This window comes from Candidatus Omnitrophota bacterium (assembly GCA_014728045.1).
Lineage (GTDB): Bacteria > Omnitrophota > Gorgyraeia > Tantalellales > Tantalellaceae > WJMH01.
Map to the genome: position 1 here is coordinate 1 of WJMH01000005.1, position 57,671 is coordinate 57,671.

44 protein-coding genes (1 of these 44 running past the window's edge) are annotated in these 57,671 nt (G+C 54.2%); 40 read left to right on the forward strand and 4 right to left on the reverse strand.

The genetic code is table 11. The features are described 5' to 3' along the window. A partial coding sequence (locus GF409_00600) for a S8 family serine peptidase (GenBank protein ID MBD3425709.1) occupies positions 1-4,683 on the forward strand: 4,683 nt, incomplete at its 5' end. Between the two features lie 86 nt (positions 4,684-4,769). Here GF409_00600 and rpsT read toward each other — a convergent pair. Continuing rightward, on the reverse strand, positions 4,770-5,036 hold the full coding sequence (gene rpsT / locus GF409_00605) for a 30S ribosomal protein S20 (GenBank protein MBD3425710.1): 267 nt from the start codon (positions 5,034-5,036) through the stop codon (positions 4,770-4,772). Between the two features lie 181 nt (positions 5,037-5,217). Between rpsT and murJ the strand changes: the two genes are divergently transcribed. The 6 genes from murJ to GF409_00635 all read left to right on the forward strand — a co-directional run bounded on the left by murJ (position 5,218) and on the right by GF409_00635 (position 15,833). Further along, entirely contained in the window at positions 5,218-6,783 is a 1,566-nt protein-coding gene (gene murJ, locus GF409_00610; protein MBD3425711.1) for a murein biosynthesis integral membrane protein MurJ, read from the forward strand. Continuing rightward, complete coding sequence (locus GF409_00615) at positions 6,780-8,207, forward strand: excinuclease ABC subunit UvrC (protein MBD3425712.1); 1,428 nt, start codon at positions 6,780-6,782, stop codon at positions 8,205-8,207. Before murJ ends, GF409_00615 begins: the two co-directional genes overlap by 4 nt. Before the next feature lie 96 nt (positions 8,208-8,303). Next, positions 8,304-9,377, forward strand: coding sequence for a peptide chain release factor 2 (locus GF409_00620; protein ID MBD3425713.1), 1,074 nt, complete (start codon positions 8,304-8,306; stop codon positions 9,375-9,377). A gap of 14 nt (positions 9,378-9,391) precedes the next feature. Beyond that, on the forward strand, positions 9,392-12,526 hold the full coding sequence (gene secA, locus GF409_00625) for a preprotein translocase subunit SecA (protein MBD3425714.1): 3,135 nt from the start codon (positions 9,392-9,394) through the stop codon (positions 12,524-12,526). Positions 12,527-12,534: 8 nt separating this feature from the next. Beyond that, positions 12,535-14,070, forward strand: a complete 1,536-nt coding sequence (lnt, locus tag GF409_00630; protein MBD3425715.1) for an apolipoprotein N-acyltransferase — start codon at positions 12,535-12,537, stop codon at positions 14,068-14,070. Continuing rightward, positions 14,067-15,833, forward strand: a complete 1,767-nt coding sequence (locus tag GF409_00635) for a tetratricopeptide repeat protein (GenBank protein ID MBD3425716.1) — start codon at positions 14,067-14,069, stop codon at positions 15,831-15,833. The genes lnt and GF409_00635 overlap by 4 nt, the downstream gene beginning before the upstream one ends. Positions 15,834-15,903: 70 nt before the next feature. On the opposite strand, the gene GF409_00640 is transcribed toward GF409_00635, so the two are convergent. Further along, complete coding sequence (locus GF409_00640; protein ID MBD3425717.1) at positions 15,904-16,173, reverse strand: hypothetical protein; 270 nt, start codon at positions 16,171-16,173, stop codon at positions 15,904-15,906. A 129-nt stretch (positions 16,174-16,302) separates the two neighbouring features. On the opposite strand from GF409_00640, the gene GF409_00645 reads away from it, so the two are divergent. After that, on the forward strand, positions 16,303-17,424 hold the full coding sequence (locus GF409_00645) for a hypothetical protein (GenBank protein MBD3425718.1): 1,122 nt from the start codon (positions 16,303-16,305) through the stop codon (positions 17,422-17,424). An 11-nt stretch (positions 17,425-17,435) separates the two neighbouring features. Here GF409_00645 and GF409_00650 read toward each other — a convergent pair whose 3' ends face one another. Both GF409_00650 and GF409_00655 read right to left on the reverse strand, forming a co-directional pair. Further along, on the reverse strand, positions 17,436-17,846 hold the full coding sequence (locus GF409_00650) for a hypothetical protein (protein MBD3425719.1): 411 nt from the start codon (positions 17,844-17,846) through the stop codon (positions 17,436-17,438). A gap of 77 nt (positions 17,847-17,923) precedes the next feature. Further along, the gene (locus tag GF409_00655) at positions 17,924-18,706 is read right to left on the reverse strand and encodes a sigma-70 family RNA polymerase sigma factor (GenBank protein MBD3425720.1); all 783 of its coding nucleotides are present in this window, start codon (positions 18,704-18,706) and stop codon (positions 17,924-17,926) included. On the opposite strand from GF409_00655, the gene polX reads away from it, so the two are divergent. The 32 genes from polX to ilvB form a co-directional block, all read left to right on the forward strand. After that, positions 18,681-20,417, forward strand: a complete 1,737-nt coding sequence (gene polX, locus GF409_00660) for a DNA polymerase/3'-5' exonuclease PolX (GenBank protein MBD3425721.1) — start codon at positions 18,681-18,683, stop codon at positions 20,415-20,417. The genes GF409_00655 and polX overlap by 26 nt on opposite strands. Before the next feature lie 5 nt (positions 20,418-20,422). Beyond that, positions 20,423-22,411 (forward strand): NAD-dependent DNA ligase LigA, encoded by a 1,989-nt coding sequence (gene ligA, locus GF409_00665; GenBank protein MBD3425722.1) that lies wholly within the window; start codon positions 20,423-20,425, stop codon positions 22,409-22,411. 170 nt (positions 22,412-22,581) lie between these two features. Further along, positions 22,582-29,082 (forward strand): hypothetical protein, encoded by a 6,501-nt coding sequence (locus tag GF409_00670; protein ID MBD3425723.1) that lies wholly within the window; start codon positions 22,582-22,584, stop codon positions 29,080-29,082. A 280-nt stretch (positions 29,083-29,362) separates the two neighbouring features. Next, positions 29,363-30,793: a lysine--tRNA ligase gene (gene lysS, locus GF409_00675; protein ID MBD3425724.1), complete on the forward strand. Its 1,431-nt coding sequence runs from the start codon at positions 29,363-29,365 to the stop codon at positions 30,791-30,793. A 4-nt stretch (positions 30,794-30,797) separates the two neighbouring features. Continuing rightward, positions 30,798-32,009: an FtsX-like permease family protein gene (locus GF409_00680; protein MBD3425725.1), complete on the forward strand. Its 1,212-nt coding sequence runs from the start codon at positions 30,798-30,800 to the stop codon at positions 32,007-32,009. Positions 32,010-32,012: 3 nt separating this feature from the next. Next, on the forward strand, positions 32,013-32,714 hold the full coding sequence (locus tag GF409_00685) for an ATP-binding cassette domain-containing protein (protein MBD3425726.1): 702 nt from the start codon (positions 32,013-32,015) through the stop codon (positions 32,712-32,714). Between the two features lie 13 nt (positions 32,715-32,727). Further along, positions 32,728-33,600 carry a branched-chain-amino-acid transaminase gene (ilvE, locus tag GF409_00690; protein MBD3425727.1) on the forward strand — a complete coding sequence of 291 codons (873 nt, stop codon included), beginning with the start codon at positions 32,728-32,730 and terminating at the stop codon, positions 33,598-33,600. A 2-nt stretch (positions 33,601-33,602) separates the two neighbouring features. Continuing rightward, positions 33,603-34,118, forward strand: a complete 516-nt coding sequence (locus tag GF409_00695) for a hypothetical protein (protein MBD3425728.1) — start codon at positions 33,603-33,605, stop codon at positions 34,116-34,118. Continuing rightward, on the forward strand, positions 34,108-35,175 hold the full coding sequence (locus tag GF409_00700) for a protein arginine kinase (protein MBD3425729.1): 1,068 nt from the start codon (positions 34,108-34,110) through the stop codon (positions 35,173-35,175). Before GF409_00695 ends, GF409_00700 begins: the two co-directional genes overlap by 11 nt. Positions 35,176-35,202: 27 nt before the next feature. After that, on the forward strand, positions 35,203-37,701 hold the full coding sequence (locus GF409_00705) for an AAA domain-containing protein (protein MBD3425730.1): 2,499 nt from the start codon (positions 35,203-35,205) through the stop codon (positions 37,699-37,701). Positions 37,702-37,713: 12 nt separating this feature from the next. Continuing rightward, positions 37,714-39,213: a hypothetical protein gene (locus GF409_00710; protein ID MBD3425731.1), complete on the forward strand. Its 1,500-nt coding sequence runs from the start codon at positions 37,714-37,716 to the stop codon at positions 39,211-39,213. A 6-nt stretch (positions 39,214-39,219) separates the two neighbouring features. Continuing rightward, positions 39,220-40,029, forward strand: coding sequence for an MlaE family lipid ABC transporter permease subunit (locus GF409_00715; protein MBD3425732.1), 810 nt, complete (start codon positions 39,220-39,222; stop codon positions 40,027-40,029). 5 nt (positions 40,030-40,034) lie between these two features. Beyond that, entirely contained in the window at positions 40,035-40,781 is a 747-nt protein-coding gene (locus tag GF409_00720) for an ATP-binding cassette domain-containing protein (protein ID MBD3425733.1), read from the forward strand. A gap of 30 nt (positions 40,782-40,811) precedes the next feature. After that, positions 40,812-41,531, forward strand: a complete 720-nt coding sequence (locus GF409_00725; GenBank protein MBD3425734.1) for an MCE family protein — start codon at positions 40,812-40,814, stop codon at positions 41,529-41,531. A gap of 49 nt (positions 41,532-41,580) precedes the next feature. Then, the gene (locus GF409_00730) at positions 41,581-42,696 is read left to right on the forward strand and encodes a TRAM domain-containing protein (GenBank protein MBD3425735.1); all 1,116 of its coding nucleotides are present in this window, start codon (positions 41,581-41,583) and stop codon (positions 42,694-42,696) included. Between the two features lie 6 nt (positions 42,697-42,702). Then, positions 42,703-43,395 (forward strand): 2-C-methyl-D-erythritol 4-phosphate cytidylyltransferase, encoded by a 693-nt coding sequence (gene ispD / locus GF409_00735; GenBank protein ID MBD3425736.1) that lies wholly within the window; start codon positions 42,703-42,705, stop codon positions 43,393-43,395. After that, entirely contained in the window at positions 43,392-43,865 is a 474-nt protein-coding gene (locus GF409_00740) for a 2-C-methyl-D-erythritol 2,4-cyclodiphosphate synthase (protein ID MBD3425737.1), read from the forward strand. Before ispD ends, GF409_00740 begins: the two co-directional genes overlap by 4 nt. An 87-nt stretch (positions 43,866-43,952) precedes the next feature. Continuing rightward, positions 43,953-44,597, forward strand: coding sequence for a serine O-acetyltransferase (cysE, locus tag GF409_00745; protein MBD3425738.1), 645 nt, complete (start codon positions 43,953-43,955; stop codon positions 44,595-44,597). After that, the gene (locus GF409_00750; protein MBD3425739.1) at positions 44,594-46,069 is read left to right on the forward strand and encodes a cysteine--tRNA ligase; all 1,476 of its coding nucleotides are present in this window, start codon (positions 44,594-44,596) and stop codon (positions 46,067-46,069) included. Before cysE ends, GF409_00750 begins: the two co-directional genes overlap by 4 nt. Before the next feature lie 8 nt (positions 46,070-46,077). Continuing rightward, a complete protein-coding gene (tmk, locus tag GF409_00755; protein MBD3425740.1) occupies positions 46,078-46,707 on the forward strand; it encodes a dTMP kinase in 630 nt (209 codons plus the stop codon). Continuing rightward, positions 46,673-47,650: a DNA polymerase III subunit delta' gene (gene holB, locus GF409_00760; GenBank protein ID MBD3425741.1), complete on the forward strand. Its 978-nt coding sequence runs from the start codon at positions 46,673-46,675 to the stop codon at positions 47,648-47,650. The genes tmk and holB overlap by 35 nt, the downstream gene beginning before the upstream one ends. Positions 47,651-47,692: 42 nt before the next feature. Next, positions 47,693-48,493 (forward strand): stage 0 sporulation protein, encoded by an 801-nt coding sequence (locus GF409_00765; GenBank protein ID MBD3425742.1) that lies wholly within the window; start codon positions 47,693-47,695, stop codon positions 48,491-48,493. Between the two features lie 6 nt (positions 48,494-48,499). Continuing rightward, positions 48,500-50,122, forward strand: coding sequence for a methionine--tRNA ligase (gene metG, locus GF409_00770; protein MBD3425743.1), 1,623 nt, complete (start codon positions 48,500-48,502; stop codon positions 50,120-50,122). Positions 50,123-50,161: 39 nt separating this feature from the next. Beyond that, positions 50,162-50,437, forward strand: a complete 276-nt coding sequence (locus GF409_00775; GenBank protein MBD3425744.1) for a methylated-DNA--[protein]-cysteine S-methyltransferase — start codon at positions 50,162-50,164, stop codon at positions 50,435-50,437. Then, positions 50,428-51,804 carry a YchF/TatD family DNA exonuclease gene (locus tag GF409_00780; protein ID MBD3425745.1) on the forward strand — a complete coding sequence of 459 codons (1,377 nt, stop codon included), beginning with the start codon at positions 50,428-50,430 and terminating at the stop codon, positions 51,802-51,804. The genes GF409_00775 and GF409_00780 overlap by 10 nt, the downstream gene beginning before the upstream one ends. A 9-nt stretch (positions 51,805-51,813) precedes the next feature. Beyond that, the gene (locus GF409_00785; protein MBD3425746.1) at positions 51,814-52,917 is read left to right on the forward strand and encodes a CPBP family intramembrane metalloprotease; all 1,104 of its coding nucleotides are present in this window, start codon (positions 51,814-51,816) and stop codon (positions 52,915-52,917) included. A gap of 23 nt (positions 52,918-52,940) precedes the next feature. After that, complete coding sequence (gene mtnA / locus GF409_00790; protein ID MBD3425747.1) at positions 52,941-53,972, forward strand: S-methyl-5-thioribose-1-phosphate isomerase; 1,032 nt, start codon at positions 52,941-52,943, stop codon at positions 53,970-53,972. After that, positions 53,972-54,853 (forward strand): hypothetical protein, encoded by an 882-nt coding sequence (locus tag GF409_00795; GenBank protein ID MBD3425748.1) that lies wholly within the window; start codon positions 53,972-53,974, stop codon positions 54,851-54,853. Before mtnA ends, GF409_00795 begins: the two co-directional genes overlap by 1 nt. Next, on the forward strand, positions 54,850-55,317 hold the full coding sequence (gene tsaE, locus GF409_00800; protein MBD3425749.1) for a tRNA (adenosine(37)-N6)-threonylcarbamoyltransferase complex ATPase subunit type 1 TsaE: 468 nt from the start codon (positions 54,850-54,852) through the stop codon (positions 55,315-55,317). The genes GF409_00795 and tsaE overlap by 4 nt, the downstream gene beginning before the upstream one ends. Further along, positions 55,314-56,006 (forward strand): tRNA (adenosine(37)-N6)-threonylcarbamoyltransferase complex dimerization subunit type 1 TsaB, encoded by a 693-nt coding sequence (gene tsaB / locus GF409_00805; GenBank protein MBD3425750.1) that lies wholly within the window; start codon positions 55,314-55,316, stop codon positions 56,004-56,006. The genes tsaE and tsaB overlap by 4 nt, the downstream gene beginning before the upstream one ends. Then, positions 55,993-57,126 (forward strand): alanine racemase, encoded by a 1,134-nt coding sequence (gene alr, locus GF409_00810; GenBank protein ID MBD3425751.1) that lies wholly within the window; start codon positions 55,993-55,995, stop codon positions 57,124-57,126. Before tsaB ends, alr begins: the two co-directional genes overlap by 14 nt. A gap of 228 nt (positions 57,127-57,354) precedes the next feature. Next, positions 57,355-57,671, forward strand: the start of a protein-coding gene (gene ilvB / locus GF409_00815) for a biosynthetic-type acetolactate synthase large subunit (GenBank protein MBD3425752.1). The gene runs 1,378 nt beyond the window's last position; 317 of the gene's 1,695 nt are visible here — the first part of the coding sequence; its start codon is at positions 57,355-57,357; its stop codon lies beyond the right edge, outside the window.

Below are 57,671 nucleotides of genomic sequence, written 5' to 3' on the forward strand. Positions count from 1 at the left end.
AGTAGCGAGGTCACGGACCGTAACAGCGGCAAGGCTGTAACGAGTGGTCTGGTATCGATGTGGACGTTCGACGAAGGCAGCGGCACGTCGTGCAGTGATGATGTGAACGACAATGACGGTACGGTAAGCGGGGCAAGCTGGGTAGTCATTTCAGAGGGTTCTGTGCAAACAGATATTTATGAATACTACTCACCCTCCGGCCTTCTAAAACGAAAAATAGAAGCCGCTACCGGAGATGTATATGAGTATGAAGACGACAACAGCTATTATAATAATAACTCCTACGGAAGACCCCTCATTGCCTCTTCCCATACTACTACAGTACTGGGAGGCACTTACACATCAAGTTCCTGGTATAAGGAATATACATGGGATACGCAGGACGTGGAGATAGCCGAGTATGACGGGGAGTATTCTGTAAGTGCAGGATATTCAACAAAGGCTGACGTACAGTCCGATGAAATGCGCGTCAAATACGTCTATATGCATAATTCCCATTACACTGTGAATACCGCTTCAAGTAACTGGGATATGGTCGCCAAGGCTATATACGATACCAACGGTGAAGGGGACTCCAATTTTCTGGAGGCTTACCAGTGGTATTCAGGCAACGGATATACGCCCGGTGAGGGTGACCTCATGAAGTCCTACAATAAATCCGAGGGTACCGGCACGGAATGGGATAATACGCAAGACCATAAGGTCATAACAAGCGCCGTCTATACCGCTTCATCGCCTCTTGTGGGCGGGGTATATACACCTAACGATTATTACCTGACTTATGATTGGAGTGATGATGACGTGATAGAAAAGGGTTATTCGGGGACCTATACCGTAAGTTCGACCTATACAACGAGAACGGACGTTGTCGCTTCAGAACTAAGGGTCGAAAAGACCTATAAACATACCGGTGACTATACTCTCCATAACAGCACATGGTATTTGGAGGACCAGCTTATATACAAAAGTGACGGGACCACCAAGGATGATTATTTTGAGTATTACAGTGACGGGTCCGGTTCCACGCCTGGAGAAACCAGGAGGGCGATAGATTACGGCAATGATCTGAGTGAGTGGTCAAGGCCTTTCGACGACGTGATAAGTCTGGATAACAGCGTGAGGAATACGAGAAGTTATATGAATTGCGGCAGTGATTCAAGTCTTGATATCACCGGAGCTCTGACACTGGAAGCCTGGGTGAGGACCACGGCGGATACTACCGGTACCAGGGCATTCATATTCAATAAGTTCGACCAGGATAACACCAAAGACGGATATGCGCTTGCCCTTGTGAATAACAAGCTGCTATTCTACTGCCAGAGCGGTTCCACGGGTGCCTGGGTGGGGTCAAGTTCAAACTCTGCCATAAATGACGGTTTCTGGCATCATATCGCCGTTACTTATTCGAGCGGTTCGGGGACCTATTATATCGACGGGCAGGCCGACGGCACCTTCGGGACGTCTACAGACCCCGGGAGCACCTCCGGCCTGGATCTGCATATAGGTGGAACAAGCAGAGGCGGCAAGAATATCGGGTTCAACGGGGACATTGAACACGCCGGGATATACAGCACGTCCCTTAAATCCAGCGATATCGCGCTTCTTTCCATTGAAAGGGATATAAGCACTAATGCTGTTTCCGAATGGGATTTTACCGAGGGAAGCGGCACTACCGTCAGTGACAGCGCGGGCAGTAATACGGGTACGCTTGTAAATACTATCTCCTGGAACGACAGCAAGCACAGGAAGGTCCTTTACGCCTCATACCCGTCAAACGGTACAAAGACCCTTTACGGTTCATATACAACGGATAATTCCTATAATGCGTACGATTGGAATTACAGACAGGGGGTCTATACAACCGGCCATATGAAAGTGGCTATGTATGACGGTTCTTATACCGCAAGCGGGGGCGATGCCCTGTATAACGGTATAGTAGACTCTGAACTCAGGGTTGAATATGTCTATGCCCATAACGGCGAGTATACGAACCTCGATCCTTCTTCGAACACCTGGACCCAGAAGGCCCAGACCATATATGATCCCGCCGACGGGACCACGGTGGATGAGCTATACGAGTGGTATACAAGCGGGAGAATGAAAAGGTCCTATGATTCCTCGACCGGTAACGGCACCGAATGGGAGGATACGGCAAACCATTACACTATCGGTACGGCCACTTACACTACTACTGTCATAGTCAGCGGACTTTATACCGCGGACAATTCCTATTCAACGTATGACTGGACCTACTCGAATGGCATTTATACCACCGGTTACGTAGGAATAGATGTTTATGACGGCGAATACTCAGTGGATGTGGGTGACGCTATCGCGGCGGATGTTGTTGCATCGGAGAAGCGAGTGACAAATGTCTACAAGCATAACGGGGATTATACCGATCTGGACGCATCCAGCAACAATTGGACGCATATGGTCTCGGAGGTATACAGTACCGATGCCGATACGATCATAGAGCTTTCGGAGTGGTATAGTGACTCCAGCCTCAGGAGGTATTATGAGGAGGATTCAGGTTACGGCACCGAATGGGAGCCGACTTCCCAGGGGCATAAGGTCGTCCTGAGCGCGAAATATACGACCGAAGTCTTGGTTTCGGGCTTATACACCGCGAGTAATTCCTACAAGACATACGACTGGAACCCGACACAGGGGGGATATACGACAGGTTATGTTGAAGTCGAGGTTTTCGACGGAATGTATATCGCCGATAGTGGCGAGGCTAACTGGGTCGATGTCCAGGATTCAGAGTACAGGGTAGGTTATATATACAAGCATAACGGCTCATATACCAACCTGGATCCATCCAGTAATGGCTGGAACATGGTGGCCAAGGAGATAGTGGATACCGACGGTGATACGACCCTAGAGGCTTATGAATGGTACATAAGCGGTAACGGCCTGAAGCGCTCTTATGACGCTTCTACTTACAACGCCACCGAGTGGCAGGATTCAGCCAGCCATTACGTGGTCGGGACAGCCAGCTATACAACGACCGTCCTTGAAAGCGGGGTGTATACCGCCAGTAATTCCTACAAGACTTTCGACTGGACCTATGATACCGGCCAGGTGCTCATGACGCTTTATGACGGTGAATATTCGGTGGACTTCGGGGATGACCTTGGCGCCGACGTTCAGGCCGCGGAAAAGCGTTTAGAGTACGTGTATAAACACAACAGCGTTTATACGAACCTTGATACAAGTTCCAACGGCTGGCGCATGCTGCATAAAGGACTCTATTCAACTGATGGGAGCACGCTGATCGAAGGGAACTGGTTCTATGATAACAGTGACAACCGCCTGTACCAGAAGCTTGAAGGTGAGGGTTCGTCGGATGATGCTTACCAGTACTTTGATGCCGGGCAGGGTATAGGGGGCGACGATACCTATTACGCCGAGATAAGATGGGCGGGGGATTATACGATCTATGGTTTTCGCGGAGATTATACTAATCATCCTAATGGGTCCGGTGGGGTCGATTGGATGCAGTATGACGCAAGTTATAGCACTCTTGCCGAGTACAACATTGATTCAATGAAAACCTTTGAGTATTATTCGGGCAGTTATTCCAACGTTCACGAATGGATTAATGAGTATACTTGGAACACCAACACATGGACTTTAGTGCAGTCCCACCAGCACGACACCAGCGGGAACTATTCTACCACGACGTACGGGAGAACAACCAACGATTCCTTCAAGCCGTCGGATATACCCGATAAACCCGCTGTAACCGGATCCGGGGGCTCCTCTCTCTATGGGGCGGATATGATAGATAATATCGTCTCGGAAGACGCGCTGATCCCGGAAGAGATGAAGTCTTTCTTTGAAAAGATCGACCGCCTTGAAAAGACCTATTCTGGGGAAGGTGTGCTTGTAGCTCTTCTTGATTCGGGTCTTGACAGCGGGAGACTTGAGGTCGATATCGGGGGAGGATATGACTTCGCGGGCAAGAGCCGGTCGGACGGTCTGGGGGATGATGACTACACCGATTCCACCGGCCACGGCACCTCGACAGCCGAGGTTTTCAATGAAACCGCGCCTGATGCGGAGGTGCTTGTCGCGAAGGTGCTCGATGACTACGGGATGACCTCATCCAGCATAGTCGCCGACGCGATCAAGTTCGCGGTCGATGCCGGAGCGCGGGTCCTGGCCATGCCGTTCGAACTTATGCCGGTGAGCGTTATGCTTGATAAAACGATAGATTACGCGCTGGAGAAGGGCGCTATACTCATTGCTTCTGCGGGTAACTCCGGAAGCGAGATAGAGGATAAGAGCCTCGCTTCAAAGGAAGGCGTTCTTACCGTGGGATCCATCGAAAAAGATGGCGCGCTTTCGGCGTGGAGCAATTACGGCGACGAACTTGACCTTCTTGCCCCGTGGGATGTAGTCGAGAACGAGGAGGGTACTTCCTACTCGGCCGCTTTCGTGGCGGGCGTTGCTGCTCTTATGCTCGAGGAAGATCCGGACCTCACTTCCAACGAGCTCATAGCAAAGCTCAAGGAGTTGATGCCCGAGGTGAGAAAGGACAAGGAAGAGCACAAGATAAAAGGGGATGACGCAGAAGAAGTCCTTTCAATGCTGGATGCCGAGCGGGAGAACCGGGAAGGGTTCACCGGTTATACCATACAGGAAGAGGGGGCGGTAGATATCCTCGATCAATGATAAGTTCTGAATGTAGCGTATGATGAAAAAAAGAGCGTGTCCGGCGGGACACGCTCTTTTTTATTGGGTATCTCAGAAAGATATGATCAGGCTTCTATCTGGGCCCATTTGCTTCTGAGCCTGGATATACGTCTTGAAGCCGTGTTCTGTTTTATTACGTTCTTCTTCGCGGCTTTCGAAAGTTTTGATTCAAGTTCCTTCAGCGCCTCGTCCGCTTCCTTTTTCTTCTGGTCGTCCATAAGCTTGTTGGCTTTTTTAGCGAGAGTGCGAAGCTCTGATAGTTTTGATTTGTTTCTTTCGTGCTTTTTCTTGTCCTGTCTTAAGCTCTTTATAGCAGCTTTCTTGTTCGCCATTAGATAACTCCTTGTATATAACTTGTTTACTTAGCTAAGTTTAGGAAGTCATAATTTAGCATACGCTCTATGATTTGTCAACAGGTTTCGGGACAGTATTTACTTCATGCTAAAGCGAGAATGACATAAACGTCATAATATGTTATTATTATTGTAATTTACCTGCTAAAATACACTAAATATGACCACTAACAAAACGCTTATAAAATCAACTGGCATAATAAGTTCCGCTATTACCTCAAGCCGCATACTTGGGTTTCTGAGGGATATACTCTTCGCCCGTTGGTTCGGTACGAACATCTATGCACAGGCTTTCGTGGTGGCTTACCGTATACCCAACATGCTCAGGGATATGGTGGGAGAGGGGGCGACCAACGCGGCCATCGTGCCCGTTCTCAGCAATTACAGGCATACCCGTTCCGAGGAGGAATACTGGACCGCCGCCAGGGTGATATTCAACCTGATGCTGACCGCTTTAAGTGTGGTCACCGTCCTGGGGGTGGTTTTCGCGCCCTTGCTAGTAAGGATAATCGCGCCGGGATTTCTCGAGGACCCGGAGAAGTTCAGGATCGCCGTTTTTCTCACCAGGGTGATATTCCCGTATATATTCTTCCTGGGGCTTTTAGCATACAGTAAGGGAGTGCTTAATTCACTGAACTATTTTCTCACGCCGGCTTTCGCGCCGGTCGTGCTTAATATATCGATCATACTCTCTTTGCTTTTTCTCTCGCCTCTTATAGGCATTAAAGGCGTAGTGATAGGAATTATCGTAGGCGGCCTCTTCCAGGTGCTCATGCAGCTTCCGCCTCTTTACAGGCGAGGCTTCAGGCTGGATAAGTCCTTTCAGCTTTCGCACCCGGTAGGCAGTCAGATAGGGCGCCTTTTACTGCCCCGGGCTATGGGGACCGCGGTATACCAGGTGAGCATACTTATCGATACGGTCCTGGCCTCCCTTGCCTGGATAGTGGGCGCCGGAGGTGTCGCCGCTTTATATTACTCGAACAGGCTCGTCCAGCTTCCTCTTGCGGTCTTCGGTATATCCCTCGCGACAGCCGCACTTCCCAGGATGAGCAGGGAAGTGGCCATGAACGACATAGAGAAGCTGCGGGGCACGGTATCTTTTTCGCTCAGGACGGTGTTTACCATTATGGTGCCCGCTGCGGTGGGACTCATGGTGCTGGCAAAGCCCATAGTGAGGATCCTTTTTGAAAGAGGCGAGTTCACGCCGTATTCCACGTCCATAACCGTTAACGCGCTTTTCTTTTATACTTTCGGCCTGTTGGCCTATGCCGGGATAAAGATACTGGTGGGGACATATTACTCTCTGGGGGATACGAGGACGCCGGTCAAGACCGCTTTAGCGGCTCTATTGGTCAACATCGTCTTCAACCTCATCCTTATGTGGCCGCTCAAGATAGGCGGGCTTGCCCTGGCGACATCCATCGCAGCTACCACGAATCTGGTCATCCTTTACGTCATACTTATGAGGCGGATAGGGGATATCGGTACCGGCGCGATCATATCCAGCCTTATGCGCATATTTTCCGCTACCGTGGTCATGGGACTTTTCACTTTTTTCATGAAGCGCCTTTTTCTCGATGCGCAGGCTCTGTCGACACCGGTGGCTTTCCTGAGGCTGCTTGGGGTTATCCTCACCAGCGGTATCGTTTACTTCGCCGCCAGCTGTGCGGCAGGGGTTGAAGCTTCCCGTAAAATGCTAAAAGCCGTAATTGCGAGGATATCATGACCGCCCGATCGAAAAAACTACAGACTAAAATACAAAACCTGCCCGACTCTCCCGGGGTTTACATGTTCCTGGATTCGAAAGGCGAGATCATTTACGTGGGCAAGGCCCGGCGCCTCAAAAGGCGCGTCTCTCAGTATTTCCAGGCCGGAAGGGCCAGGGACGCCAGGCTTGAACTGCTGGTAAGCGAGGTGCGTGATGTCAAGTTCATAAGGGCCTCTTCCGAGGCGGAAGCGTTGATATATGAGGCGGGCCTTATCAAGGACCATTCTCCCAAGTTCAATATAGAGCTTAAGGACGACAAGTCCTACCCCTACCTCAAGCTTACTGTTAACGAGGAGTATCCCCGGCTTTTCCTGACAAGAAGAAGGCTGAACGACGGGGCGATCTATTACGGCCCTTATGTTGACGTCAAGCTTCTCAAGGAAGCCCTGTCGTTCATGAAGAAGGTTTTCCCGCTGAGGACATGCAGGAGGTTCCATAAGACGATCTGCCTCGAGTACCACATGGAGCAGTGCGCAGGACCATGCGAGGGGAAGATCTCCCGCGAGGAATACTGGGACATGGTCGAACAGCTCAAGCAGTTCCTGGAAGGACGCAAGGACGACCTTATACGCGCCCTTCAGGAGCGCATGAAGGGTTTCGCCGATAAACACCAGTACGAAAGGGCGCTTCAGGTCAAAAAACGTATCGAGGCCCTTACCGCGATACAGCAGATGCACGACCGGTCGCAGCACCCCGTATACGGGGAACTGGACGAACTGCAGAACGCCCTGGGGCTCAGGGACCTTCCGGTGACCATAGAATGCTTTGATATATCCAATACCAGCGGTAAACAGGCCGTGGGCTCCATGGTCAGGTTCGTCGCAGGAACCCCCAGAAAATCCGACTACCGCAAGTACAGGATACGCACGGTCGGGGAGATTGACGATTATTCGATGATACGCGAGGTCGTAAGAAGAAGGTATTCGCGCCTTCTCAAGGAGAAAAGATCCCTTCCGGATCTGGTTCTCATTGACGGAGGCAAAGGGCACCTTTCAGTAGCGAGGGATGAGCTTACCCGGCTGGGGCTGGGGGCTGTGGAGGTGGCCAGTATAGCCAAGGAGCACAACCATCTTTATTCGCCCGCGAGAAAGCACCCCATAAGGCTTTCGCCCGGTTCGAGACTGTTATTACTTATCCAGAGGATCCGCGACGAGGCGCACCGCTTCGCGATAACCTATCACCGGAAGCTCAGGGGCAAGGAGAAGTTCGCCACAGAGCTCAAAAAGATAAAGGGTGTCGGCCCCGTGCGGGAGAAGATACTTATCGAGAAGTTCGGAAGAGTGGATAATATCCGCAGGGCTTCTCTTGAGGAACTTAAAGAAGCCGGTATGGATGAGCGTACCGCAAGGTCTATCAGGAAGTATTTTTCCGGGGGGAAATAGCCTTCCCGGGGCCGGCTTTACACTTGGTTGCAATACTGTTATAATGCCACTCTACGGGAGGTAACGCGATGATAGAAGAACTGAAAGAATCCCTGCATGTTCTGCAAGATAAATTCGACGAACTCAGGGGGTATCTTTGACCTTGAGAAAAACGAGAAGAGGATAAAGCAGATAGAGTCCGAGCTCAACGACCCCGAGATCTGGAAGAACCAGGAGAAGGCTGACTCGCTTTCGCGTGAACTTAAGGCGCTCAGGTCCCTTGTAGGGCCCTATAGAGAGATAAAAGAGCAGTACGATTCGGTGAAGGAGCTTTCAAGCATAGTGGAAGCCGAGGACACCGAGTCTTTAAAGAGCCTCATGGATGAGATGAGGACGGTGCAAAAGTCCATTGACCAGCTTGAGTTCAAGTGCATACTCGGCGATGAGGCGGACCGCTCCGACGCTATCGTGAGCATCAATTCGGGGGCGGGAGGTACCGAGTCCTGTGACTGGGCCGCCATGCTCCAGAGGATGTACCTCAGATGGGCCGAGGACCACGGTCACTCCGTTGAAATGATCGACCAGCTCGCAGGGGACGAGGCGGGCATCAAGTCGGCGACTTTCATGGTGAAGGGGCCTTTCGCTTACGGATACCTCAAGGCCGAATCGGGCGTTCACCGCCTCGTGAGGATCTCGCCTTTCGATTCCAATAAAAGAAGGCATACGTCTTTCGCCTCTGTTGACGTTATTCCGGATATAGACAAGAACATAAAGGTCGATATAAACGAGAGCGACCTCAGGATAGACACCTATCGTTCCTCAGGAGCCGGGGGCCAGCACGTTAACGTCACTGATTCGGCAGTAAGGATAACCCACGAGCCGACCGGTATAGTCGTGCAGTGCCAGAAAGAGCGGTCCCAGCACAAGAACAAGGCTACGGCCATGAAGATACTCAGAGCGCGTCTCTACGAAGAGAAAAAACGCCAGCAGGAAGAGGACATAACGCGTTCCTACGAGGACAAGAAAAAGATCGAATGGGGCAGCCAGATAAGGTCATACGTGCTGCATCCATACAAGATGGTCAAGGACCACAGGACGGATGAGCAGACCTCGAGCGCGGAGAAGGTGCTTGACGGCGAGCTTGACGAGTTTATCAGATCATATCTCAAGATGGAGGCAACCAAGAAATAACGGGAGAAAAGAAAATGTTCGGCATATTAAGGAAACTATTTGGCACGCAGAACGAGCGGGAGCTTAAAAAGATAGAACCGGTGGTTCGACAGATAAACGATCTCGAGGAGGATATAGCAGCTCTTTCCGACGAGCAGATCAGGGAAAAGACCGACTCCCTAAAACGGGATCTCAGGAAGGAACTCGAGGGGATAAAGGACGAACTCGCCGGCGTCAAGGAGGCGATCGCCATGTCTACCTCGGACGCCGAGCGTAATAAGCATAAGAAGCGTCTGAAGGAGGTCAAGAACAGGATCCTGGACGATAGGCTGCCCCTTGTCTTCGCCCTTGTCAGGGAAGCCTCGAAGAGGACCATAGGTCTCAGGCATTTCGATGTCCAGCTCACCGGCGGGATAGTCCTTCACGAGGGAAAGAACGCCGAGATGGCCACAGGTGAAGGTAAGACGCTGGTAGCGACCCTGCCGGTCACGCTCAACGCGCTGACCGGAGAGGGGGTTCATGTCATAACCGTTAACGACTACCTCGCCAAAAGGGACTCCGAGTGGATGGGGCCGGTGTACCGTTTCCTCGGGCTTTCGGTGGGTGTCATCCAGCACGACATGGATACCGAGGAAAGGAAAAAGGCCTACTCCTGTGACGTGGTCTACGGGACGAACAACGAGTTCGGGTTCGATTACCTCAGGGACAACATGGTTGTCGAGGAAGAGAGCAGGGTCCAGAGAGAGCCCAATTACGCGATAGTCGACGAGGTGGACAGCATACTCATCGATGAGGCGAGGACTCCTTTAATAATCTCCGGTCCGGTTGACGAGACGAACGAGGCTTACAACCAGATGAGGCCTGTTGTCCAGGAGATCGTCAGGGCCCAGAAGAAGCTGGTAGGCGAGTTCCTTTCCGAATACAGGAAAAAGCACTCCGAAGGGAAGGATGAGGACGCCGGGCAGCTCCTTTACCTCATACATAAGGCCGATCCGAAGAACCGCGAGTTCCTTGATATCATACTCAAGGACCAGAAGGCGAAGAACCTCCTGGACAGGGCCCAGGCCCAGCTTGACAGCAAGGTCATGGAAAAGGAGCGTAACGAGTTCCTCGAGCAGCTTTACTATGTTTTTGACGAGAAGACACGCGAATCCACCTTCAGCGCCAAGGGCCAGGAGATGATGCAGGAGAAGTTCGACATAGACTTCATGCTCGAGGATATCGAGGCGAAGATAGCGGAACTTGCCGATGAGGACATACCCGAGGAGGAGAAGACCGCCCGCGAGACGGAGCTGGTCACCCGTTACGCCGAGCAGCAGAGAAAGGTCGAAAGCGTGAAACAGCTTCTCAAGGCCTATATCCTCTTCCAGAAGGATGTCGATTACGTGGTCAAGGAGAACAAGATCGTCATAGTCGACGGATTCACCGGAAGGATGATGCCCGGCAGGAGGTTCTCCGACGGTATACACGAGGCCATCGAGGCCAAGGAGCAGGTCGAGGTCCAGAAGGAGAGCCAGACGCTCGCGACGATAACCCTTCAGAACTATTTCCGGATGTACGATAAACTCGCCGGCATGACCGGTACCGCCAAGACGGAAGAGGCGGAGTTCGTCAATATATATTTATTACCCGTTATCCAGATCCCGACCAACCGCCACTTGAGAAGGGAGAACATGCCCGACAGGATATACAAGACGGAGCTTGAGAAGTTCAAGGCGGTATGCGACGAGGTGGAGCACTGGAACAAGAAGGGAAGACCCCTTCTCGTGGGGACCATCTCCATCGAAAAGTCGGAGAAGCTGAGCGGCCTTCTGAATTCCCGCGGGATAAGGCACAACGTGCTGAACGCCAAATACCACGAGAAAGAAGCCCACATAATCGCACAGGCGGGAAGGTACGGCGCGGTAACCATAGCAACCAACATGGCAGGTCGCGGAACGGACATACTCCTCGGGGGTAATCCCGAGTACCTGGCAGATGATGCGGTGAGCAAGCTCGAACTCGAGGAGGAACAAGAAAAGGAAAAAGCGTTCAGCAAGTACCTTGATGAATACCGCCAGAAAACCCGCCAGGAGAAGGAAAAGGTCCTTGAAGCGGGGGGGCTTCACGTTATAGGCACCGAACGGCACGAGGCCAGGCGCATAGACAATCAGCTCCGCGGGCGCTCCGGAAGGCAGGGCGACCCGGGTTCCAGCAGGTTCTACCTTTCGCTGGAGGATGACCTGATGAGGATATTCGGTTCGGACAGGATAAAGAACGTGATGGACCGTCTGGGGATGGAAGAAGGAGAGGTCATCGAAAATCCGATGGTGACCAGCGCGATAAGGACCGCCCAGAGGAGAGTCGAGAACCAGAACTTCGAGATAAGGAAACACCTCCTAAAATACGATAACGTGATGAACCAGCAGAGAGAGGTCATCTACAAGAGGCGCAGCAACATCCTCAAGGGAACGGACCTGAAGAACGAGTTCTTTGAATGCCTCACGGTGGGACTTGAATCGGTCTTCGTTAACTGGGAGACCTACCCGGAACCGGAAAAGGCCGCTAAAGAGATCATGTACCGTTACGCCATCAAAGTGGATCCGGAGGAACTTACGCCAAGGGACCCCAAGGATATCATCGCCAGGATAATGGAGGTCGCCAAGAAAAGCTATTCGGCAAGGGAAAAGGCCCTCGGTGAGGAGCGCGCGAGGGAACTCGAGAAAGCTGTAATGCTCTCGGTGATAGATACCAACTGGAAGGAATACCTGCGAGAGATAGACGACCTTCGTGAAGGCATATCCTGGCGCGCTTACGGCCAGAAGGATCCCCTGGTGGAATTCCAGCACGAAGCCTTCCAGATGTTCACCGACCTCATGGTCAAGATAGATGAGCAGACCGCGGAGAAGATAATGAAGATCTCCGCGATGGAAGAGGAATACAAAAGGAGCGTATTCGAGCCGGAAAGAGGTGACCTGGTGCACCAGGGTTACTCCGCCCTGGGAACGTCTTCGTCCGGGCAGGATACCGTCTATGACAAGGAGGCAGGCGTCAAGACGCCCGAGGAGATATTCGGCGCCGAGAACGTGAGGGCAAAGACCACCGTAAGGCGCAAGGTGCCCAAGGTGGGGCGTAACGATCCCTGCCCGTGCGGCAGCGGAAAGAAATACAAAAAGTGCTGCGGCAGGTAGATTTTGTCATGAAAACCCATATACGTAACATATCCCTCGCTTTTCTGGCCGGAATAGCGGGGTTTGCCGCTTTCCCGCCTCTTGATATAAGTTTCGCCGCCTGGTTCTGCCTGCTTCCGTTGCTGCTCACCGTCGAGCCCGGAAAGCCCCGGGAGAATTTCTTTTACGGTTACCTGGCGGGAGTCGTTTTTTTCGCCTCGCTCCTTTACTGGCTGGTGAACGTAAGTGTTCCGGGGATGATAATCCTGGTCCTTGCGCTTTCGGTGTTTTACGGTCTTTTCGCTCTTCTGGCCGGTTACATCAGAAAATATTCGATGAGCCTTCTTATTCTTCCATTCATATGGGTGGTGCTCGAATTCATAAGGGGCAACCTTTTTACGGGATTTCCCTGGGCACTTCTGGGGTATACCCAGTACAGGAACCTTAACCTGATACAGATAGCCGATATCACCGGCACTTACGGGGTATCCTTCATTATTGTCGCTTTCAACACGGCTGTCTACGCGGTGAGCATCCGTTCCAAAAGACGCATCTCCTACATGATGATCGCGCTTATTTTCATGCTCGCTTCGACTTCATACGGCATCTACAGGCTGAATAACCTCCACAGGTGGGGATCCCCCCGGATAAGCGTTGTCCAGGGGAACATACCCCAGAGCTATAAATGGGATCCTTCCTATGCAGATGAGATCATGGCCGGTTATACCGCACTTACCCGGCAGGCCGCCGGGGACGATACCTCCCTGATAATATGGCCGGAGACCTCTTACCCTTATCTCTTCGAGGAAGGCACTCAGGAGGCGGAAACCATAAAAGAACTCGCCTCGGAGGTAAAGACGCCCATACTCGCGGGAATGGTCTCCAGGCGAGCGGAGGGGTATTACAATACGGCCGTCCTTTTTGACGGGGCGGGGCGCATCCGGGAAAAATACCTCAAGACGCACCTTGTGCCTTTCGGGGAATACGTTCCCTTTGAAGGCGCGCTTAACGTTGTCAGAAAATACATCGATAAACCCATAGGCGACTTCGAAGAAGGGGATGAGTATACCGTCTTTCCCGTGAGTTCGCTTACCGCCATTACGCGTCCGGACGGCACGCTCGTCCGCACGACGAATTTTTTCAGGTTCGGCGTCCTTATCTGTTTTGAGGATATTTTCCCGTACATAACAAGGAATTTCGTCAATAACGGTGCGAATTTCATGGTAAATATGACCAATGACGCCTGGTTCGGTAAGACCGCGGCGCCTCTCCAGCACATGCAGGCGTCGGTCTTCAGGGCGGTTGAGAACAGGGTGCCCGTCATACGCGCCGCTAACACGGGGATCTCCTGTTTTATCGACCCACAGGGTAAGGTCACTGAAAAAGTGCAATCTGCCGGCGAGAATATCTTCATCAAGGGCTACGCCACCAGCAGCGTAAACGTGCTTTACGGCAAGAGCTATTACACGGTCTACGGGGACCTTTTCGTGTATTTCTGCGCTTTTATGCTGGCGGTTCTGTTCATAACCGAGGGTTTCTTACTCAGGAAAGAGAATAGATCATGAAAAAAGGTATTATTGTTGCCATGGTGGCTCTTGTGGTGCTGGTGACCGCGGTGGCTTTCTTTCCGTCGCTGTCGAACGATTTCGTCGACTGGGATGATACCCAGCTGGTGACGACCAACTCGGCTATCCGGGGCTTTACCCCGGAGAACATAAAAAAAATGTTCACCACCAATTACCTGGGCCATTACATACCGCTGGTCATGGTAAGTTTCGCTGCCGAATACCATTTCTTCGGTCTGGATCCATTTATATACCACCTGACCAACTATGTTCTGCATATTCTCATAACGGTCGCAGTCTTCTATTTTCTGTATCTCCTTTCTGGCGAGGCTATAGTCGCCTTCGTCGTCGCTATGCTCTTCGGAATACATCCCCTTCACGTTGAGTCGGTGGCCTGGATCACCGAAAGAAAGGACCTATTGTATTCCATTTTCTACATGCTGGCTTTGATAAGTTACATGGTATACCTGAAGAAGGGTAAGAAGGGTGTATACCTAGTGTGTTTTCTTTTTGCGGTCCTGTCTCTCTTTTCGAAGGCCATGGCCGTTACCCTGCCGGTCGTTCTTCTGCTGGTCGACTGGTTCCGCCACAGGGGCCTGACCAGGAAGGTCATACTTGAGAAGGTGCCCTTTTTCGGTGTCGCCCTGCTTGTGGGGCTTATCAATCTCAGGTTCGAGATGCTTACCGGTGCGACCCACCTCAAGGTGAGCCTTCCCTCAAGGATATACGCGCTCAGCAAGGGGATACCTTTCTATCTCTATAAGACGGTCTTTCCCGTAGATCTTTCCGCTCTTTACCCATACCACAGGACCATAAACCTGCAGCAGGGGATAGAGACGGTGGTTTACATAGTGATCCTCATTATACTGGGTGCTCTTGTGGCCTTTTCAAGAAGGTACACCAAAAAAGTGGTCTTCGGCAGTCTTTTCTTTCTGGTGACCATACTGCCGGTACTCAAGATAATACCCGCCGGTTCCGCGTTCGCCGCCGACAGGTACATGTACCTGCCCTCGATAGGCCTGTTCTATATATTCGGGGTCTTCGTAAACTGGCTTTTCCATGACAGGCAGCTGGGTCGCCCCGCCGTAAGGACCGGGCTTGTCCTGGTCTTTGCCGCCATGACCCTGACGCTTTCGGTCCGCACCTGGCACAGGTGCGCGGTCTGGAATAACACCCAGACGCTTTTCAATGATGTCATAAGGAGCAATCCCCTTATTCCGGTCTCGTACAACAAGGTAGGCGCCTATTTCGCCGCACGGGGGAAGCTGGATGAAGCCATAGTCTATTTCAAAAAAGCCCTCCGGATAAGGCCCGACTTCATGTTGGCCCGGCAGAACATGCGAAGGGCCTATATCGAAAAAGGGATGGCTCCCGAGGAAGCCGACGCAGTGGTCGAAGAGGTTATCGGCAAGAGAGAGACCCCCCGGGAAGAACCCGCCCCCACCGATGAGGAGCGCGAGGTCTATAGGAAAGTGTGGGCTCTCAACCGCACGGGAGTAGAGCAGGGCAAGCGCGGCGAGTTCGATAAGGCCATTTCTTCCTTCAAGAAGGCCATAGAACTTGATCCGAACTACCCCGAGACCTACAACAACCTGGGGTTCGCGTACTACAAAAAGGGCGAATACTACCTGGCAGAGGAATATTTCAAGAAGGCCCTTGAAGTGGACCCTTCACACGAAAGGGCCTGGAAGAACTTAGAGGCTATACGCGGCATTACAAAGCCCGAGGGCGGGCAGGAAGAGCAAACTGATAGCCAGCAGTAAGGTCTTCCCCCGCTGATCTCCGGCGAGTGGCATGAAACCCGGGACCAGCGGGAGAGACCCGGCCGGGGAGCTAGTTCTGCTTTTCCTTGTAGCTGTCCAGGATAAGCTCCTGCAGGCCCTTACGCATTTCGCTCGATACGGGATAGAAGGTCTCGTACCATTTTTCGTCCCGGCCCTGTTCCCTGGGCATGCTGACGAAAAGACCCTCCTTGCCCTCGACCACCCTGAAACCCTTTACCAGGAAGCTGTCGAGTATGAGAAGGTCACAGAAAGCCTTGGTGGGGCCGTCCCCTTCAAGGCAGTGCATCCGTTCCACTTTGACTACCGGTTTTGTTTTCATAACGTCCTCCTTTTTTTTTTAGAATTATGATCGTTCCTGTCGTACGCTTATTAGAGACAAGCGTGGGCGCGTTTAATCTTTCAATGTTTTTGTATTTACACTTTACCTCTCTCGTGGTAGATTTTTCCCATGGGAAAAAAAGCATGCACAAGATGCGTTTTTGACGAAAAGGTAAAGGGCATAGAATTCGGCCCCGAAGGGGTGTGCAATTACTGCCGGCTCCAGGAGAAGTTCGCGAAAACGCCTCCGGATGAGGAATACCTCCGGAGGTTGCTCGATTCCATCAGGAAGAGGACGCACAGAAGCCGGCACGGATGCATAGTGCCTTTTTCCGGAGGGGTGGACAGTACCTATGTCCTTTATTATTTGGTACAGGAGGGTCTCAGGCCCATAGCCGTTCATTCCGACAACGGCTGGGTGACGGAGCTCTCAAAACGCAACATGGAAAGGGCCGTGAGGAAGCTCAACGTACCCCTTGTAAAGCTCACGGCAGAGAAGGATACCCTGAGGAGGGCGTATCTGGCTTTCCTTGAAGCATCGGTTCCGGAGGTCTGCCTTCCCTGCGAGGTCAAGAATATCTCCGAGATAATGGAGTTCGCCGTCATGAAAGGCATCAGGTACCTGTTCTACGGGTTTTCGCCAAGGACGGAGGGGATAAACCCCTTGAGCTGGCATTACATCGACGCAAGGTACTACCGAAGCATCATATCAAGGTTCGCCGGTCGCGGGGATAAAGCGCATAAACTCAACAAGCTCGGAATCCCCAAACTTTTCTATTATCTTGTCCTAAAAGGCATAAGGCAGATACAGCTTCCGGCATTCATCGAATGGGACGAGGAAAAGATAAAAAAGACTCTTTCTTCGGAGCTCGGGTGGGTGGACGGAGGAAGACATTCGGACTGTTCTTATTATCCTTTCGTGAAGAGCCTCCTCAGGGAAAAGTTCGGTATCGACAGGGAGAAGACCTTTTATTGCGCAATGATCAATTCGGGCGAGATAGACAGAAAAGAAGCCGCGAGGAGGCTTGAAAGAAAAAAGGAGGAGGATGCCTCCTCTTTTTTCCCGGAAGTATCCTCAAGGCTGGGTGTGCAAGAGGAGGATCTGCGCCGCTTCATGAAGCGGCCGGCAAGATATTTCTGGGACTACCCCACGTATTACCCATTACTCAAGAAACTTAAGCCCCTCGTATGGCTCGCTTCGAGGACCAACATGATCCCCAAGACATTCCATGAGAAGCTTTTCAGGACATAGCACGGGCTTTATCAGTCCTTTATGCTTTTTGAAAGCTCTTCCCGGAAGGGGGATTTGCCTTCCTTGCGGTACGCCTCGTAGACGGTGATGAGCATTCTGGTCGATTGTGAATCGATTATCCATTTTATACCGCACAGGACGGCGGCTGTAATGAGCTGGATGAAGTATTCGGCCAGGAAAAAGGAAGCAGCAAGGGAAAACCCGGCCACTACGAGCCATATATTCCTCCTCAAAGATCTTTTCAGCTCAAAGAACTTCTCCCTGAGGTCGGGAGTTGAAAGTACCGTGTGGGCGTCTGAGACGAGCTCCCGGCATTTTGAGCAGCGGGAGAGATGTTTCTCGATGAGCTTCTTCTCATCGCCTGTAAGCTTGCCGGAAAGGTATCCGGCCAGTTCCTCTTCTTGCGGGCAGAGTCTATTCATGGTCTCCTTTCTGTTTGAGCGGTTTTTCCCTCTACATCCTTAGAGACAGCATTTCCCCGGGGATCCTTTCAATTGTATCATAAATATCTGCTGGCTCCCAGGACCCTGGTGAGGTTCTGCCTGAGCTGCTTTTTCGCGCGGCTTATAAGAGTTGCCACCGTGCCTTCGGGAACGTTCATTATAGATGATATCTCTTTTTGCGTTTTCCCGTCGAGGATATTGAGCTTCAGCGCGAGCTGCTGTTTGGGGACGAGGGTTGAGATCTCCTTGTCTATCGTCGCGCCGAGCTCGTTGGCCTCGACCGCTTTAGCGGTGTTAAGCTTGGCCGAGCTTAACACCGATCTTAGGGTGAGGCCCCGGGATTCGCCCGCAAGTTCCTCATCCAGTGAAAAGGTGGTCCTGGCCTGCTTAAAGCGCTTCCTGCTGCAGTAATTGGAGGTGAAGTTGAGCGAGACTATTGCAAGCCACCCTCTCAGGCGGTCGGGGTCTCTGAGCTTGGAGAGCTTATCCTTCTCCCAGATGGAGGTAAAGATCTCCTGGACGATGTCGCGGTACTCCTCTTTCCTGAGCCGGAAATTAAGCTTCTTCAGCTTGTGGCGCACGCTTCTTGTTACCAGGGCCTCGTACCGGCGCACGAACTGGTCCCACGCGGCGGGTTCTTTCCTGAGGCATCGTGATACGAGTTCTCTTGTTTCGTTCATGATAAGACCATTATATTGCAAATTTATCAAAAAATCAATAATTTTTTTTAAAATAATCAAATTACAGAATTGAACATGTTCTTGAAAGACTTGCCCCGCACGCCTGTTGTGGGGTATAATCAGTTTGATTCTCATGAATAATAAACATATAGCCGACATATTCTCTAAAATAGCCGATATGCTCGAGGTAAAGAACGAGAACGTCTTCAGGGTGAGGGCTTACCGCACCGCGGCGAACAACATAAGTTCGCTCTCAAGGGAGATCTCGGACATATACGCCGAAGACCCTTCCCGGATAGATGATATTCCCGGTATAGGAAAGGACCTTAAGGCCAAGATACTAGAGCTCATCGAAACGGGCGAACTGGCTTATTTCAAGCAGCTCCAGGAGGAGTTCCCCAAGGGGTTCATCCAGATGATGAGCCTTGAGGGGCTTGGTCCCAAGAAACTCAAGAAGCTGCGCGATGAAGTGGGGATAGAGAACGTCGATCAGTTGGAGAAGGCCTGTCGGGAGGGAAGGCTCGAATCCGTGCAGGGTATGGGCGTCAGGACCGAGGAGAAGCTTCTGGCGGCGATAGAGCATTTCCGCCAGAAGCAGGGCAGGCTCCTTCTTCCTGAAGCTTACGAGATGGCGGAGGAGCTGACAGGTTACCTTAAAAAGAGCAAGGTCTTCAGGAAGGTGGAGAAGGCGGGCAGCCTGAGGAGGGGACGCGAAACAGTGGGGGATCTGGATATACTTGCCGAAGCCTCTGACCCGCGGAAGGCGATGGAACACTTCTGTGCGTACCCGCTCGTCTCGGATATCATCGCCAAGGGATCTACTAAGTCGAGCGTCAAGCTTGTTAACGGCACCAATGTTGACCTGCGCCTCGTTGAGAAAAGGTCGTTCGGTGCGGCCATGGTGTACTTTACCGGCAGCAAGCAGCACAACGTGAAGATACGCCACATAGCCAAGGGCAAGGGCCTCAAGGTCAGCGAATACGGTGTTTTCTCGGTAAACGAGAGAACCGGATCTGAAAGGTTCGTAGCCGGAAGGACCGAAGAGGAACTCTACAGAAAGCTCGGCATGGAGTGGATACCTCCCGAGCTTCGCGAGATGCGGGGTGAGGTCGAAGCTGCGCTTGAGGGGAAGATCCCCAAGGACCTTGTTAAGTCCGGTGATATAAAGGGGGACCTGCACGTGCATACGACAGCTTCCGACGGCAATGCCACTGTTGAGGAGGTGGTGAAAAAAGCCAGAAAGCTGGGGTATGAGTACGTTGCGGTGAGCGACCATTCCCAGAACGTCGCGGTGGCCGGGGGGCTCGACCGCAAGAGGCTTTTAAAGAACATCGATAAAATAAGAAAGCTCGATTCAAAGACAAAGGGTATCAACATTCTTGCCGGCTCTGAGGTGGATATACTCGATAAGGGCAGGCTCGACTATCCCGACAGCGTGCTCAAAGAGCTCGACTGGGTGACCGCCGCGATACATTCAAAATTCTCCCTTCCCCGGAAAGATCAGACAGAGCGCGTTCTGAGGGCCCTTGACAATAAATACGTCAACGTCCTCGCGCATCCCTCGGGAAGGCTCATAACAAGGCGCCGGCCTCTCCAGCTGGACTTTGACGCTATTTTCAGGAAGGCCGCTGAGAACGGCGTCTTCATGGAGATCAACACCCACGGAGACCGCATAGACCTTAATGACACCAATTCCGCCAGGGCGAAGGAGCTGGGATGCCGGTTCTGCATAAATTCCGACGCTCATTCCCTGGAGCAGATGGAGCTTGTGGGCTACGGTGTGATAACCGCCCGGAGGGCCTGGCTGAGAAAAAAGGACATAATCAATACCTTAAGAGCGGATGAACTTGTAAAACTCAACAGACGGTGAGCTATATGGCGAAGGACATTGAAAAAAGAATCAGGAAGCTGCGCGATGAGATAAAGAGGCACAACCGACTTTATTACACGAAGGGCCGGCCGGAGATTTCCGATTCTGAATACGACCGGATGATGGATGAGCTCAAAAAGCTCGAAGAGGCCCATCCCGAATACGCCTCTTCCGACTCCCCGACAAGGACCGTGGGGGCGCCCATACCCGATAAGTTCAAGAAGATAGAGCACGTTTCTCCCATGCTGAGCCTTGAGAGCATAAGGAGCGAGAAGGAACTTGAGCATTTCGCGCAAACCTGCGCAAGGGATGCAGAAGCAGCTGTCAGATACGTCTGCGAACCCAAGCTTGACGGGTTGAGCATAGAGCTCGTGTACGAAGGAGGTAGGTTCACCAGGGGTTCGACAAGAGGTGACGGCTTTACCGGAGAGGATGTCACTCTTAACCTCAGGACCATACCCAGCGTTCCCCGCAGACTCAAGACGGATAACTCCCCCTCGCGGCTTGCCGTGCGGGGCGAGGTCATGATGCACATAAAGGATTTTCAGGAGCTTAATAAAAGCCGCATAGCCGAGGGGAAAGAGCCCTTTGCCAATCCCCGCAACGTCGCCGCCGGCTCGATGAGGCAGCTTGACTGGCGGATAACCGCCCAGAGGAAACTTACGGTTTACTGCTACAGGATCCTGGAGATCACCGGCGAGTCCCCCGAGACCCAGGAAGAAGCCCTAAGGATGCTGGAAGAGCTGGGGTTCAGGATATCCCCGAAGGTGCGGAGCTTTACCGACGCTGCCGGGATAATAGAATACCACCATAAACTGGAAAAGCAGAGGGAGGAACTGGATTACGAGATAGACGGTATCGTCGTCAAGGTAAACAGCTTCAGTCAGCAGAAGAAGCTCGGCACAAGGACCACCAACCCGAAGTGGGCCGTCGCCTACAAGTTCAAGCCGCGCAGGGAGCTGACGCGGGCGGAAGATATAACTGTCCAGGTGGGGCGCACGGGGGTCCTTACGCCTCTTGCTCTTCTCCAGCCGGTCGAGGTCGGGGGGGTCACCGTCTCGCGTGCCACGCTGCACAACATGGACCAGGTGGAGAAGCTGGGGATAAAGATCGGCGACTGGGTGAGGGTCGAGCGCGCCGGGGACGTTATCCCGTATATCTCCGAGGTCCTTAAAGAAAAGAGGACCGGCAAAGAAAAGGATTTCCGTATGCCCGATAAGTGCCCCAGCTGCGGGAGCGGGATAGTAAAAGAGGACGTATTCTACCGCTGCCCGAACGGGCTTTCCTGTCCCGCACAGCTCAAGGAGGCGATAACCCATTACTCCTCAAAGGGAGCGGTCGATATCGAGGGGCTGAGCGACAAGACGGTCGAGCTTTTGTACGAAAAGGGCCTTATCGGGAGCATCTCCGATATCTACAGGCTGGAAAGGGATGAGCTTCTTTCCCTTGAGGGCTGGAAACAGAAAAGGACCGACAACCTCCTCAGGGCCATAGACAAGGCGAGGGAGGTCCCTCTGGACAGGTTCATCTACGGCCTGGGGATACGCAATGTCGGTAAGCATATAGCGACGCTCCTCGCCTCGAAGTTCGGCTCGATCGAAAACCTCGCGAAGGCGGGGAAGGATGAGCTTACCGATATAAAGGAGATAGGCCCCGAGATAGCAGAGAGCATAACCGATTTTTTCTCAGAGAAAAGGAACACCCTTGAGATAGAAAATCTGCGCAAATGCGGGGTCACCATAAAGAAGAAGAAAAAGCCCGAGAAGGGCAAGCTGCTGAACAAGAAAGTTCTTTTCACCGGAAGCCTCCAGAAGATGAAAAGAGATCAGGCCAAACGTCTGGTCGAATCCGAGGGAGGAGAAGCCGCCTCCAGTGTCAGTGGCGAGCTTGATTATCTTGTCGTGGGAGAGAAGCCCGGATCCAAGCTGGATAAAGCCCGTAAAAAGGGCATAAAAATACTCACCGAAGAAGAGTTTCTGGACCTTATCGGCTGAAAAACAGCAAAAATACGTTCGGTTTTCCGAATTATAACACCTTCCAAATAAATAACTTACAATATTAAGTTAAGCTATAAAATAGTTAGAAATTAAGGTTGCATAAAGTTGCCTTTCTGATATAATACATTAAAGCATAAAAACAACAAAAAGGTAGAAGGGTGATAAAAATGCATATATTTTCAGATATCGGTGCGGGTTGCGTGGATCGCTCTATGAACCCTTTCGTTCGTAAAGGCCCCATGCGCGGTGTTATCAGTTTACTGGTAGCGGGGCTTTTCCTTATCAATTTCCTTACATGTGATATCGCGGGGGCCCTTTCCGGTCCTGTGGATCTTTCTCGCACCGGATCCGTTGGGCCCGGGGCTCCCCGCCTTTTAAAGCCGCTTGAGGTGGATTCTTTCAGGATCCCGGAGGCCCTCGGGGTCGTGGACAGCATGAGCGAGGGCTCATCCGGCAGGATGGTAATCCACATACAGGATGCGCACTGTAACTACCAGGTCCAGAGGACCATAGCCAGCTTAATCTCCCATCTCAGAGATAATTACGGGGTGAGGACCGTTAACCTCGAAGGCGGCTGGGGGGAATACGACCTTTCGCCTTTTACTTCCATAGAGAACGGAAAGACCCGCAGGAACGTCTCGGATTATTTCCTTAAAGGGGGAGTTCTCAACGGCGCTGAGTTCTACGCGATAAATAATGACGGTCTGGTTGATCTGTGGGGGGTCGAGGACAAAGACCTTTATCTTGATAACCTCAAGGTCTACCGCGATTCGTCCGGTTACAGGCAGAAGGGGCTTTCTATTATCAGGAGGCTCTCCCGCGCGGCGGAGGCTCTTAAGGACAAGATCTATTCCGCGAAAATACGCCGTCTGGATGAGGCGTTCACCCGCTACACCCTGAAAGAAGAAGGCATCCTGAAGTATCTCGCCCTTTTAAGGGATGAGGCCGGGAAGCTGGGAATATCGCTTGATAACTATCCGAACCTGCAGGAACTGACCAGGACCTCACGCATCGAGGAGAGCATAGACCTCGCCCGGGCGAACCGTGAAAGGGACCTTCTCGTCGACAGGTTCGAGAAGGTGCTTTCGGTCAACGAGATCGCACGCCTCAGCGGAAAGATCAGGAGTTTCAAGGCGGGCGTTCTCTCACGGGAGGATTTCTACGCATACCTTCGCGATAAGGCGCATCAGGTGGGGCTTGATGCGGAGGAGTATCCGGAACTATTCAAGTACGATTCTTACGTTAGGAGTTTTGCCTTGGTCGACAAGGTGAGCGCGAAGCGCGAGCTTTTAGCCCTTGACCGCAAGGTGAGGGAAGGTCTTTACACTTCTGCCGAGGAAAAGAAGCTGGATGAGGCGTGCCGCGCCCTCAGTGTGCTGCAGGAATTGTTCACCTTTCGCCTTAAGGACCATTTCTACAGGCTTTACCTTGAACAGGGCGGGTTCGATCTTAACGGGAGCCTTTCCTTTATAGAGGAGAAGGCCGAGCTTTACAGGATAGAGGCCGGCCTGGAAGAAGGGATAAGAGAGCTTGATGGGTACACGAACAGGATCAGCCTTTTCTATGAGCGTTCCAGGGACAGGGACCTCTCCTTCTTGAGGAACATGCGCTTCGGCGACGGGCCGCGGGAGGCGGCTATTCTCGTTACGGGAGGATTCCATACCGACAGGCTGCTTGAGCTTCTAAAGAAGAGAGGCTATTCCTGCGTTTCAATAATCCCGGCCTACCGGAGCAGCCCAAAGGGCAGCGGCCTTTACCACCATCTGCTTTCGGGGGGGACCGATCCCCTGTCGGAAGCGCTGAGCCCGTTCGTTTCGAACATGCAGGTCGCGAGCATACTCACCGAACTGGCCACTGACGCGTGGGACCCGACCCATTATAAGGCGATACTGGCCGCCAAGGACGGCGTGCAGCTTATGATGGACACGGGTAACCCGCTCAGGGTTTACAGCCCGGACGAGAAGCACAGCATAAGGCTTTACATAAGTGACGGCCAGATACAGTTCGAACGCGACCCGGAGGACTTTCTTGAGGAGGAAGAGAAGGTCAACATAATGCAGCTTATCGAGATGTACGGGGTCCGCCGCCCGAAGAAAAGACCGGCGGATGTTCCCCGCCAAGCCCCGGGCGAAGAGAGCCGGATAGATGTCCCCGACGGGATAAACCGCCTGATACAGCTGATGTCCTCTTTTACCATCGCAGATGAGAGTTCCATAGACAGCACCGTTGTCGTGCCGGATCTGCACGGCAATATGCAGAAACTCGATGACGCGCTGAGCAGGGTTACCGATCCCGACCAGGAGATAGTGTTTCTGGGCGATTACATGGACCGCGGGCGCGAAGGCATCAAGGTAATGCGCAGGGTGATGGAACTTTCCCGGACAAGGCGCGTTATACCTCTGATGGGTAACCACGACCTCATGCTTATAATGGCGATGATGGGCGACGAATGGGCTTTCCAGAAATGGCTTGAGAACGGCGGCCTCAAGGTGCTCGCGGAACTGGGCTACCGGGGCGTGGAACAGATCGAATCCTTCGTTAAGCAGGCCATGCCGGGGATCCAGATGGCCCTTTACGCGGGCGAGCACGCCCAGGAATACGAGCTGCTTCGCCAGGCGGTCATGCAGGATAAAGTCCTTAAAGAGATAACCCAATGGATGCAGGAGAACCTGTATCTCTACTATATAGGTAGTAACGGCGTGCTTTACGTGCATGCGGGGCTTCCCATGGACGAGGGGGCGAATATAACGCTGAGATACACGGCAGATGACGGTACAAGCTATGAAAAACTTCCGGCCCTGGCCAAGCTGGAAGAGGAAATGAAACGCTCTTTCAGTAACAGCGATCCATCGCACCGCGCTAGCCAGTTCCTCCTGAGGGGGATTACCGAAGAGGATATAGCCCGGAACAGGCCCTACGAGGAGATACATCCCCAGAGAAGGTCTCCCCTGTGGGTGCGTTACGCCGATCGTCTGGGAAAAAGTTCCGTGGAACTTGCCAGCATGGTGATGAGGGGAAGGGAAGCTTCGATAATGGAGCAGCTGGGCGTTTCCATGATGGTGGTCGGCCACACTCCGGTCACCGACCCGATGACGGAACTAATAAACCTCAATAACAGGATCTTTTACATAGACCGCGACTACAGGGAGGACTCGGGTGTGGTCCTCTACAACGGCGTTGACGGGATAGAGTACACCCTGGGCAGCCCGGTGGCCCACCAGCTTGTGGAGAAAGAAGTTTTCCTTCGCATACACCAGGCCGCCCGGGAGAGGGCGAGGCAGGTCCTCAAGGATATCCGCGATAAATACGTGACCAGTAGCGGTACGGACCTATTGGGTAAGCTTTTCGACGAGAACGGGGAGATGGTCACCGAAGTCAGCGTAAGGCGCGCGCCCGACAGGCCATCCGTGCTCATATCGAACGCCGCAGACGGCACCACTCTTTACAATAAGTACGGGGAACCGGTGAAGTCGCTGCCGTTCAGGGAGAAGTACGAGTACAGGTCCGACATCCTCAAGGATAAACCTCTTCAGCAGCTGAAGGAGCTCAGGGACACGTATAAAGGCCGGGAAAAAGAGACCGCCGGGCTCTCCTACAAGGTGCTCTCGGGCGCCATAGAGGTCCTGGAGCGGGCGGAGCTTTCGGTGCTGATCAATAATGATTACGGCATACTGGGCGTCTCGGACGATTCGGGCAAGGTCCCCTACATATATCTTTGCGATATGCTCATAAAGGACCCGGAGATGTTCACCATCGCCCTTTTCCACGAGGCGGCGGAGATATACCTGGCAAGGAACCGCCACCTTGTACCGGAGGGTCTGGACACGCACAGACTTCTGAGGGGAGCCTCCAGCTCCGATAGGAGACAGAATCCCGAGGATTATACCAGGGGAGTCCAGGACGAGCTGTTCGGCCAGCTCAACAACGAGTTCACTTACAGGATAACCCACGCGCAGGGGGATTTCATATATGATGACGAGATCAGGCTTATCGCCGCGTTCCTTTCTGTCCACGGCAACGACCTGCAGGACGCGCAGAACGCACTGCTTAAACCCCATTCGGTGCCCAGGATGACCAAGTCCCTTGCGAGGGCTTTCCTCAACATGAGAAAGAGCTATCTAGACGCGCGCGAGAGGCACGCCGAGACAAAGGATTTTGCCAGCACCCTGGCGCACGACAACATGTACCAGGCGCTGGGCGTTTTGAGGAAACTCTTGAGGGAACATCCCCACCACATGGCAAGATATCTTAAAAGTTCCTGCGAGGGGGGCTATACCGCGCTTCACGGAATACAGGAGATACGCGTGCAGATCCTCCTTGAGAAATTCGTCGAAGGCAAGATCGACCAGGTGAGGGTCCTGCCCACACCGAGGAACAAGGCACTCAGTGATCTTATGGATACGGTTGCGGCGAATCTCTCTTATAAGGGCAGGAGGGGCGCGATAGTCGAGATCCCCGCCGGCAAGGAAGTCATCATAGTCGGGGACCTTCATACGAGATTGTCGAACCTGAGGAAAATACTTTACTCGAACAACAACCTTCAGAAAATAAAGTCCGGCGAGGCGGTGCTTTTGATACTCGGCGACGCCCTTCACCCGGCAGTGGACTGCATGATGCTTAACGAGGATGATGACCTTATGGAAAAACTCGCGGAGATGACAAGTTCCTTCGAGATCCTCCAGTTCATCCATCGTCTCAAGAGGGAGTATCCCGATAACGTGCATTACCTTCTGGGTAACCATGACTACCTGAGCTCCAGGATCGGCAAGGCGGTAAGCAAGACCGAATACGTCCCGCAGGGGGTCGTCTTCAGGCAGGAGATGCTCAAGTGGTACGGGCCCGAATACGTGGAGGTCTACAAACAGTTTCTCGCTTCGAGCCCGCTTATGGTGAGAACCCCAGACGGGCTTGTCGCGCTGCACGCGGGGCCCGTTAAGAGCGCCCACTCGATCCGCGACATACGAAAGGCCGACCCGGCCGATGCGGATGACGCGATAGTGAACGAAGCCACCTGGTCAAGATGGGAGAACGATTACGGAGAAGGGGAAGTGCACGGTTTTCTCAAGATGGTGGGGGGCAAGATACTTGTGGTCGGGCACACCTCGGACCTTATAGCCAGGAACAGTTTTTTCCACGAGCTCATGCCCGATACGCATTACGTGACGATGGGCGGTCTTGACGTTGTGGGATATCTTTCCTTCAGGGACGGTAAGATAACGCCGTTCAACCTTACCAGCAAGCTGGCAGAGGAAGAGACGGAACTTACCGGGGATGTCATAAAACTCATCGAGGAAGGTAAAACCGACGCGGTCGAGCATGTTTCCGAACCCTTGAAAGAGCGCGTAGCTAAACTGGAAAGCCGTTTCGGTGAACTCCAAATACGCGACGTGCTGGGCTCGGGCACTTTCGGCAAGGTGCTCGAGGTGGAGGATGAGGACGGCAACCGTTTCGCTCTGAAGCTGGCCGGGGGCATAGTCGGCGAGGAAAGGAACGAGCTTTACCGGGCGAGGATGGCCCTTAAGATCAACGACGTTCCCTTCGGAATAGCCATGCAGGAGCGCTCGAACATGGATGAGGTCGACTGGGTGCCACGCATCATTGACGTGGGTATCGAAGGAAGGGAACCCTATGTCGCCACCGAGATAATCCGTGATTACAGAAAGATAGATCTGTCTCTTCTTGTCGAGCTTGAAAGGAAACAGATCCACTCGCTCATGCAACAGATAGCCAGGATAGTCACCTCTCTTGAAAGCATGGGCGCTATCATGTACGATCCCAAGCTGGAGAATTTCGGTTACAAGGAGGGCCGCGTGATACTGCTTGATACGGGTGCATGTAACGTCAACAGGAACCTTCTTGAGGGTGAGCACCTGGCCAGAATAGAGCAAATGGGTATAAGGACGACCGAGGAGAACTGGACCGGGGATGACGTTCTCGAGGACATCATCGCCAACATGGTTGAGAAGCTGGATGCCCTGCTGGGCAACGAGATCACTAAAGAGGAGATAGAGAGCGTTACTCGAAAAGAGCGCTCAAGGGCGAGGATAGCCACGCTTTACGCCAAGAGCGGGGAACTTATAAAGAACATTAGAGAGCGCGATAAACCCGTTGTTGTCTTCATGCAGCACCTGGTTGCCGAAGGCGCCACGGCGCAGTTCACTCTTATACGCAGGCTTGAGAGGGACCTTAAGAAAAAATACGACACCGAGAACCTGAGGGTGATGCTCTACGACGGAACACGCCAGGGGCTTGACAGCGCGATGGGCCGCGCCGAGACCATACTCAAGATACCGGGGGCAAAGGCGGTAGCTTACGTATCACCCCAGATGCATCCGGGCGAGGTCTCAGGTAACGTGTTATACGTCAAGGAGGAATGCCCGTGGGGAGGTGACATGCTCTCGATGGTGGGACCGCATGTCATGCTCGCGATGGGGCTGGTGAATTTCCAGGAAGGCACCGCGTCCGTGGAACTTGTAAGGGATATCGAGCACCTGCTCAAGCTCATGATAGGGGACAGGGAGACCCTCAAATCCATGAACAGCGAAGGTGTCGAGGTTTTCCTGAAGAACCTGATTAGAGGTATCAGTATCCTCAAGATGAAGAAGATCGACCTTAAGAAGATGCGCGATGTAGTGGAGGCCCAGGAGAAGCTGTTGCATTCATTATGATCCCAGGGCGGGAAAGCCCTCAAAAAAGACCGTGTACGCCGGAAAAGGCGCACGGTCTTTTTTTATGACAACATATATAAAGTTGTACAAACCTCTCTAAACATTTCTAAACTTATCTAAACCTAAACAAAACTGCATAAACATATATATGCGGAGTTAATGGCATTGACATCCGCATATATAATAGATATAATCTTTTGGATATAATTATTATTTTATACTGCGTTCTGACCGGTATAAAAGGTGTTTTTTTATATTTTTTTCAGAAGGGCAGCAGGATATGGAAGAGAAGAACGAACTTATCGAACAGAGATACAAAAACCTGGAGAAGCTCAAAGAGGCGGGTATAGACCCCTTCGCGGAAAGTTTTTCCGACGCGGAGAGCATTTCCTCTATAAAAGGGGATTTTTCCGAGGGCAGGCCTTCCAGAGTAGCCGGCAGGATCATGGCAAAGCGCGAGCACGGTAAAAGTGTTTTCGCCGATCTCAAGGACTTCACCGGGAGGATACAGATCTATATCAAGAAGGATATCGTAGGGGAGGAAGCTTTCGGTATCTTCAAGAGCCTGGACATAGGAGACATAATCGGCGCAAGCGGCGAGCTTTTCAAGACAAGGACGGGCGAGGAGACCATACAGGTCACCGAGTTCAAGGTCCTTTCCAAGTCGCTCCTTCCTCTGCCGGAAAAATGGCACGGGCTCAAGGATACCGAGACCAGGTTCCGCCAGAGGTACGTCGACCTTATCGTTAACGAACAGGCGCGCGATAAGTTCAGGGTCAGGTTCGAGCTCATCAAGAACATACGCGGGCAGCTTGCTTCAAAGGGATTCTTCGAGGTGGAGACGCCGATGATGCACCCCATTGTCGGGGGGGCCGCCGGAAAGCCATTCAAGACGCATCATGAGGCGCTTGACATGGACCTTTACCTCAGGATCGCCCCTGAACTTTACCTCAAGAAGCTCCTGGTGGGAGGATTCGAGAAGGTCTTCGAGATAAATCGCTCCTTCCGCAACGAAGGCATCTCCACAAGGCATAATCCCGAGTTCACCATGATGGAGGTCTACGAGGCTTACTCGGACTGCCGGGGGATGATGGAGCTTACCGAGGAGCTGGTGAGGAACGCCGCAAAAAGCATCCTCGGGGACGAGAAGTTTACCTACCAGGGAAGGGAAGTTGACCTTACACGGTGGAAGACCGTCTCTTTCGCCCGCCTCATGGAGGAGAATTTCGGAATAAAGGTCTCGGACCCGCTTGAAGCCTGGGTGGAGAAACTCAGGAAAAAAGACATAGAGATAGAAGGCGATAAGGTATCCAAGACGCAGATAATCAATATCGTGGGCGAGCTGGTGGAACCGGAGGCGGAGACCCACCCGGTATTCGTGGTGGACATGTTCAAGGAGCTCAGCCCGCTCGCCAAGGAGAAGAAGGATTCGCCCGGCCTGGTCGACAGGTTCGAGCTTTACATTGGAGGCATGGAGATAGCCAACGCCTATTCGGAGCTTAACGACCCGGTGGACCAGCGCGAGAGGTTCCGCATGCAGGCGGAGGCGGACCCGGAGGCTATGGTGGACGAGGATTTCGTCCGCGCTCTGGAGTACGGCATGCCCCCGGCGGGGGGCCTGGGCATAGGGATGGACCGCCTGGCGATGATATTCACCGATTCGGCGACCATAAGGGAGGTCATACTCTTCCCGCACATGAGGCCTGAGTAAAAATATGTGGACACTGTTCCTTAGCGTTAAATATTTTCTTTCCAGGAGGAAAGAGCGGATGATATCCCTGATCGGGTGGATATCTGTCGTGGGGGTCGCCCTCGGCGTGGCCTCGCTTATCATAGTGATGTCGGTGATGAACGGTTTTGACCGGGAGGTCCAGAAGAAGATCATCGGCACCTATTCGCACATTGTCATAATGAAAGAAGGAGGCATATACCCCTCAGGGGACCTTACCGCGAGGATCATGGCCGTCCCGGGTGTTGTAAGCGTCTCGCCCTTCATGACCGGGCAGGCCGTCCTGCGAAGGGACGATACGGTTACCGGGATACTCTTAAAGGCGATAGACCCCGAGAAAGAGCAGAACGTGACCGACGTCATCAAGTATACCGACGCAAGCGCCGGGGACCTTGAAGGGCAGACGATAGTCCTGGGAAGCGAACTGATGAAGTCCGAGCGGATCGAGCTCGGCGACCGGGTGGAGATCATGGTACCCTATTCGGCGACGGACATGGAGAAGAGAAAGCTTACGGTCATAGGAAGCTTCACTTCCGGCAGGTACGATTACGATTCTAACCTCGCCGTCGTCTCGCTTTCGACGGCCCGGAGCCTCTTCAGGACCGAAGGGCAGGCCAGCGGCCTTGCCCTCAGGCTGGAGGAGGCGATGGAGGTCGCCCCGGCGAGGGACGCTCTGCAGAGGATGCTTGGTCACCCCTACACGGTCAAGACCTGGATGGACCTTGACCGGAACCTGGTGACGGCTCTCGCTCTGGAGAAGAAGATGATGTTCATAATTCTCGCCCTCATAGTCACGGTGGCGTGTTTCAATATTTCAAGCTCTTTAATAATGATGGTGATGGAGAAGACCCGGGACATAGGCATCCTCAAGGCGATCGGCGCAAGTTCCGCCGGGATAAGCACGGTCTTCTTCACTGAAGGCGCGATGATCGGGCTGGGGGGAGTTCTTTTGGGCACTTCCTGCGGGGTTTTCCTCTCAAGCAGGATAAACCAGGTGGCCGCACTTCTCGAGCGCTTTACAGGGGTCAATCTTTTCCCGAGCGACGTTTATTATTTCACGACCATTCCTGTCGAGATAAGCACTTCGGACGTTGTCATGATAACGGTCCTCGCCATGGCGCTTACCCTGGCGGCCGGGGTGTACCCGGCATGGAAGGCTTCGCGTCTCGATCCGGTCGAAGCGATAAGGTATGAATAGATCATGTTGGAAGCAAGAGCCTTAAGCAAAATATACCTGCAGGGAGCAGGCGAGCTCCACGCGGTCGAAGAAGTGGACCTCATGGTCTCCCCGGCAGAGAAGGTGTACGTGCGCGGCCCTTCCGGGGCGGGAAAGTCCACGCTCCTGCACATGCTCGGCGGACTCGATAAGCCTTCGCGTGGAAGCGTCACCTTCAAAGGGAGCGATATCTACCGTCTCTCCGGCAGGAACAGAAGCAGGGTGAGGAACGCCAGTTTCGGGTTCGTTTTCCAGTTCTATCATCTCCTGCCGGAACTTTCGGCGCTCGAGAACGTCATGCTGCCGGCTCTGATAAAGGGTTCCTCCTCAAGGAAGGATATAAGGACGCGGGCGATGGACCTGCTGGATAAGGTGGGCATATCCCACCGGGCATCGCACAGGCCCTCGCGCTTATCCGGAGGCGAGGCCCAGCGCGCGGCGATAGCCCGGGCGCTTGTGAACGAGCCGGAAGTCCTTTTCTGCGACGAGCCGACGGGCAACCTCGACTCGTCCATGAGCGAGGAGATCTACAGGCTTCTTTTCAGCATAAGTTCCCAGAGCGGGATGAGCGTTGTGGTGGTCTCGCACCAGGAGCTAGACAGCGGGCTGTTCACCAGCGAGTATTACATGAAGGACGGAAGAATAAAGGCCCTCAAGGTCTCGGAATATCAAAGTACCGCAAGTTAAGAAAGGAAAGGGAATGTCGCTAAAAATATTTTTCAATGGCCAGTTCGTCGAAAAGGACCAGGCCAAGGTCTCTGTTTTCGATCACGGCCTGCTTTACGGTGACGGTGTTTTCGAAGGGATAAGGTCATATAGCCGGAAGGTCTTCAAGCTGGAGGAGCATATAAACCGCCTGTATGAAAGCGCGGACGCGATAAGGCTCAAGATACCCATTGAGAAAAAAGAGCTTTCGGCGAAGATAATAGAGACGCTTAAGGTCAACGCCCTGGACGACGCGTATATCAGGGTGGTCGTGACAAGGGGGGTGGGTGACCTTGGTCTTGACCCGCGTAAGTGCGCGCGCCCCACGGTGTTCATCATTACAGACAAGATAGCGCTTTACCCCCAGGAGCTCTACCGGTCGGGGCTTTCCATCGCGATAGCCAAGACAAAGCGCAATCATCCCATGACGGTTGATCCCAGGATCAAGTCTCTCAATTACCTTAACAATATCCTGGGCAGGATAGACGCGATAGACGCCGGTACCGAGGAAGCCCTTATGCTGGATATCGACGGATATATAACCGAGTGCACCGGGGACAACATATTCCTTGTTAAAGAAGGCAAGCTTTTTACCCCGCCGGCGGAGCTGGGAGCGCTTGAAGGGGTCACCCAGGACCTGGTGATAGAACTTGCCGCCAACAGGGGCATCGGGACCGAGTACAAGAAGATGTATCCGGAAGAGCTCGAGAAGGCGGATGAGTGCTTCCTTACCGGGACGGCCGCCGAGATCATCCCGGTCATCAAGGTGGGGGAGAAGGTCATCGGTACCGGGAAGCCCGGCGAGATATATAAGCAGCTTCTCGGGGACTTCCGCAAGATAACCGAGACCGAAGGAGTGGGGTACTGAAGATGAAATGCGATATCTGCGGCAGGAGAGAGGCAACGGTGCACCTTACCGAGGTCATTAACGACAAGGTGACCAAACTTCACATATGCGAGAGGTGCGCCCGGGAAAAGAGCGAGCAGATGCAGTCGCATTTCGGGCTGCATGACCTTTTGGCTGGGCTTGTGGACATAGGCCCCGACCTGGCGGGGGAGGCGCCGCCCTTTACCGCGGCCGAGGCCAAGTGCCCGCAGTGCGGGATGGGCTATTACGATTTCCAGCAGACCGGAAGGCTGGGTTGCGGCGCGTGTTACGAGGCTTTCGAGAAGAACCTGAGCGAACTGCTGAAGAAGATACACGGCTCCGACCGGCACGTGGGGAAGATCCCTTTCAAGGCCGAGAGGCCCCAGAAAGAGCAGAAGGACCTGATAAGGCTGCGCAAGGAGCTGGCCGAGCTTGTCCGGCGGGAGGAGTTCGAGAAAGCGGCTCTATTACGCGACAGGATAAAGGAACTTGAGGAAAGAGAACAAGATGAAACTTAATGAACTGGCCGGAAAAAAGAACGAATGGCTCCTGGCGAAGGGGCCGGAGGCGGCTATCGCCGTCTCCACGCGCATGAGAGTGGCGCGAAACCTGAAGGGGCACGTGTATTTCAGCCGCGCCAGCGAAAAGCAGCGCGAGAAGACGCTTAAGAGCCTTATAACGGGTCTTGCCAAGAGCAAGTACCTGAAGAAGGCCCTGGTGGTGAGGATGCGCGATGTTCCGGAGCTTGAGAGGATGATGCTGGTGGAACGCTACCTGATGAGCCGGGAACACGCCCAGCAGGTGGCCCAGAAAGCACTGGCCGTGGAGGAGAACGAGGCGGTCAGCGTCATGCTCAACGAGGAGGACCATATAAGGCTCCAGGTCATACAGCCCGGTTTCAACGTGATGGAGACCTGGCGTATAGTTGACGAGGTGGACACGGACCTGTCCGGCCATCTCCAGTACGATTTTTCCAGGAAGTTCGGATACCTCACCTCGTGCCCGACGAACACCGGTACGGGCCTCAGGGCTTCTGTCATGCTGCACCTTGCCGGGCTCGTCATGACGGGCCAGATAGACGCGGTGCTCGAGGGCATATCGAAGCTCGGTCTTACCATGAGGGGTTTTTACGGGGAGGGCACCGAGGCTTCCGGAGACCTTTTCCAGATATCCAACCAGGTGGCGCTGGGCCATTCGGAGATGGACATACTCGATAACCTGGAGAGGATAATCGCAAGGATAATCAAGCGCGAGAAACAGACCCGCGAGGAGTTCACCCGGAAGAAGAAAATAGAGGTTCAGGACAGGATCGACCGTTCCTACGGCACCCTTAAGAGCGCGCGGGTCATTACAAGTAACGAGACGGTAAAACTTCTTTCGGCGATACGCCTGGGGATAGACCTGGGGATGGTGAGTGACCTCTCGGTCGCGGACGTGAACGAGATAATGCTCATCACCCAGCCGGCTCACCTTCAGAAGGTGACAGGAAGGGATCTTGCTCCTTCGCAAAGGGATATAGCGAGGGCCGATCTCATAAGGGAGAGGCTGGACAAGAAAAAGACCAGCAAAGCGTAAAAATAAATCTTTAAGGAGGATATTCAAATGCCCGCATTCAACAGATTCACTGAAAGAGCCAGAAAGGTGATCCTTTTGGCCAAAGAGGAAGCGAAAAGGTTCAACCATGATTATATCGGTACCGAACATATACTGCTGGGCCTGGTAAAGGAAGGCGAGGGCGTTGCCGCCGCGGTCCTTACCAGTCTCGGGCTCGATTCGGAAAACATACGCAGCGAGGTGGAAAAACTCGTGCAGCCCGGCCCCAGCAAGATACTCTCCAGCGACATCCCCTTCACCCCAAGGGCGAAGAAGGTGATAGAGCTTGCCATGGATGAGGCGCGTAACCTCGGCCACAACTATATCGGCACCGAGCACCTTCTTCTGGGGCTCATACGCGAGGGTGACGGCGTGGCCAGCCAGGTCCTGCTCAACATGGGGCTGGACCTTAAGAGCGTGCGCGACGAAGTTCTAAACCTTCTGGGTTCTTCCGTTCCGGGTTACACCGTGGCCGGCGGGTCCAAGAGAAAGAAAAAGAGCAAGACCCCCGCGCTCGACTCCTTCGGCAGGGACCTCACCGAAATGGCGGCGCAGGACGAGCTGGACCCGGTGATAGGCCGTGACAAGGAGATCCAGCGCGTGGTGCAGATCCTGAGCCGCAGGAAGAAGAATAATCCCGTTCTCATAGGGGAGGCGGGGGTCGGCAAGACCGCCATAGTCGAGGGGCTCGCCCAGAAGATCAACCAGGGCGATATCCCCGAGACACTCAAGGGCAAGAGGCTCCTCATACTGGACCTTGCGATGATGATAGCGGGCACCAAGTACAGGGGCCAGTTCGAGGAAAGGATAAAGGCGGTCATGAAGGAGATCAAGGAGTCGCCGGACGTGATAGTCTTCATCGACGAGATACACACCCTGGTCGGCGCCGGAGGCGCGGAAGGGGCGATAGACGCCTCGAATATACTCAAGCCTGCTCTGCAGAGAGGCGAGATACAGTGCATCGGAGCGACCACGCTCGATGAGTACCGCAAGAACATAGAGAAGGACCCGGCACTGGAGAGGCGTTTCCAGCCGGTCACCGTCGACCCGCCCAGCGTGGAGGAGACAATAAAAATCCTCGAGGGGCTCAGGGACAAGTACGAGGCCCATCACAAGGTCAAGTTCTCCGACAAGGCCCTTGAGGCCGCGGCGAAGATGTCCGACAGGTACATAAGCGCCAGGTTCCTCCCGGACAAGGCGATAGACCTTATCGACGAGGCGGGCTCCAAGGCGAAGCTCTCGACGATGATAATGCCGGAGAAGCTGAAGGACTTCGAGAAGAAGATAGAGGAGTTCCGGCGCGAGAAAGAGGAGGCGGTGAAGAGCCAGGATTTCGAGAAGGCCGCGCGTTTCCGCGACTCCGAACGAAAAGCCAGGCAGGAGCTTGAGAAGCTCCTTAAGGAGTGGAAGAACGGCCAGACCCAGCAGGAGATAACGGTCGATGAGGAGGATATAGCGAGGATCGTGTCCGACTGGACCGGGATCCCCGTGGTGAGGGTCGAACAGAAGGAATCGGAGAAGTACCTTAAGCTTGAAGACAGCCTGAAAGAGCGCGTGGTCGGCCAGGACGAGGCGATAACCGCCATAGCCCACGCGGTGAGGAGAAGCCGCGCGGGGATAAAGGACCCGAACAGGCCCATAGGCACTTTCATATTCATGGGGCCTACCGGCGTGGGTAAGACCCTCCTCGGGCAGAAACTCGCCGAGGTCATGTTCGGGGACGAGGACGCCATCATCCAGATAGACATGTCCGAGTACATGGAGAAGTTCAACGTCTCGCGCCTTGTCGGTGCGCCTCCCGGGTACGTGGGTTACGAGGAAGGCGGCCAGCTCACCGAGAAGGTCAGAAGGAGACCGTACGCGGTGGTCCTTCTGGATGAGATCGAGAAGGCCCATCCGGACGTGTTCAACATACTCCTGCAGCTTCTGGACGAGGGAAGGCTTACCGATTCCTACGGCAGGAAGGTGAGCTTCAAGAACACGATCCTTATAATGACCTCCAATATCGGAGCTAACCTGCTCAAGAAGGCAGGGGCCATAGGTTTCCAGAAACAGAAAGAAGAGGAGACCTACCAGGACATGAAGTCGCGACTTCTTGAAGAGGTGAAGAAGACCTTCAAGCCCGAGTTCCTCAACAGGGTCGATGACGTGATAGTCTTCCGCAGTCTCAGCAGGGAGAACTTGAAGCACATAGTCGAGATAGAGGTCAAGGAGGTCCAGGACCGTCTCCAGGAGAAGGGCATAACGATAAAGCTGGACAACACCGCGAAAGAGTTCCTCATAGACAAGGGATTCGACAAGGTGTTCGGCGCCCGTCCCCTGAAAAGGACCATACAGAGATACCTCGAGAACCCGCTTGCCGAGGAGATACTCTCGGGCGCTTTCAGCGAAGGGGCGGACGTGACCGTGACCCGGTCCAAGGGCAAGGAGGAGCTCAAGTTCGTCCGGTCGGACGATAGGAAGAAGACCGGGAAGGAAAAGAACATAGAAGAAAGAATAAACCCGTGAGGCGGCGTATAGATGAGAGCCAGGCTAAGGAGGATCACAAAAGCGCGCGTGGCGGGGCTTTCGCTGGCCCTGATGGTGGTCTCGTACTTCACGTTCAGCCAGACCAGTTGGGTGAAGTATTTCGCCGAGAAAAAGGTCTCCTCCTTCATGGACAACAAGCTCGACGTTCGCATAGGGCAGATAACGGGGGGAGTTATCCGGGATATGTCCCTGCAGGAGGTCGAGTTCATATCCGGTACAGGAGAGGGGGCCAAGGTCTTCGCCGTGGAAAGGATGGAGATATCCTACCGGGTATGGAGGATACTCCTGGAGAAGCTCGGCCTGGCCGAGAGAACCGAAAGGCCCCTGGAAGAGGTGGGGGTGTATTTCAGCGAGGAGAACCCTTTTCTTCAGGGGTTCTTCAAGATATACAGTTACCCGGAGAAGCTCGAGCTGGTGGGGCATGTGTCGCTGGCCCTCTTCGGGGAAGAAGAGAAAAAGGGACTGAAAGGCTCGCTCTTTAAAAGAGATGACGGAAGATATGACTGTGACCTTGTCTGGAACGGTTCGCTCAAGATCAAGGGCGTCCTCGATCCGGCGGGAAGGTCGGTCGACCTCGGGTTCGATCCGGTCTCAAGCAGGAAGGGGACCGTGCGCCTTAAGGCGGGCATAGGCAGGGACAGGGCCATAAACGCCTACACTCGCCTGGACAAGGTCCGTTTCGGTGCAGTTGAGCTCATAGGTGACGTGTGGCTCTCCTACAGGGAGCCGTCCGATCCCGTTTTCCAGGTGAAAGCGGAGAACCTGGTGGTCAACAAGCGCCCCTTCTGGGATATTTCCCTGGAGGGGACCTACTCGCGGGAGGGCAGGTACCTGAGCATCGAGCAGGCAAAATGGGGCAGGGCTTTCATTCTTTTCGGGAGGATATCGACCAAGGCGCCGTACCCTTCAAAACTCGGGATCAGGTTCAGCCACGCCGATCTTTCCGAGATAGGAGCGATGCTGGGTAACAGCTCAACGCCCCTTGAAGGGATGGCAGAAGGCGAGTTATCTTTCGATGGGCCCGTGCTGTCGGCGGATGTCACCGGAAGGCTCCACGTGGGGCAAGGCGTCCTTAACAACATGACCTTCAGATCCATATCGGCCCAGTTCAGGGGCAAGCTCCCCCTGGTAAGGGTGGTCGATTCACGCGTCTTCAAGGAAGGCGGGTTCATAAAGGTCGAGGGCGAGATGGATTTCAGCAGGTTCGCCGAGGGAAAGGCCTTTGAGAAGGTCATTTTCAGCACCGACAACAAGGTGGCAGTGTGGGAGGACTGGCAGATAACCAAGAAAGAGGACTCCAACAAGGTGAGCGCCACCAGGGACAAGGTCACCTTGACCACTTCCATGGAAGAGGCCGGGTTCATGCCGAGGGAGGACCCGATACAGAACGAGCTGGGAGTCAATTACAGTCTGGACAGGGGAAGCAGCCTGAAGTTCGAAATGGAGGAGGACGACGATTTTTTCGGGCTGGAACATAAAATAGAGTTTTAGGGGAAAATGAAGATGCATAAATTGAGGAGTTTGCCCGCGAGGTTCTACCGTAACGTGGTGAAGAAGGTGAAGAAGTTCTTCACCTACATCGGGGGCCTGGCGGTACTTCTGGTAAAAACGGTATTCTGGATATTCTCGCCGCGCCTTCGCAAGTGGCAGGTGCTCGAACAGATGGACCGTATCGGGGTGGCGAGCTTCCCGATCATATTCCTCATAAGCCTTTTTACGGGAATGGTCCTGGCGCTTCAGAGCGCCTACCAGATGCAGAAGGTCTCGGCGGAGATGTACATAGCTTCGCTTGTCGCTCTTTCGCTTACCCGTGAGCTGGGCCCTGTTCTTACCGCACTCATAGTCGCCGGAAGGTGCGGCGCGGCTATAACCGCCCAGCTGGGGACCATGCAGGTCACCGAACAGGTGGACGCGCTCGAGACGCTGTCGGCGAACCCCATCCAGTACCTTGTCGTGCCGCGTTTTCTGGCGCTTCTTGTCATGGTGCCTCTTCTGACGATCTTCGCCGATTTTTTCGGCATAGTCGGGGGTTACCTCATAGGCGTCGGAAAGTTGGACATAACACACGCGATGTACGTAAAAATGACCTGGGATCCCCTGAAACTGAAGGACGTGACGACCGGCCTTATCAAGAGCGTGACGTTCGCGGTAGTGATATGCCTCATATCCTGCTTCGAGGGGTTCAATACCAAGGCGGGCGCCGAGGGTGTGGGCCGGGCTACGACCTCGGCGGTGGTGAGGAGCTTCATCCTCATAATAGTTTTTGACTGTTTTCTTACGGCACTGTTTTATTTCGTGATGAGGTAGGTAAAGTGATAGAACTCAAGAACATACACAAATCCTTCGGATCCAACAGGGTCCTCGAGAACCTCAACCTCAGGATAGAGACGGGCGAGTCGATGGTCATAATCGGCCGGTCCGGATGCGGCAAGAGCGTTCTGCTCAAGCATATAATCGGGCTTATGAGGCCCGATTCCGGCCAGGTCCTGATAGACGACAAGGACATAACCCGGATAAGCTCCAATCAGCTCAACAAGATGAGGATGAACTTCGGCATGCTTTTCCAGGGGGCGGCGCTTTTCGACTCGCTGAGTGTTTTCGAGAACGTGGGTTTCCAGCTGATCGAATACACCGATAAGCCTCTGGAGGAGGTAAAAAGCCGCGTCGCCGAGTGTCTGGAGAAGGTGGGGCTCAAGGGTATAGAGAAGGCCAAGCCGGCCCAGCTTTCCGGGGGCATGAAAAAGAGGGTGGGCCTTGCCCGGGCGATATGCATGTCGCCCAAGATAATACTTTTTGACGAACCCACTACCGGGGTCGACCCGATAATGGGGGATATAATAAACGAGCTCATACGGCATCTGCACGACACGCTGGACGTGACATCGATAACGGTGACCCATGACATGAAGAGCGCCTACAAGATAGCCGACAGGATAGCGATGCTTTACGACAGGCATATAATCGAGTCCGGCACGCCGGACCAGATACAGAATTCTGATAGCAGTATAGTCAGGCAGTTCATAACCGGGTCCGCGGAAGGCCCCATAACCAAGAAATAACGGACCGGATCTTTTAAAAAAGGAGATGATATGTTCAGGGACGAAAAACTCGAAATGAAGGTCGGTCTCTTTATAGGAATAGGCCTTTTTGTCATGTTCTTCATAGTATTCTCGATAAGCGATTTCTACGTGTTCGAGAAGGGATATAATTTCAACGTCATCTTCGATTACGTTAACGGGATAACCTCCAACGCGCCGGTGAGGCTTGCCGGAGTGCATGTCGGCGACGTTGAGGATATATCCATATACTATGACGACGAGGCCCAGAAAACGCGGGTCAAGCTGAACGTTTGGGTCAAGGGCCAGGTCCGCGTCGAGAGGGACGCGGTGGCCCGGATAAACACGCTCGGGCTTCTGGGCGAGCAGTACCTCGAGCTTACCCCGGGGAAAATGAACCGTTTCCTAGAAGAGGGGGACACTTTGACCGGAAAGAACCCGGTGAACGTGGGAGTTCAGATGGAGAGGGTGAGCGGCCTGGTGAAGGATATTTCCGAGGGCAGGGGCACGCTGGGCAAGCTGCTTACCGAAGACACCATCTACAATGACCTTGAGGGCGTTTTCGGCAGGCTTAACCGCGGGGAAGGCACCATAGGCAAGCTCCTGGTGGAAGAGGACGTTTACGATAACATAAAGGATTTTACCAAAGACATAAAAGCCCATCCCTGGAAGCTTCTGCACAGGCCACGCAGCCGCGACAGGAGCTCCTCGGAAAGGGAACCGGACCGGGGAACGGAGATAGAACCGTTCTAGTGTCATTTATTTTTTTATAATATTTTTCAAAGAAAGGAAGTGACAGGACATGACGATCAGATTAATCAGAGTGTTTTTTCTTGTGCTGAGCGCCGTATGCGGTTATTACCTGGGGTCGCTCTTCACCGACATTGCCAACTCAGCGTGGATCGGGCTTGTCGCGGGAACGATCACGGGTCTGCTTATCATACTTCTTGAGGTAAAGCTCAAGAGCGTTTCGCTGCGGAACCTTTCCGCGGCGGCTTTCGGGCTCATCTTCGGTTTCTTCATGGCATGGATGGTGACGCTCATCCTGCGCCTTATACCCATGCCGGAAGACGTCTATCCCATAGCCCAGATAATATTCACCCTTATTTTCTGTTACCTGGGGATGATAATATCCATCAAGGGAAAGGACGAGTTCAACGTGGTCATCCCCTACGTGCGTTTTACCAGGGAGGACCAGAGCGACCAGCTTTTTCTTCTGGATACCAGCGTTATCATAGACGGAAGGATAGCGAGCGTCTGCGAGACCGGTTTCATCTCGGGCAGGCTGGTTGTACCGCGGTTCGTTCTGCATGAACTGCAGCAGGTCGCCGACAGTTCCGACGATTCGGTGAGGACCAGAGGGCGCCGCGGCCTCGACATGCTCGAGAAGCTCAAGAAGGTCCCGGGAACGGAGGTCATAATACACGACGAGGGTCTTCCGGACATCAAGGAGGTCGACGCCAAGCTGGTGAGGATGGCCAAGGTCCTGGACTGCCCGGTCCTGACCAATGATTTCAATCTCAACAAGGTCGCCAAGCTCGAAGGGGTCATGGTGCTCAACATCAACGACCTGGCCAGCTCACTGCGCCCGGTGGTGCTTCCGGGGGAGAAGATGAACGTCTTCATCAAGAAAGAGGGCAAAGAGCGCGACCAGGGAGTCGCCTTTATGGACGACGGGACCATGATAGTGGTGGATAACGCCAGGAGGTTCATCGGCAGGAACGTGAACGTAGCGGTGACCAGCATTCTTCAGACCTCCGCGGGCAGGATGATATTCGCCAATCTTATGGAGAAAGCCGATCAGGGTAAACAGAACCGTTCCCAGAAGGGCCAGGGGCGGGGCGGCAACAAAAAGCACGGGAACGGACAGAAAAAGAACGAAACCTCATCCCCGGACGAAAAGAAGGGTAACGGGTAATAATACATGAAAGTAGTTGCGCTGGTACCGGCTGCCGGCTCCGGGGAGCGCCTCGGCAGGGCAAGTGAGGAGAAGCCTTTCCTCGAGATAGGAGGAAAGCCCCTTCTCGCGCACGTTCTCTCGCGCCTCAGCGACTCGGGCCGGATCGACAGGATAGTGGTCATGGTCAAGGATAAGTACCTGGAAAGAACAAGGGATCTTATCCGCGGGTGGCATATAGAAAAGGTCCAATCGGTGGTGCCGGGGGGCGTGACCAGGACCGAATCTGTCAGAAACGGCATTGAAGAGGCTTCCCCGGGGGAGGACGAACTGGTCCTCATCCACGACGGGGCCAGGCCCTTCGTGACCGGCGAAGTTATAGAAAGGGCCGTTGATCTTGCCGCGAGGACCGGGGCCGCGGTGGTGGGATTGCCCTGCGACTCCACCATCAAGAAGGTTTCCGGCGACCTCACGGTCGAGGAGACGCCCCCGAGGTCGGGCCTGTGGGAGGCGCAGACCCCCCAGGTCTTTTCTTCGGAGGTCATCAGAGAGGCTTACCGCGCCTACGCGGGAGGGAACGTCACCGACGACTCTTCCCTTGTTGAGATGTCGGGACGAAAGGTGAAAATGGTGAAAGGCACGCGGGATAACATCAAGATAACCGTGCCGGAGGATATAAGGCTGGCCGAAGCCATACTGGCGGGGGAGCGCGCTGAATGAGGATAGGGATGGGTTACGATATGCACCGCCTGGAGGACGGAAGACCCTTTATCCTGGGCGGGGTTGCTATAGCACACGATAAAGGACCGGTCGGGCATTCCGACGGGGACGTACTTCTTCACGCGGTATGCGACGCACTGCTGGGGGCCATCGGCGAGGATGATATCGGAGCCAAGTTCCCCGATACCGATCCTAGCTACAGCGGTATAGCCAGCAGTGAACTGCTGAGGGAAGTGATGTATATCACCGACCGGGCGGGGTACCGGGTCCACAACCTGGATACCGTGGTCGTCCTGGAGAAGCCCAGGATAGGGCCCTACAGGCACCGGATCATCGGTTCAATTGCGGATATGCTGATGGTTCCCGCGGAGTTCATAGCGGTTAAGGCGAAGACCGCGGAAGGACTGGGGGATATCGGACGGGGCGAGGCGGTCTCGGCCTACGCCACGGTACTGCTTAAGGAAACTTAAACCCGGAGGGGGATAAAGATGCTGTGCTTGGCAAAAACGATATTAATACTGGCGGCGCTGGCGCTGGTGTATTATGTCCTGGTGAGGATGTTCTTCCGGGACGAGCTTCGTGCCGCGACCGAAAGGGATCCGGCGGCCACCGGCTACGCCGAGATAATCTTCACCTATTCGGGGCTTCACGCTCTGGTGTTCTACAGGATGTCCTCCTCGCTGAGGGGGCTCAAGGTCCCCTTCCTGCCGAGGCTCATTTCTCAGATGGGCAAATGGTTCACCGGCATCGAGATACATCCGGGGGCCAGGATAGGCAAGGGACTGTTCATAGACCACGGCATGGGTGTTGTGATAGGCGAGACCTCCGTTATAGGCGAGAACGTGACTCTCTTCCAGGGGGTGACCCTTGGTGGAACGGGCAAGGAGAAGGGGAAGAGGCATCCGACAATAGGCGATAACGTGGTCGTGGGCGCCGGGGCGAAGATCCTGGGCAATATCACCGTGGGCAATAATGTCCTGGTGGGCGCGAACGCCGTTGTCCTGAGGGATGTTCCGCATGACTCTACCGTCGTGGGCGTTCCCGGGCGTATCGCCAGGCGCAAAGGAAAGCGCCTTCCCGGAGGCATCAACCTCGACCACAGTTCGCTGCCCGACCCGCTCCAGCAGGCACTGGAGAGGCTGCAGCACGAGATAGATCATATCGAAACGGAAATACAGGAACATCACGAGGACGGAAAATGATCAGGATATACAACACGCTCACCAGGCAAAAGCAGGAGTTCAGACCCATTAAGCAGGGGAAGATCAGCATGTACGTCTGCGGGCCCACCGTTTACGACGTTCCCCACATAGGGCACGCCCGGAGCGCCTACAGTTTTGACGTTATAAGGCGGTATTTCGAACACTCCGGCTACGAGGTGAATTTCATAAGGAACGTGACCGACGTCGACGACAAGATCATAAAAAAGGCCGCTGCCGAGCTCGATGAGATCGGCGAGAACCTCACCTCGGGCAGGCTCAGGACCCGGGCGCGGGATGTGGCATCCAGGTATCTGAAGGTCTACCACAACGAGATGGACGTTCTTGGGATAAAGCCTCCCACCTCCGAGCCCAAGGCCACCGAGAACATCGAGCAGATGATAAAGTTCATAGAGCTCCTCATAGAAAAAGGCTATGCCTACGCGGTCGGGGCGAACGTGTATTTCAGCGTGGAGAAGTTCCCCGAATACGGCAAGCTCTCCAACCGCGACAGAGAGCAGATGCTCCAAGGCGTGCGCGTGGAACACGACAAACAGAAGGAGTACCCGCTTGACTTCGCCCTCTGGAAGGAGGCAAAGGAGCACGAGCCGGCCTGGAAGAGCCCGTGGGGCATGGGAAGGCCAGGTTGGCACATAGAGTGCTCGGTGATGAGCACGAACCTGTTGGGGCCCAGGTTCGATATTCACGGAGGGGGGCTTGACCTCATCTTCCCGCATCACGAGAACGAGATCGCTCAGGCGGAGGCCTGCACGGGAGAGAGATTCGCCAACTACTGGATACATAACGGGCTATTGACGGTGAACGGCGAGAAAATGTCCAAGTCGCTCGGCAACTACGTCACCATCTCGGATTTTCTGGAGAAGTACGGTGACCCGGACCTTTTGAAGATAGCTTTTCTTATGAGCCATTACAGGAGCCCGATGGATTACAGCGACGAGAAGATAGACAGTGCGAGGAGCGCAAAGGACCGGATAATGATATTCTTCGAAAAGGCCGAAAGGGCCGGCCGGGAATATGAGGCTTCTCCGGGAAGCGAGGCCGATATCGAGGCGGTGGGCCGGGCGCAGTGGACGGTCAATGAGCTGCAGGAGAGGTTCACCGAGGCCATGGACGACGACTTCAATACTTCCCAGGCCCTGTCGGTGATATTCGAGGGGGTCAAGACGGGTAACGATCACCTCGCTGACCCGGATAAGAGCCCTTCGGAAAAAGCCCAGATGGCCAAGGCGATAAGTAACTACGTGCTCAGGTTCGCGGATATACTCGGGCTTTCGCTGAACCCGGTAAAGGTGGACCAGGACGAATCGAAGATGATCGAGGAGCTTATCGCCAGAAGAGAAGAGGCGAGAAAGAACAGGGATTTCAAGAGCGCCGACAGAATACGGGAGGAGCTAGCCGAGAGGGGCGTGACCGTCGAGGATACCCCGAAAGGACCGGTATGGCGGAAAAGTTGACAAAAGGTATATTCATTACGTTCGAGGGGCCAGAAGGTTGCGGCAAGAGCACGCATTCCAGGAGGCTCTTCGATGAGATGACCTCGGATGGAATGGAAGTGGTCCATACCGCCGAGCCCGGCGGCACCGAACTGGGCGCGAGGATAAGGGACATACTCCTGGAGAAAAAGGATATCCGCCTGGGGGAGGTGGCAGAACTGCTTCTTTTCGAGGCCGACCGCGCGCAGCATGTCGCCGAGGTCATACGCCCGGCCCTGGAGGAGGGCGGGATCGTCCTGTGCGACAGGTTCAACACCGCGACCTTCGCTTACCAGGGGTACGGCCTGGGGATGGACATGGACCTTGTAAAAAGGGTCGACCGCGCCGCGACCGGCGGGCTGGAGGCGGACCTGACGGTGCTCATGGACGTTGACGTCGAGACGGGGCTAAAGCGCGCGGGAGCCTACAGCGCGGGAGACAGGATGGAGAAGAGGGCGGTTTCCTTTCACCGGAAGGTGAGGGACGCCTACCTCAGGATGGCGGGGGATGAGCCCGGGAGATTCATCATCATAAGGGTCAGCGACGATATCGAACAGACTTATAAAGCTGTCAGGGAAGCGGTTTATGGTTACATTGAACGGAATAAAGGGACAGGATAACGCGGTAAGGTACCTTACCGGCAGTCTGGCTTCGGGCAGGATCTCATCGAGCTATCTATTTACCGGCCCGGAGGGGGTAGGCAGAGCCCTGACGGCGAGGGCCTTCATCAAGGCGCTCATGTGCACCGAGAAGAGTTCGCCTGAAATCCCCTGCCAGGCGTGCGCCGCCTGCAGAAGGCTGGATTCGGATGACCACCCGGACATGAGGTGGATCGGTCCAGAGAATAAACGCGCTATCAAGATAGACCAGGTACGCGCCGCGAAGGAAGCGCTGAGCCTCAAGCCCTACGAGGGCGGTATGAACGTCTGCGTGATAGAGAAGGCTCATCTAATGACCACGGAGGCTTCGAACGCGCTTCTTAAGATGCTGGAAGAGCCGCCCGGGCGGTCCGTGATCATATTAATTACCAGCAAGAAGGAGCTTCTTCTTCCGACGGTCATATCCCGATGCTCACAGGTAAGGTTCAGGTCCCTTCCGGTCGAAACTACCAGGGATATCATCATGCGGTCCGGGGCCGATCTAAGCGGGGACTTCGCGACATACCTGGCGTATTTTTCGCAGGGTTCCCCCGGCAGAGCGCTCGAGATGATTTCCGAGGGCGTTCTCCAGAGAAGGGAGGACGTACTCGCTCTTCTGGAGACGATCGCGCGCGAAGAGAACGCTGTCTGCCTCAACTGGGATACCGATGAGCGGGAGATACTCCTTGAGGACGTCGAGATGCTCATAATGATGTTCCGCGACATCGCCCTGGCCAAAGAAGGAGCCGGTCCCTTTATGGTGGACGGCGAGCTTTCTTCCTCCGCCGCCTACGGGTATTTCACCGGATACACGACAGAGAGGATCCTCGATATCGTGGAGATGCTGACGGGTTTGCGCAAGGCCCTTACGGGTAATACCAACCCGAAGCTGGTGGCGCAGGCTCTTCCGGGGATGATAAAGTGACAACAGCGCTCAGGCGCTTTATACATAAAAGGAGTGATAACGATGCGGGAACTTGTGCATGTACAGCTTAGGTCCGCCGGCGAGGTCAAATGTTTCCTTGCCAACGGGCTAAAACTCGATACGGGTGACAAGGTGATAGTCGAAGCCGACAGGGGCCTGGAATCGGGAGAGGTGGTATCGGCCAATGAAGAGGCGGGCGACCTCGCAGGCGTTGAAAAGCCCATAAGAAAGGTCATACGAAAGGCCAATCCGTGGGACCAGAAGCAGATAGAGAAGAACAGGCGCAAGACAAAGGACCTGATGTCCCTTTGCGATAAGAAGATAAAGCAGCACGCTCTTCCCATGAAACTCGTTGATGCGGAGTATTCCTTCGACAGGTCCAAGATTATATTTTATTTCACATCGGAGAACCGGGTGGATTTCAGGAATCTGGTCAAGGACCTGGCCAGCATATTCAGGGTGAGGATAGAGCTGCGCCAGATCGGTGTGAGGGACGAGGCCAGGATGCTCGGCGGGCACGGGCCCTGCGGGAGGGAGCTCTGCTGCATGTCCTTTCTGAAGGACTTCAATCCTGTTACCATAAAGATGGCGAAAGTGCAGAACCTGCCGCTCAACCCTTCAAAGATATCGGGTCTCTGCGGCAGGCTGATGTGCTGCCTGGGCTATGAATACTCGTGCTACAGGGATTGCACCAAAGGCATGCCCAAGCTCGGCAGGGAGATAAAGACCGAGCACGGTATAGGCAAGGTCATCGGCATAAATCCCCTCAAGGGACTGGTCACGGTGGACCTGGGCGAGGGCAAGATCAGGGACATACAGATAGAGGCAAAGGAGGACAGGTAAGATAAAATGGGAAAATTCTACATTACAACACCCATATATTACGTGAACGCGAACCCGCATATAGGCCACGCTTACACCCAGATAGCCGTGGATACTTTATCCCGGTACCACAAGATGCTCGGGGATGAGGTCTTCTTCCTGACCGGGACCGACGAACACGGGGAGAAGATAGAGCAGGCGAGCGCCGAGGCCGGTTTCGCTCCGGGCAAGGAGAAGGAATTCGTCGACACGATAGTGCCGAACTTCAAAAAGGTCTGGCACGCGCTGGGGATAAATTACGACCATTTCGTGAGGACGACCGACCCGCAGCACGAGAAAGAGGTCCAGTCTTTCCTTACCCGCATGAAGGAGGCGGGCGACATTTACCAGGGCGAGTACGACGGCTGGTTCTGCACGCCCTGCGAGACGTTCTGGACGCAGACCCAGGCCGCGGGGGGTCTGTGCCCCGAATGCGCGAGGCCCGTCGAGCATATCAAGGAGAAGAACTATTTCTTCAGGATGAGCAAGTACCAGGACTGGCTGGCTTCATACATAAACGCCCATCCCGATTTCATAATGCCCGAGTTCAGGAAGAACGAGGTTTTGGGATTCCTCAAGGAGCAGCTTACGGACCTGTGCATATCGCGTCCCAAGCAGAGGATGTCCTGGGGGGTGGAGATACCCTTTGACAGGGATTACGTGGTCTACGTCTGGTTCGACGCGCTCATAAACTATGTTTCCGGGCTGGAGGCCAAGGGCCTCCTGGGCAAATTCTGGCCGCCGGACTTCCACGTGATAGCCAAGGACATACTGCGGCACCACGCCGTATACTGGCCGATAATGCTCAAAAGCGCCTACGGCAAGGATCACGAAAGGGACGAGGATTACCTTCCGGGGACCATATTCGCGCACGGATGGTGGAAGATGGACCAGGAGAAGATGTCCAAGTCCAAGGGCAACATCGTCGACCCGGTCATGCTCGGAGAGGAGTACGGCGCCGATGCCATACGTTATTTCATGCTGAGGGCCATAAGTCTCGGGCTTGACGGTGATTTCACCGAGGAAGCACTGGTGAACATATATAACAGCGACCTTGCCAACGACCTGGGCAACCTTCTTAACAGGACCCTTACTATGGTCGAGAAATATTTTGACGGCGTATCCCCGCAGGTCCCCGCGCAGCTGGATAGCGCCGAACAGCTCGAGCGAAGCAAGTCCGTCCGAACGCCGGTAGAGCAGCTTTTCGGGTGGCTTCACGAATATCTGGCAACGCCCAAGCTCTTTACAAAAGAGGCGCTCGAATCGATAATGCTCGCGGTGGGCAAGGCCAATAAGTATATCGAGCTTTCCGCACCGTGGGAATTCGCCAGGCAGGGTGATACCGAGGCGATAAAGCTCATAATAACGGACCTTCTGGAGACGCTGAGGGTTGCCGCGATCTCTATATCCCCGTTCATGCCCGCCACCGCCGGGGAGATGTGGAGGCAGCTCGGTCTGGGGCGGATGTACCTTGATGAGGATAATAACGCGCTCATACCCGAAATAATCAGCGAGGTGAAAGAGCGCATTGAATCTGAAAAGTGGACGGATTTCCCCGCCGGGACCAAAGTCGCCAAGGGAGAACCCCTTTTCATGCGTATCAAAAAGTGATGTATCATGCCAGGTAAGGATGTTTTCCGTAAAAGGATAATGAAAGATAAGTCCCTGACGGCGTTCCGGAAGAAGGTGCTTCTGGCGGTGCTTAAGATACCCGAAGGAGAGGTAAGGACCTATTCACAGGTCGCCGTGATGGCCGGTTCACCCAAAGCGTGCAGGGCGGTCGGTCAGGCCCTTAAGATGAATCCCTACGCCCCGGATGTGCCCTGTCACAGGGTCATCCGATCCGACGGTTCCACAGGCGGCTTTACCGGTGGGGCGGGGAAGAAGAGAAAACTTCTCAGGGAAGAAGGTTACCTATGCGTTTAGTGGATACACACTGCCATCTCGATCTTGAACAGTTCGGTGCGGACCTTGAAGAGGTCCTTGAAAGGGCGCGTTCGGCGGGCGTCCGGCGGATAATATCCCCCGGGATAAGCGTCGCCAGCAGCGAGAATGCGATCCGTATCGCCGCCGAACACGAAGAGGTCTTTGCATCGGCGGGGGTGCACCCGCATGAGGCGGATAAAATAACGGCCAAGGATATCTCGGCTGTCAGGGAGATGCTGCTTCTGCGGGAGAAGGTGATCGCGGTGGGCGAAGTGGGTCTGGATAATTTCAAGGGGTATTCCCGACCGGAGAACCAGAGGAAGCTTTTCAGCGAGATGGTCCTTTTGGCCGGTGAGCTGGACCTTCCCGTCATACTCCACTGCAGGGAGGCGGGTGAGGACCTTATCGAAGAGCTATCCTCCGTGCGCCACTTTCCCCCCAGGGGCGTGGTGCACTGTTTTTCGGGTGATATCGGCATGCTGGAAAAAATCCTTGATATGGGGTTTTATGTTTCTTTCACTGGGAACATAACCTTCCCCAAGTCCGGCAAGCTGCGCGAGGTGGTGAGGCATCTTCCTCCGGAGCGCCTCATGCTGGAGACGGATTCTCCCTACATCGCGCCCCAGCCCGTGCGCGGTAAGAGGAACGAGCCCGCGAACGTGCGGTACCTGCTGGATGTTTATTCCGGTATCTACGGGCTGACGGCGGAGGACGTGGCGCGGATAACCACGCATAATGCTCAGCAGCTCTTCCATCTGGGGCTTGAACCCAACGGGGCGATAGTCTACCCCATAAGGGACGTGCTTTACCTTAACATGACCGGCAGGTGTACCAATAGATGCGGTTTCTGCACGAGGAACTTATCCACTTACGTCAAGGGGCATAACCTCCATCTTACGAAAGAACCGTCGGCGTGGGAGCTTATCGATGCGATCGGTGAGGTTACCCGTTACAGGGAGATCACCTTCTGCGGTCTCGGTGAACCGACCCTGCGCCTCGGCGCGCTTAAGGAGGTCGCTTCCTACGTGAAGAAGAACGGGGGGAGGATACGCCTTAACACCAATGGGGAGGGAAACCTAATAGCCCGCCGCAGTATAGCGCCGGAACTGTCGGGCCTTGTCGATTCGGTCTCGGTCAGCATCAACGCCCTCGACGAGAAGAACTATGAAAGGACCTGCCGGCCGGTTTTCGGGCAGAAAGCGTACGCGGCGGTGGTCGATTTCGTGAAGGAGTGCGTGGAAGAAGGCATAGACAGCGAGGTCACGTGCCTTGACATGGTGGGGCGACAGGCCGCTTCCTCCATAAAGGAAATGGCCGAGCGCCTCGGTGCCACTTTCAGGTTAAGGCACCTGAACGTTGTGGGGTAGATCATTCTTATGGGAAAATTATCCGCATTTTTATACCGTAACAAGCTTTATATAGCGCTGGCGCTCTTTATACTGCTGATAAATCTTGCCTCGACCGCAGAGAAAAGGCTCCAGAAGGAGCGTGCCGGTAAAACCGAACAATTGGCCGCCGAAAAGGATGAGGAGGCCGCCCCCGCCGAAGAAAAAAAAGCGAAAAAAGGCGAGCTTTTCGACGAAGAGGATATAAGCGCCCGCCAGGAGAAGATACAGAAACTCTCCGAGACCGACCCGGTGTTCTATATTTTCATAGGTCTGGTGAACCTGGCCATCCTTTTCGTCATACTGGTGGGGTTCATACTCGACGGGTATTTCCTGGTGAGGCTTTTCCGGCGGGAGCCCCTCAGGATAAGGCTCCAGGAGCAGGATAAGCCCCGCTGGACTCCGGGCGATGTCGTCCGCGTCGCGCTTATATTCCTCGCATCCGGCTACGCGATAATAATAGTCCAGGCCTTTCTTTCTCATATTTTCCCGATACTGCGCAACGAGAACTTCCGCATGGTCTTCAATACCGCCATGATGAACCTTATCGGCATAAGCGTGATAGTCTATTTCGTGGTGGATAAATACGGGCAGGACATAAGCCAGATAGGGCTTACCGCGAAGGGTTTCAGAAAAGCCGTTTTTTACGCGGCGGTCGGCTATATCTGTCTGGTACCCGTTCTTTTCCTGATAATGCTGGGGACATATTTCGTCACCCAGCTTATAGAGTATCGCCCTCCGGTACAGCCAATAGTTGAGGTTTTCATGGAGGAGAAAGAGACTGTGGTGCTGTGGTTGTCCACGGTCTTCGCCGCCGTTTTCGGGCCGATAGCCGAAGAGATCTTCTTCAGGGGTTTTATGTACGGGGCCTTGAAGAAAAGCCTGGGCGTGTTCTGGGGGATGATGCTGACGGCCGCCGTTTTCGCGATGCTGCACGCGCACGCCGTGGGGTTTTTGCCCATAATGATGCTGGGACTTCTCTTGGCCTATCTATACGAGAAGACGGGCTCACTGGTGAGTTCCATGACGGTGCATATCATGCATAACCTGGCCATGGTGGTGCTTGTTTTCATGATGAGGGGTATAGGAACTTAAAACACTGAAAGGAAATAATCGTCATGTCAGTCGAGACGATACGCTGGAAGAAGGACAGGGTAGAACTTATAGACCAGAGGCTCCTGCCGGCAAAGCTGCGGTACATATCCTGCCGCAGTGCCAGGGACATGTGGGAGGCCATACGCCATCTCAAGGTGCGCGGGGCGCCGGCCATAGGCATCGCGGGGGCGTACGGGGCGTATCTGGGCGTGAGGTCAAGCCGCGCGGCAAAGTACCGGACTTTTAAAAGGGACCTGGACAGGACCGTCGAGTACCTTGCCACGGCGCGACCGACAGCGCGCAACCTCTTCTGGGCGCTCGAAGAGGTGACAGGTCTGGTTGAGCAGAACCGCGATAAGAGCGTGCCGGAGCTGAAAAAACTGATACTCGAAAAGGCTCACGGCATACTCGAGGAGGACAACAGGATATGCAGGCTTATAGGGGAAAAGGGAGCCGCTCTCATAAAACCCTCTTCCCGCGTCCTTACGCACTGTAACGCCGGGGGGCTGGCGACGGCCGGCCATGGCACAGCGGTCTCGGTCATAACCGCCGCCGGGAAAAAAATACAGAGGGTATATGCCGACGAGACGCGCCCGGTGCTGCAGGGGGCGAGGCTTACCGTCTGGGAGCTTACCCGTGAAGGAGTGCCCACCACGCTTATCTGCGATAACATGGCCGCCTCGCTCATGGACCAGAAGGGGATAGACGCCGTAGTTGTCGGGGCCGACAGGATCGCGTCGAACGGTGACACCGCGAACAAGATCGGTACCTACAATCTCGCCGTTCTTGCCAGTTACCACAAGGTGCCCTTTTATGTGGCCGCTCCTTTTTCAACGTTCGACCTTGCCATACCCGACGGGAGCGGGATAAGCATCGAAGAGCGCGCCCCCGAAGAAGTAAGGACCGTCGGTTCAAGCTGCGTTACCGTTCCGGGTGTGGACGTGTGGAACCCGGCTTTCGATGTCACCCCGAGCAAGCTCATAACCGCGATAATAACCGAAAAGGGCGTTATCCGCGCGCCCGACAGAAAAAAGATAAAGAAGGTGTTATCCTGATGAGGGAGCTTGCGGTCATAGATATGATAAAGCGCCGGGCCGGACAGCCCCCCGGGGGCGTTAAAAAGGGGATAGGCGATGACTGTGCCGTCCTGGCCGACGGCAGGGGGGGTTACATTCTCTGGGCGAGCGACATGTTGACAGAAGGAGTGCATTTCAGCGTAAAGCGCGCCGGTTACGCCAGGATAGGCCGAAAGGCCGTCGCCGTCAATATAAGCGATATAGCCGCGATGGGAGGGGAACCCGAACATATACTGGTGTCCCTGGGGGTTCCTTCCGGGATAAGGGATTCTTCGATCAGGGCCATTTACGACGGTATTTTCTCGATCTGCGGCGATTACGGGATGACGGTCCTGGGAGGCGACCTCACGGCTTCACGCAGTCTGGTGATCGATGTTTCGGTGATCGGCCGCGCGAGCCGCGGGAGGCTCACGACCCGGGACGGGGCCAGGGTGGGCGATAAGCTTCTCATCACCGCGCCCTGCAGGAACGGAAGGAGAGAACATCTTGATTTCAGGCCGCGGCTTGACCAGGCGCGGTACTTGACGCGGCACTACAGGGTAAACGCGATGATAGATGTATCCGACGGCATCGCGATGGACCTTGGAAGGATGGCCTCGGCCAGCCGCGTGGGCGCAAGGTTGTATACCGCTGATATCCCTCTATCCAGGGGGCTCTGCATAGAGGATGCCTTGTTCTACGGTGAAAGCTTCGAGCTTCTTTTTTCGATGAAGCCGGGTGACGCGGAAGAACTCACCAGGAAGAAAAAGACTGAATATGCCGTGATCGGCACTATCGTTCCCGAAAAGAAGGGGCTCATCAGAGTGGACCCGGGCGGCAGGGAAAGCCCCTTAAAAATGAAAGGCTACAGACATCTATGAGCAAAACAGGCGCGACCCTTACAACAGTTTCGCCAGAACAGACCATGGAGCTTGCCGCGCGCATAGCCCTTTCCCTTGAGGCCGGGGACGTGGTAGCCCTTATCGGGGATCTGGGAACGGGAAAGACGGTTTTCGTCAAGGGATTGGCCAAGGGCCTGGGATACGGGGACTATCTTTATGTGAACAGTCCTTCGTTCGTTGTGCTTAAAGAGTATCATGAGGGGGTTGATCTCTATCATTTCGACGTGTACAGGCTTGACAGGGAAAGCTTTTGCCAGACCCTGGACTATGAAAAGTATTTTTATGGAGGCGGGATAACCGTCGTCGAGTGGGCGGATAAGATACTGGACTTATTGCCCGATGAATACCTTAAGGTCAGCTTTTCACACGAGGACCATGCGAAAAGGAAGATTCGCATTGAAAGCGTGGGAGATAAATTCAAGGAGATAGTGAACACGGCATGAAGGTATTGGCGTTCGATACATCCACGAAGTTCCTGAGCGTGGCCTGTCTTGAGGACGGCCGCCAGTGCGCTTGTTTCCATGAGGAAGCGGGCATACGGCACAGCGAGATACTCGTAGCTACGATAAAGTCGCTTCTCGAAGAGGCCGCCTGGCGCGTTCAGCAGCTGGATCTGGTCTGTGTCGGGCTAGGGCCGGGGTCCTTTACGGGGCTCCGTATAGGGGTGGCCACTGTCAAAGCCCTCGCGGCGGCGACAGCAGTAAAGGCTGTCGGTGTGCCGAGCATGGACGCCTCGGCCGTCAAGTGCGCGCACCTGGGCGCTAAGATCGCGCCTTTTCTGGACGCGCATAAAGGGAAGGTCTATACAGCAGTATATTCGACGACAGGGAAGCTGCCCAGGAGAGATACCGATTACCTCCTCACGGACGTGGAAGAGTTCCTCGCCGGGCTGAAAGAGGATGTTGTTCTTTTCGGCAGCGGCGTGATAAAATATAAAAAGCAGCTTGAACTCTCACGGCGCGTTGAGTGTCTGGAGGATATCGACTGGTATCCTCACGCCGCTGACATAGCCAGGCTTGGAACGGAAAGAGCCGCAAAGGCCGAAGCGAACGCGGATAAGCTGGATCCGATGTACATGCATTCAAAATACTGTAACGTTACCGAACCGCGGAAGGAAAATGGAAGTACTTGAGAAAACAACCTACAGGCCCACCTGGGCGGAGGTCGATCTGGGGGCAGTAAGGCACAACCTCCGGAAGATACGCGCGCTCATCGACGAGGATGTCCACGTCCTGGCAGTGGTCAAGGCCAACGCCTACGGGCACGGGATATCCCAGGTGAGCAGGGCCCTTGTGGAGGAAGGGGTCAATTATCTAGGCGTCGCAACGGTCGATGAAGGCCTTAAGCTGCGCTGTGAGGGCATAACTGTTCCGGTCCTGGTCCTTGGTTCGGTGTTGGATGAGGAAGCTCAGGCCGCGGTTGAGAACGATATCACGCTCACTCTGTGTGATACGGGTCTTTTGGAGGTCTTGTCAGGCATTGCCGGTAGGACCGGCAGGACCCCGAGAGTGCATATCAAGGTGGATACGGGCATGGGAAGGATAGGGGTATGGCATGAGGATGCGGTTGAATTCATAAAAAAGGCCCGTTCGTTCGACGGCATAGAAATAGAAGGCCTTTATACGCACTTTTCCTCGGCAGGCAGGGACAAGCTTATGACGCGCATGCAGATAAGCTGTTTCGAGAAAGTGATAAATGAAGCCGAGCGATCGGGGGTCCGTCTTAAATACAAGCATGCCGCCAACAGTATCGCAGTGGTGGACTGGAGGAGGTCCCACCTTAACCTGGTGAGGACGGGTATCCTTCTTTACGGGGTCTATCCCAAAGAGAGCTTCCGTGATGAGTTCGAGCTTTATCCGGTTATGAACCTGAAAACGAGGATCGTGCATTTAAAGGATACCCCTCCGGGAAGGTCCATAAGCTACGGGAGGACCTACATAACCCAGACGGATACAAGGATAGCGACCATTCCCATAGGTTACGCCGACGGTTACGGAAGGATACTTTCCAACAAGGCCGAGGCCCTGGTGAAAGGCCAGTACGTGAGGATAGTCGGGATGGTGACCATGGACCAGACCCTTCTTGATGTGGGTAATGTCAAAGACGTGAGGGTGGGTGATGAAGTGGTTCTCCTGGGCAGCCAGGGCAGATCCAGCATCCCGGTTGAGAAGATAGCCAAGCTTGCCGGCACCATTCCCTACGAGATACTTTCGGCGATAACCGACAGGGTCCCAAGGGTTTATAAGGAATAAGCGCCTGGGGAAGCGTACCAGGAGCGCCTTCTCGCAGCCGGGGATCCCCGGCTGTTTTTTTAAGTCAATGGAATGAAGGAAGTTAGGGTAAAAACTGTCTATTAATACAAGGGCAGCGGCTTTTCTTGACAAAGAAAAACCATGTTGCTATACTGATTAGACAAAATGTATATATAAATAATAGGAAATCAATATTATACCTATCTCCAGAGGTGGAAAGGAAGCAAAATGGCTAAGATAACAGGCGCGGAAATCATGGTCAAGAGCCTGCATGAAGAGGGAGTCAGGCATATATTCGGATATCCCGGAGGTGTTCTCCTGCCTCTATGTGACAGGCTTTTCGACGAGAAGGAGATCAAGTTCCATCTTACACGCCACGAACAGGGGGCCGTGCACGCCGCTGACGGTTACGCGCGTGCTACCGGTGAGGTCGGTGTCTGTGTGGCCACTTCCGGTCCCGGGGCGACCAACCTTGTTACCGGTATAGCCACCGCCTACATGGACTCGATACCGATAGTCGCCATTACCGGTCAGGTAAAATGCAC

Coding starts and splice junctions, on each gene's coding strand:
- rpsT (MBD3425710.1), bottom strand. CDS start 5,036: ATGGCGAACAAGAAAGCTGCTATAAAGAGCTTAAGACAGGACAAGAAA.
- murJ (MBD3425711.1), top strand. CDS start 5,218: ATGACCACTAACAAAACGCTTATAAAATCAACTGGCATAATAAGTTCC.
- GF409_00615 (MBD3425712.1), top strand. CDS start 6,780: ATGACCGCCCGATCGAAAAAACTACAGACTAAAATACAAAACCTGCCC.
- GF409_00620 (MBD3425713.1), top strand. CDS start 8,304: ATGTTCTGCAAGATAAATTCGACGAACTCAGGGGGTATCTTTGACCTT.
- secA (MBD3425714.1), top strand. CDS start 9,392: ATGTTCGGCATATTAAGGAAACTATTTGGCACGCAGAACGAGCGGGAG.
- lnt (MBD3425715.1), top strand. CDS start 12,535: ATGAAAACCCATATACGTAACATATCCCTCGCTTTTCTGGCCGGAATA.
- GF409_00635 (MBD3425716.1), top strand. CDS start 14,067: ATGAAAAAAGGTATTATTGTTGCCATGGTGGCTCTTGTGGTGCTGGTG.
- GF409_00640 (MBD3425717.1), bottom strand. CDS start 16,173: ATGAAAACAAAACCGGTAGTCAAAGTGGAACGGATGCACTGCCTTGAA.
- GF409_00645 (MBD3425718.1), top strand. CDS start 16,303: ATGGGAAAAAAAGCATGCACAAGATGCGTTTTTGACGAAAAGGTAAAG.
- GF409_00650 (MBD3425719.1), bottom strand. CDS start 17,846: ATGAATAGACTCTGCCCGCAAGAAGAGGAACTGGCCGGATACCTTTCC.
- polX (MBD3425721.1), top strand. CDS start 18,681: ATGAATAATAAACATATAGCCGACATATTCTCTAAAATAGCCGATATG.
- GF409_00655 (MBD3425720.1), bottom strand. CDS start 18,706: ATGTCGGCTATATGTTTATTATTCATGAGAATCAAACTGATTATACCC.
- ligA (MBD3425722.1), top strand. CDS start 20,423: ATGGCGAAGGACATTGAAAAAAGAATCAGGAAGCTGCGCGATGAGATA.
- GF409_00670 (MBD3425723.1), top strand. CDS start 22,582: ATGCATATATTTTCAGATATCGGTGCGGGTTGCGTGGATCGCTCTATG.
- lysS (MBD3425724.1), top strand. CDS start 29,363: ATGGAAGAGAAGAACGAACTTATCGAACAGAGATACAAAAACCTGGAG.
- GF409_00680 (MBD3425725.1), top strand. CDS start 30,798: ATGTGGACACTGTTCCTTAGCGTTAAATATTTTCTTTCCAGGAGGAAA.
- GF409_00685 (MBD3425726.1), top strand. CDS start 32,013: ATGTTGGAAGCAAGAGCCTTAAGCAAAATATACCTGCAGGGAGCAGGC.
- ilvE (MBD3425727.1), top strand. CDS start 32,728: ATGTCGCTAAAAATATTTTTCAATGGCCAGTTCGTCGAAAAGGACCAG.
- GF409_00695 (MBD3425728.1), top strand. CDS start 33,603: ATGAAATGCGATATCTGCGGCAGGAGAGAGGCAACGGTGCACCTTACC.
- GF409_00700 (MBD3425729.1), top strand. CDS start 34,108: ATGAAACTTAATGAACTGGCCGGAAAAAAGAACGAATGGCTCCTGGCG.
- GF409_00705 (MBD3425730.1), top strand. CDS start 35,203: ATGCCCGCATTCAACAGATTCACTGAAAGAGCCAGAAAGGTGATCCTT.
- GF409_00710 (MBD3425731.1), top strand. CDS start 37,714: ATGAGAGCCAGGCTAAGGAGGATCACAAAAGCGCGCGTGGCGGGGCTT.
- GF409_00715 (MBD3425732.1), top strand. CDS start 39,220: ATGAAGATGCATAAATTGAGGAGTTTGCCCGCGAGGTTCTACCGTAAC.
- GF409_00725 (MBD3425734.1), top strand. CDS start 40,812: ATGTTCAGGGACGAAAAACTCGAAATGAAGGTCGGTCTCTTTATAGGA.
- GF409_00730 (MBD3425735.1), top strand. CDS start 41,581: ATGACGATCAGATTAATCAGAGTGTTTTTTCTTGTGCTGAGCGCCGTA.
- ispD (MBD3425736.1), top strand. CDS start 42,703: ATGAAAGTAGTTGCGCTGGTACCGGCTGCCGGCTCCGGGGAGCGCCTC.
- GF409_00740 (MBD3425737.1), top strand. CDS start 43,392: ATGAGGATAGGGATGGGTTACGATATGCACCGCCTGGAGGACGGAAGA.
- cysE (MBD3425738.1), top strand. CDS start 43,953: ATGTTCTTCCGGGACGAGCTTCGTGCCGCGACCGAAAGGGATCCGGCG.
- GF409_00750 (MBD3425739.1), top strand. CDS start 44,594: ATGATCAGGATATACAACACGCTCACCAGGCAAAAGCAGGAGTTCAGA.
- holB (MBD3425741.1), top strand. CDS start 46,673: ATGGTTACATTGAACGGAATAAAGGGACAGGATAACGCGGTAAGGTAC.
- GF409_00765 (MBD3425742.1), top strand. CDS start 47,693: ATGCGGGAACTTGTGCATGTACAGCTTAGGTCCGCCGGCGAGGTCAAA.
- metG (MBD3425743.1), top strand. CDS start 48,500: ATGGGAAAATTCTACATTACAACACCCATATATTACGTGAACGCGAAC.
- GF409_00775 (MBD3425744.1), top strand. CDS start 50,162: ATGAAAGATAAGTCCCTGACGGCGTTCCGGAAGAAGGTGCTTCTGGCG.
- GF409_00780 (MBD3425745.1), top strand. CDS start 50,428: ATGCGTTTAGTGGATACACACTGCCATCTCGATCTTGAACAGTTCGGT.
- GF409_00785 (MBD3425746.1), top strand. CDS start 51,814: ATGGGAAAATTATCCGCATTTTTATACCGTAACAAGCTTTATATAGCG.
- mtnA (MBD3425747.1), top strand. CDS start 52,941: ATGTCAGTCGAGACGATACGCTGGAAGAAGGACAGGGTAGAACTTATA.
- GF409_00795 (MBD3425748.1), top strand. CDS start 53,972: ATGAGGGAGCTTGCGGTCATAGATATGATAAAGCGCCGGGCCGGACAG.
- tsaE (MBD3425749.1), top strand. CDS start 54,850: ATGAGCAAAACAGGCGCGACCCTTACAACAGTTTCGCCAGAACAGACC.
- tsaB (MBD3425750.1), top strand. CDS start 55,314: ATGAAGGTATTGGCGTTCGATACATCCACGAAGTTCCTGAGCGTGGCC.
- alr (MBD3425751.1), top strand. CDS start 55,993: ATGGAAGTACTTGAGAAAACAACCTACAGGCCCACCTGGGCGGAGGTC.